The organism is Hymenobacter persicinus (genome assembly GCF_004167665.1).
In the GTDB taxonomy this organism is placed as follows: Bacteria; Bacteroidota; Bacteroidia; order Cytophagales; family Hymenobacteraceae; genus Hymenobacter; species Hymenobacter persicinus.
Window position 1 is genome coordinate 1 of the sequence record NZ_SEWE01000010.1, and the last position, 56,120, is coordinate 56,120.

The 56,120-nt window shown below is 56.8% G+C and carries 52 protein-coding genes and 4 tRNA genes; 29 read left to right on the forward strand and 27 right to left on the reverse strand.

The genetic code is table 11. From position 1 onward, the window contains the following. Positions 1-338 precede the first annotated feature (338 nt). The 4 genes from EWM57_RS06470 to EWM57_RS06485 form a co-directional block, all read right to left on the reverse strand. Positions 339-410, reverse strand: a tRNA-Glu gene (locus tag EWM57_RS06470). A gap of 330 nt (positions 411-740) precedes the next feature. Next, a tRNA-Glu gene (locus tag EWM57_RS06475) sits at positions 741-812 on the reverse strand. A gap of 330 nt (positions 813-1,142) precedes the next feature. Then, positions 1,143-1,214, reverse strand: a tRNA-Glu gene (locus EWM57_RS06480). Positions 1,215-1,544: 330 nt separating this feature from the next. Then, positions 1,545-1,616: transfer RNA gene (locus EWM57_RS06485), tRNA-Glu, on the reverse strand. A 329-nt stretch (positions 1,617-1,945) separates the two neighbouring features. Here EWM57_RS06485 and gap point away from each other — a divergent pair. From gap to EWM57_RS06500, 3 genes are all read left to right on the forward strand, one after another. Then, complete coding sequence (gene gap / locus EWM57_RS06490) at positions 1,946-2,953, forward strand: type I glyceraldehyde-3-phosphate dehydrogenase (protein ID WP_129920325.1); 1,008 nt, start codon at positions 1,946-1,948, stop codon at positions 2,951-2,953. Between the two features lie 109 nt (positions 2,954-3,062). Further along, positions 3,063-3,941 (forward strand): diacylglycerol/lipid kinase family protein, encoded by an 879-nt coding sequence (locus EWM57_RS06495; protein ID WP_129920326.1) that lies wholly within the window; start codon positions 3,063-3,065, stop codon positions 3,939-3,941. Between the two features lie 122 nt (positions 3,942-4,063). Beyond that, a complete protein-coding gene (locus tag EWM57_RS06500) occupies positions 4,064-4,405 on the forward strand; it encodes a translation initiation factor (RefSeq protein WP_129920327.1) in 342 nt (113 codons plus the stop codon). Positions 4,406-4,408: 3 nt separating this feature from the next. On the opposite strand, the gene kdsB is transcribed toward EWM57_RS06500, so the two are convergent. Continuing rightward, positions 4,409-5,161 (reverse strand): 3-deoxy-manno-octulosonate cytidylyltransferase, encoded by a 753-nt coding sequence (gene kdsB, locus EWM57_RS06505; protein ID WP_129920328.1) that lies wholly within the window; start codon positions 5,159-5,161, stop codon positions 4,409-4,411. 265 nt (positions 5,162-5,426) lie between these two features. Between kdsB and EWM57_RS06510 the strand changes: the two genes are divergently transcribed. The 5 genes from EWM57_RS06510 (at position 5,427) to EWM57_RS06530 (ending at position 10,838) form a co-directional block, all read left to right on the forward strand. Beyond that, positions 5,427-6,371 carry a LysM peptidoglycan-binding domain-containing protein gene (locus tag EWM57_RS06510; RefSeq protein ID WP_129920329.1) on the forward strand — a complete coding sequence of 315 codons (945 nt, stop codon included), beginning with the start codon at positions 5,427-5,429 and terminating at the stop codon, positions 6,369-6,371. A 15-nt stretch (positions 6,372-6,386) separates the two neighbouring features. Then, a complete protein-coding gene (locus EWM57_RS06515) occupies positions 6,387-7,145 on the forward strand; it encodes a TIGR02757 family protein (RefSeq protein WP_129920330.1) in 759 nt (252 codons plus the stop codon). A 21-nt stretch (positions 7,146-7,166) separates the two neighbouring features. Continuing rightward, positions 7,167-7,832: a hypothetical protein gene (locus EWM57_RS06520; protein WP_129920331.1), complete on the forward strand. Its 666-nt coding sequence runs from the start codon at positions 7,167-7,169 to the stop codon at positions 7,830-7,832. Between the two features lie 104 nt (positions 7,833-7,936). Continuing rightward, positions 7,937-10,354, forward strand: a complete 2,418-nt coding sequence (locus EWM57_RS06525) for an endonuclease MutS2 (protein WP_129920332.1) — start codon at positions 7,937-7,939, stop codon at positions 10,352-10,354. A gap of 7 nt (positions 10,355-10,361) precedes the next feature. Beyond that, on the forward strand, positions 10,362-10,838 hold the full coding sequence (locus EWM57_RS06530; RefSeq protein ID WP_129920333.1) for a hypothetical protein: 477 nt from the start codon (positions 10,362-10,364) through the stop codon (positions 10,836-10,838). A gap of 74 nt (positions 10,839-10,912) precedes the next feature. On the opposite strand, the gene EWM57_RS06535 is transcribed toward EWM57_RS06530, so the two are convergent. From EWM57_RS06535 to EWM57_RS06550, 4 genes are all read right to left on the reverse strand, one after another. Beyond that, on the reverse strand, positions 10,913-13,237 hold the full coding sequence (locus EWM57_RS06535; RefSeq protein WP_129920334.1) for a phospholipase D-like domain-containing protein: 2,325 nt from the start codon (positions 13,235-13,237) through the stop codon (positions 10,913-10,915). A 147-nt stretch (positions 13,238-13,384) separates the two neighbouring features. Continuing rightward, complete coding sequence (locus EWM57_RS06540; protein ID WP_129920335.1) at positions 13,385-14,380, reverse strand: hypothetical protein; 996 nt, start codon at positions 14,378-14,380, stop codon at positions 13,385-13,387. Positions 14,381-14,535: 155 nt separating this feature from the next. After that, positions 14,536-15,567 (reverse strand): UDP-N-acetylmuramate dehydrogenase, encoded by a 1,032-nt coding sequence (gene murB / locus EWM57_RS06545; protein ID WP_129920336.1) that lies wholly within the window; start codon positions 15,565-15,567, stop codon positions 14,536-14,538. A gap of 130 nt (positions 15,568-15,697) precedes the next feature. Further along, positions 15,698-17,101, reverse strand: coding sequence for a sugar MFS transporter (locus EWM57_RS06550; RefSeq protein ID WP_165370437.1), 1,404 nt, complete (start codon positions 17,099-17,101; stop codon positions 15,698-15,700). A gap of 145 nt (positions 17,102-17,246) precedes the next feature. On the opposite strand from EWM57_RS06550, the gene EWM57_RS06555 reads away from it, so the two are divergent. After that, positions 17,247-18,440: a THUMP domain-containing class I SAM-dependent RNA methyltransferase gene (locus tag EWM57_RS06555; protein ID WP_129920338.1), complete on the forward strand. Its 1,194-nt coding sequence runs from the start codon at positions 17,247-17,249 to the stop codon at positions 18,438-18,440. A gap of 159 nt (positions 18,441-18,599) precedes the next feature. Next, complete coding sequence (locus tag EWM57_RS06560; RefSeq protein WP_129920339.1) at positions 18,600-20,489, forward strand: glycoside hydrolase family 13 protein; 1,890 nt, start codon at positions 18,600-18,602, stop codon at positions 20,487-20,489. Between the two features lie 85 nt (positions 20,490-20,574). Here the strand turns inward: EWM57_RS06560 and EWM57_RS06565 are convergent, their stop codons facing one another. Beyond that, on the reverse strand, positions 20,575-20,943 hold the full coding sequence (locus EWM57_RS06565; RefSeq protein WP_129920340.1) for a four-helix bundle copper-binding protein: 369 nt from the start codon (positions 20,941-20,943) through the stop codon (positions 20,575-20,577). A 167-nt stretch (positions 20,944-21,110) separates the two neighbouring features. Here EWM57_RS06565 and recQ point away from each other — a divergent pair, with 167 nt between their 5' ends. The 7 genes from recQ to EWM57_RS06600 all read left to right on the forward strand — a co-directional run bounded on the left by recQ (position 21,111) and on the right by EWM57_RS06600 (position 28,651). Then, positions 21,111-23,339, forward strand: coding sequence for a DNA helicase RecQ (recQ, locus tag EWM57_RS06570; RefSeq protein ID WP_129920341.1), 2,229 nt, complete (start codon positions 21,111-21,113; stop codon positions 23,337-23,339). A 281-nt stretch (positions 23,340-23,620) separates the two neighbouring features. Further along, entirely contained in the window at positions 23,621-24,298 is a 678-nt protein-coding gene (locus EWM57_RS06575; RefSeq protein ID WP_242510000.1) for a DUF2306 domain-containing protein, read from the forward strand. 114 nt (positions 24,299-24,412) lie between these two features. Next, positions 24,413-25,174 (forward strand): hypothetical protein, encoded by a 762-nt coding sequence (locus EWM57_RS06580; protein WP_129920343.1) that lies wholly within the window; start codon positions 24,413-24,415, stop codon positions 25,172-25,174. A gap of 76 nt (positions 25,175-25,250) precedes the next feature. Then, entirely contained in the window at positions 25,251-26,096 is an 846-nt protein-coding gene (locus EWM57_RS06585) for a hypothetical protein (protein ID WP_129920344.1), read from the forward strand. A gap of 144 nt (positions 26,097-26,240) precedes the next feature. Next, a complete protein-coding gene (locus tag EWM57_RS06590) occupies positions 26,241-27,047 on the forward strand; it encodes a LexA family transcriptional regulator (RefSeq protein ID WP_129920345.1) in 807 nt (268 codons plus the stop codon). A gap of 146 nt (positions 27,048-27,193) precedes the next feature. Continuing rightward, the gene (locus EWM57_RS06595; RefSeq protein ID WP_129920346.1) at positions 27,194-27,913 is read left to right on the forward strand and encodes a pirin family protein; all 720 of its coding nucleotides are present in this window, start codon (positions 27,194-27,196) and stop codon (positions 27,911-27,913) included. A gap of 24 nt (positions 27,914-27,937) precedes the next feature. Beyond that, complete coding sequence (locus EWM57_RS06600) at positions 27,938-28,651, forward strand: GAF domain-containing protein (protein ID WP_129920347.1); 714 nt, start codon at positions 27,938-27,940, stop codon at positions 28,649-28,651. Between the two features lie 343 nt (positions 28,652-28,994). Here the strand turns inward: EWM57_RS06600 and EWM57_RS06605 are convergent, their stop codons facing one another. Further along, on the reverse strand, positions 28,995-30,854 hold the full coding sequence (locus EWM57_RS06605) for a M2 family metallopeptidase (protein ID WP_129920348.1): 1,860 nt from the start codon (positions 30,852-30,854) through the stop codon (positions 28,995-28,997). Positions 30,855-30,937: 83 nt separating this feature from the next. Between EWM57_RS06605 and EWM57_RS06610 the strand changes: the two genes are divergently transcribed. After that, positions 30,938-31,435, forward strand: coding sequence for a hypothetical protein (locus EWM57_RS06610; protein WP_129920349.1), 498 nt, complete (start codon positions 30,938-30,940; stop codon positions 31,433-31,435). A 10-nt stretch (positions 31,436-31,445) separates the two neighbouring features. Here EWM57_RS06610 and EWM57_RS06615 read toward each other — a convergent pair whose 3' ends face one another. The 4 genes from EWM57_RS06615 to EWM57_RS06630 all read right to left on the reverse strand — a co-directional run bounded on the left by EWM57_RS06615 (position 31,446) and on the right by EWM57_RS06630 (position 35,536). Further along, positions 31,446-32,384 (reverse strand): M90 family metallopeptidase, encoded by a 939-nt coding sequence (locus EWM57_RS06615; RefSeq protein ID WP_129920350.1) that lies wholly within the window; start codon positions 32,382-32,384, stop codon positions 31,446-31,448. Between the two features lie 65 nt (positions 32,385-32,449). After that, a complete protein-coding gene (locus tag EWM57_RS06620; RefSeq protein ID WP_129920351.1) occupies positions 32,450-32,794 on the reverse strand; it encodes a low molecular weight protein tyrosine phosphatase family protein in 345 nt (114 codons plus the stop codon). Positions 32,795-32,967: 173 nt separating this feature from the next. Beyond that, positions 32,968-34,350, reverse strand: a complete 1,383-nt coding sequence (locus EWM57_RS06625; RefSeq protein WP_129920352.1) for a DEAD/DEAH box helicase — start codon at positions 34,348-34,350, stop codon at positions 32,968-32,970. 241 nt (positions 34,351-34,591) lie between these two features. Then, on the reverse strand, positions 34,592-35,536 hold the full coding sequence (locus EWM57_RS06630; RefSeq protein WP_129920353.1) for a YihY/virulence factor BrkB family protein: 945 nt from the start codon (positions 35,534-35,536) through the stop codon (positions 34,592-34,594). A 98-nt stretch (positions 35,537-35,634) separates the two neighbouring features. Between EWM57_RS06630 and EWM57_RS06635 the strand changes: the two genes are divergently transcribed. Continuing rightward, positions 35,635-36,159: a DUF2062 domain-containing protein gene (locus tag EWM57_RS06635; protein WP_165370438.1), complete on the forward strand. Its 525-nt coding sequence runs from the start codon at positions 35,635-35,637 to the stop codon at positions 36,157-36,159. Positions 36,160-36,238: 79 nt separating this feature from the next. Here EWM57_RS06635 and EWM57_RS06640 read toward each other — a convergent pair whose 3' ends face one another. From EWM57_RS06640 to EWM57_RS06680, 9 genes are all read right to left on the reverse strand, one after another. Then, positions 36,239-37,192: an enhanced serine sensitivity protein SseB C-terminal domain-containing protein gene (locus tag EWM57_RS06640; RefSeq protein ID WP_129920355.1), complete on the reverse strand. Its 954-nt coding sequence runs from the start codon at positions 37,190-37,192 to the stop codon at positions 36,239-36,241. A gap of 143 nt (positions 37,193-37,335) precedes the next feature. Continuing rightward, entirely contained in the window at positions 37,336-37,764 is a 429-nt protein-coding gene (locus EWM57_RS06645) for a c-type cytochrome (RefSeq protein ID WP_129920356.1), read from the reverse strand. Continuing rightward, on the reverse strand, positions 37,761-38,453 hold the full coding sequence (locus EWM57_RS06650; protein WP_242510001.1) for an SCO family protein: 693 nt from the start codon (positions 38,451-38,453) through the stop codon (positions 37,761-37,763). Before EWM57_RS06650 ends, EWM57_RS06645 begins: the two co-directional genes overlap by 4 nt. Next, the gene (locus EWM57_RS06655) at positions 38,450-38,887 is read right to left on the reverse strand and encodes a hypothetical protein (RefSeq protein ID WP_129920357.1); all 438 of its coding nucleotides are present in this window, start codon (positions 38,885-38,887) and stop codon (positions 38,450-38,452) included. The genes EWM57_RS06650 and EWM57_RS06655 overlap by 4 nt, the downstream gene beginning before the upstream one ends. A gap of 116 nt (positions 38,888-39,003) precedes the next feature. Next, on the reverse strand, positions 39,004-40,290 hold the full coding sequence (locus tag EWM57_RS06660; protein WP_129920358.1) for a DUF3570 domain-containing protein: 1,287 nt from the start codon (positions 40,288-40,290) through the stop codon (positions 39,004-39,006). Between the two features lie 28 nt (positions 40,291-40,318). Continuing rightward, the gene (locus EWM57_RS06665; RefSeq protein WP_129920359.1) at positions 40,319-40,555 is read right to left on the reverse strand and encodes a DUF4266 domain-containing protein; all 237 of its coding nucleotides are present in this window, start codon (positions 40,553-40,555) and stop codon (positions 40,319-40,321) included. Continuing rightward, entirely contained in the window at positions 40,552-41,634 is a 1,083-nt protein-coding gene (locus EWM57_RS06670; protein WP_129920360.1) for an FAD:protein FMN transferase, read from the reverse strand. The genes EWM57_RS06665 and EWM57_RS06670 overlap by 4 nt, the downstream gene beginning before the upstream one ends. A 3-nt stretch (positions 41,635-41,637) precedes the next feature. Beyond that, complete coding sequence (locus tag EWM57_RS06675) at positions 41,638-42,093, reverse strand: thioredoxin family protein (protein WP_129920361.1); 456 nt, start codon at positions 42,091-42,093, stop codon at positions 41,638-41,640. A gap of 144 nt (positions 42,094-42,237) precedes the next feature. After that, a complete protein-coding gene (locus EWM57_RS06680; protein ID WP_129920362.1) occupies positions 42,238-42,426 on the reverse strand; it encodes a hypothetical protein in 189 nt (62 codons plus the stop codon). 590 nt (positions 42,427-43,016) lie between these two features. Between EWM57_RS06680 and EWM57_RS06685 the strand changes: the two genes are divergently transcribed. Genes EWM57_RS06685 through EWM57_RS06695 form a run of 3 tightly spaced genes read left to right on the forward strand, consistent with a single transcriptional unit; the run spans position 43,017 to position 44,973 of the window. After that, the gene (locus tag EWM57_RS06685) at positions 43,017-43,727 is read left to right on the forward strand and encodes a hypothetical protein (protein WP_129920363.1); all 711 of its coding nucleotides are present in this window, start codon (positions 43,017-43,019) and stop codon (positions 43,725-43,727) included. 54 nt (positions 43,728-43,781) lie between these two features. Then, a complete protein-coding gene (locus tag EWM57_RS06690; RefSeq protein WP_129920364.1) occupies positions 43,782-44,117 on the forward strand; it encodes a hypothetical protein in 336 nt (111 codons plus the stop codon). Beyond that, complete coding sequence (locus EWM57_RS06695) at positions 44,077-44,973, forward strand: hypothetical protein (RefSeq protein ID WP_129920365.1); 897 nt, start codon at positions 44,077-44,079, stop codon at positions 44,971-44,973. Before EWM57_RS06690 ends, EWM57_RS06695 begins: the two co-directional genes overlap by 41 nt. Before the next feature lie 76 nt (positions 44,974-45,049). Here EWM57_RS06695 and EWM57_RS06700 read toward each other — a convergent pair whose 3' ends face one another. Together EWM57_RS06700 and EWM57_RS06705 are read right to left on the reverse strand one after the other, a co-directional pair. Next, the gene (locus EWM57_RS06700; RefSeq protein WP_129920366.1) at positions 45,050-45,304 is read right to left on the reverse strand and encodes a hypothetical protein; all 255 of its coding nucleotides are present in this window, start codon (positions 45,302-45,304) and stop codon (positions 45,050-45,052) included. A gap of 90 nt (positions 45,305-45,394) precedes the next feature. After that, on the reverse strand, positions 45,395-46,861 hold the full coding sequence (locus EWM57_RS06705; RefSeq protein WP_129920367.1) for a hypothetical protein: 1,467 nt from the start codon (positions 46,859-46,861) through the stop codon (positions 45,395-45,397). Positions 46,862-47,452: 591 nt separating this feature from the next. Here EWM57_RS06705 and EWM57_RS21915 point away from each other — a divergent pair. The 4 genes from EWM57_RS21915 to EWM57_RS06725 all read left to right on the forward strand — a co-directional run bounded on the left by EWM57_RS21915 (position 47,453) and on the right by EWM57_RS06725 (position 53,304). Next, positions 47,453-48,037, forward strand: a complete 585-nt coding sequence (locus EWM57_RS21915; protein WP_394345401.1) for a murein L,D-transpeptidase catalytic domain-containing protein — start codon at positions 47,453-47,455, stop codon at positions 48,035-48,037. A 173-nt stretch (positions 48,038-48,210) separates the two neighbouring features. Beyond that, positions 48,211-49,854 (forward strand): 5'-methylthioadenosine/S-adenosylhomocysteine nucleosidase family protein, encoded by a 1,644-nt coding sequence (locus EWM57_RS06715; RefSeq protein WP_129920369.1) that lies wholly within the window; start codon positions 48,211-48,213, stop codon positions 49,852-49,854. Next, entirely contained in the window at positions 49,844-52,477 is a 2,634-nt protein-coding gene (locus EWM57_RS06720; RefSeq protein ID WP_129920370.1) for an AAA-like domain-containing protein, read from the forward strand. Before EWM57_RS06715 ends, EWM57_RS06720 begins: the two co-directional genes overlap by 11 nt. Positions 52,478-52,614: 137 nt before the next feature. Continuing rightward, positions 52,615-53,304, forward strand: a complete 690-nt coding sequence (locus EWM57_RS06725; protein WP_129920371.1) for a recombinase family protein — start codon at positions 52,615-52,617, stop codon at positions 53,302-53,304. A 68-nt stretch (positions 53,305-53,372) separates the two neighbouring features. Here the strand turns inward: EWM57_RS06725 and EWM57_RS06730 are convergent, their stop codons facing one another. Then, a complete protein-coding gene (locus tag EWM57_RS06730; protein WP_129920372.1) occupies positions 53,373-53,801 on the reverse strand; it encodes a hypothetical protein in 429 nt (142 codons plus the stop codon). A gap of 36 nt (positions 53,802-53,837) precedes the next feature. Here EWM57_RS06730 and EWM57_RS06735 point away from each other — a divergent pair, with 36 nt between their 5' ends. The 3 genes from EWM57_RS06735 (at position 53,838) to EWM57_RS06745 (ending at position 56,038) form a co-directional block, all read left to right on the forward strand. Next, the gene (locus EWM57_RS06735) at positions 53,838-54,794 is read left to right on the forward strand and encodes an ADP-ribosylglycohydrolase family protein (protein WP_207218275.1); all 957 of its coding nucleotides are present in this window, start codon (positions 53,838-53,840) and stop codon (positions 54,792-54,794) included. A 175-nt stretch (positions 54,795-54,969) separates the two neighbouring features. Further along, positions 54,970-55,476 carry a hypothetical protein gene (locus tag EWM57_RS06740; RefSeq protein ID WP_129920373.1) on the forward strand — a complete coding sequence of 169 codons (507 nt, stop codon included), beginning with the start codon at positions 54,970-54,972 and terminating at the stop codon, positions 55,474-55,476. Continuing rightward, positions 55,415-56,038 carry an LIM domain-containing protein gene (locus tag EWM57_RS06745; protein WP_129920374.1) on the forward strand — a complete coding sequence of 208 codons (624 nt, stop codon included), beginning with the start codon at positions 55,415-55,417 and terminating at the stop codon, positions 56,036-56,038. Before EWM57_RS06740 ends, EWM57_RS06745 begins: the two co-directional genes overlap by 62 nt. The last annotated feature ends 82 nt before the right edge of the window (positions 56,039-56,120 follow it).

Sequence of the window (56,120 nt, forward strand, 5' to 3'; positions counted from 1 at the left end):
AACGGACCAGATAATAAACCGGTGGCGTTTTGGTGCTGCAAAGGTAATAACGTTGCGGTGCAACGCAATACCTGCGGCAAACTTCTGCGTAAATTTTTGTGAAGCTGCTCTAAGACTTCCGTGAAGCAAGCTCGGCTCACGCAGCTATTGCCAAAAAATTAGCCTAGAAGGCAAAGGAGTTTTATGGCTGTCCTAACAAATGCTATTCAGAAAACGCGTACTGCGTGAGTTTTATGAACTCATTCGTCATCGGCAAAAGGGACGCTAATAAAATACAAACAAAAAGCCCGCTTCCGGGGAGGAAGCGGGCTTTGTTGAGTCGCAAAACGCGGGGGTAGTAGTCCGTAGGGGAATCGAACCCCTGTTGGTAGAATGAAAATCTACTGTCCTAACCCCTAGACGAACGGACCAGATAATAAACCGGTGGCGTTTTGGTGCTGCAAAGGTAATAACGTTGCGGTGCAACGCAATACCTGCGGCAAACTTCTGCGTAAATTTTTGTGAAGCTGCTCTAAGACTTCCGTGAAGCAAGCTCGGCTCACGCAGCTATTGCCAAAAAATTAGCCTAGAAGGCAAAGGAGTTTTATGGCTGTCCTAACAAATGCTATTCAGAAAACGCGTACTGCGTGAGTTTTATGAACTCATTCGTCATCGGCAAAAGGGACGCTAATAAAATACAAACAAAAAGCCCGCTTCCGGGGAGGAAGCGGGCTTTGTTGAGTCGCAAAACGCGGGGGTAGTAGTCCGTAGGGGAATCGAACCCCTGTTGGTAGAATGAAAATCTACTGTCCTAACCCCTAGACGAACGGACCAGATAATAAACCGGTGGCGTTTTGGTGCTGCAAAGGTAATAACGTTGCGGTGCAACGCAATACCTGCGGCAAACTTCTGCGTAAATTTTTGTGAAGCTGCTCTAAGACTTCCGTGAAGCAAGCTCGGCTCACGCAGCTATTGCCAAAAAATTAGCCTAGAAGGCAAAGGAGTTTTATGGCTGTCCTAACAAATGCTATTCAGAAAACGCGTACTGCGTGAGTTTTATGAACTCATTCGTCATCGGCAAAAGGGACGCTAATAAAATACAAACAAAAAGCCCGCTTCCGGGGAGGAAGCGGGCTTTGTTGAGTCGCAAAACGCGGGGGTAGTAGTCCGTAGGGGAATCGAACCCCTGTTGGTAGAATGAAAATCTACTGTCCTAACCCCTAGACGAACGGACCAGATAATAAACCGGTGGCGTTTTGGTGCTGCAAAGGTAATAACGTTGCGGTGCAACGCAATACCTGCGGCAAACTTCTGCGTAAATTTTTGTGAAGCTGCTCTAAGACTTCCGTGAAGCAAGCTCGGCTCACGCAGCTATTGCCAAAAAATTAGCCTAGAAGGCAAAGGAGTTTTATGGCTGTCCTAACAAATGCTATTCAGAAAACGCGTACTGCGTGAGTTTTATGAACTCATTCGTCATCGGCAAAAGGGACGCTAATAAAATACAAACAAAAAGCCCGCTTCCGGGGAGGAAGCGGGCTTTGTTGAGTCGCAAAACGCGGGGGTAGTAGTCCGTAGGGGAATCGAACCCCTGTTGGTAGAATGAAAATCTACTGTCCTAACCCCTAGACGAACGGACCAGATAATAAACCGGTGGCGTTTTGATGATGCAAAGGTAGCAAGCCGACGTCTCGGCGCAATACCTGGCCCGGAAAAAAAGTGCCGCCGAAAGCAAATGGGCTGACTTTCAGGAATAAATTTTTACGCTTCGGCCCCAGTTTTCTACAGCGGCCGCGACGGGTGCCCTAAACCCGGACTGCCAGCTGCAGCCGGGAGGGGCCGCTGCCCTTGCAAGCAATGGTTATTTGGTAAGATTAGGATCGATTTGGCGAAGTTAACCGGACCCGGTACCTTCGCTCCGCGTTTCCACCCGGTACATTCGTGCACCGCTAACCCCCATTTTCCCATTATGGCTAAAATAAAAGTCGCCATCAACGGCTTCGGCCGCATTGGCCGTCTGACGTTCAAGTCACTGCTCGGCCGCGACAACGTGGAAGTAGTTGCTATCAATGACCTCACGGACAACAAGACGCTGGCTCACCTGCTCAAGTATGACTCCGTGCACGGCCGCTTCGACGGCACGGTTTCCTACGACGAGGAAAGCCTGACGGTAAACGGCGTGCGTATTGCCGCTCTGGCTGAGCGCGACCCCAAGCTGCTGCCCTGGGGCAAAATGGGCGTTGACGTCGTGCTCGAGTCGACGGGCCGCTTCGTGGACGAGGCCGGCGCTGGCCAGCACATCACCGCTGGAGCCAAGAAAGTGGTTATTTCGGCTCCCGCCACCGGCAACATTCCAACCGTGGTACTGGGCGTCAACGAGGACATCCTGACCGGCGACGAGACCATTATCTCCAACGCTAGCTGCACCACCAACTGCTTGGCCCCGATGGCCAAGGTGCTCGACGAGGTGTTCGGTATCGAGAAGGGCTACATCACCACGGTGCACGCCTACACTTCGGACCAGAACCTGCAGGATGCCCCGCACAAAGACCTGCGCCGCGCCCGCGCCGCCGCCTACAGCATCATCCCGACCAGCACCGGTGCCGCCAAGGCCGTTGGTCTGGTACTGCCCACGCTGAAGGGTAAACTCGATGGTTTGGCCATGCGCGTGCCCGTGCCGGATGGCTCGATGACTGACCTGACCGTGGTGCTGAAAAAGGAAGCTACTAAGGAGCAGATCAACGAGGCCCTGAAATCGGCTTCGGAAGGCGCCATGAAAGGCATCATCGAGTACACCACCGACCCGATTGTGAGCATCGACATCGTGGGTAACAAGCACAGCTGCATCTTCGACTCGGAGCTGACGGCCGCCAGCGGTACGCTCGCCAAAGTCATTGGCTGGTACGACAACGAAACCGGCTACAGCACCCGCACCGCTGACCTGATCCAGAAGCTGGGTGAGGCCATGAGCAAGTAAGCTTTGCCGTACGTGAATACATGAGAAGCCTGCCCGGTTCGGGTGGGCTTCTCTGTTTTTCAGCTCCCCAAGTTCCAACCTTTCCGCTACTGCCGCGTTGTTGCCGACTATGCCCGCCAAGCCCCGCATCTGTTTTCTGATCAACCCCATGTCGGGCACCAACCGCCGGCAGGACGTGCCCGCCCTCATCACCCGGCACGTCGACACGGCGGCCGTGGACCACGAAATCCGGCTGACCCAGTACGCCGGCCACGCCGAGGAACTGGCCCGGCAGGCGGCGGCCGAAGGGTTTCGGACCGTAGTGGCCGTGGGCGGCGATGGCACCGTGAATGAGGTAGGGCGGGGACTGTTGGGTACGGCTACGGCCCTGGGCGTGGTGCCGCGGGGCTCCGGCAACGGCTTGGCCCGCCACCTGCGGATTCCGCTCACGCTGCCCGCCGCCGTGCAGCGCGTGTGCGCCCCAGACTTTCAGCGTATCGACGTGGGCCATATCAACGGGCGCGCTTTCTTTTGCACCGCCGGGCTGGGCTTCGATGCTCACGTGAGCAAGTGTTTTGCCCAGGCCGGCACCCGGGGGCTGAGCACCTACGTGAAAGTGGCATTGCGCGAGTACCGCCACTACCGCCCCACGCCCATCACGGTGGCGTTGAATGGGCAGACCCTGCAGACGGATTGCTACGTGCTGGCCTTCGCCAACGCGGCCCAGTACGGCAACAACGCCTACATTGCCCCCCTGGCCGATATCCGGGACGGTCTGCTGGATCTGTGCCTGATTGACTCACTGCCCGTGGTGCGGGCCGTGCGGGTGGGGCTGGGGCTGGCGCTGGGCAACCTGCCCACGTCGGGGGCCGCCGTGTTTCATACTAGTTCCCATATCCGGGTGCGGGCCGCTACCCCGCTGGGCTTTCACATCGACGGCGACTACGGGGGCGAGGCCCGGGAATTTGAGGTGGCCCTGACGCCGCTGGCCCTGGAAGTAGCGGTGTGATGGTGAACTTGTGAGATGGTGAAGTTCTGAAATAGTGAGTTTGATGTTGGATTGGCGCAACTTGCGCCGGCCGCGCCGCCAGCACGTAAACTCACCATCTCACAAGTTCACCATTTCACCCCATGAACAACCGCCGCAGCCGCGAAGGCATTGTGTATTCGACCAGCTCCGACTTCGAGTACCAGCATGCCAATGAAGAGGAAGCCACCACGCTGCCGCCCCAGCAGCAGAACCTGCGGGTGCAGCTCGATAAAAAGTCGCGCGGGGGCAAGCAGGTCACGCTTATCACCGGCTTCGTGGGCCAGGATGCTGACCTGCAGGCCCTGGGCAAGCTGCTCAAAACCAAGTGCGGCGTGGGCGGCAACGCCAAGGACGGCGAAATCCTGATTCAGGGTGACTTCCGCGACAAAGTCCTGGCCGTGCTGCTCGAGCAGAAGTACAAAGCCAAAAAAGCCGGCGGATAAGGGTTAGGTAGTAGCCTTTAGATGCTGCAACGCCCGCTCCACGTCCTCCGGCGTATCGATGCCGATGGTTTCGAGCGTGGTTTCGGCCGTCAGGATGCGGTAGCCGTTTTCCAGCCAGCGCAGCTGCTCCAGGCTTTCGGCCTGCTCCAGCGCGGAGGGCGGCAGCAGGGTAATTTCGGCCAGCACGTCGGGGCGGTAAGCGTAGAGGCCGATGTGGCGCAGGTAGCGGTGGTGGCTTAGCCACTCGGCCGGCTCGCGCTGACGCTGGAAGGGCAGGGGGTGGCGGCTGAAGTACAGCGCGTGGCCCTGGGCGTCGAGCACTACTTTGGGCAGATGGGGGCTGAAGAGTTCCTCGGCACTAACTACGGGCTTGACCAGCGTGGCCAGCTGGGGCCGGGGTTCAGCCTCGAACAAGTCCACCAGCGCATTGATCTGGGCCGGGTGAATGAAGGGCTCGTCGCCCTGAATGTTGATAATGCAGTCGGCCACGACGCCGAGCTGCCGGTAGGCATCGAACACCCGGTCGGTGCCGCTGGGATGGTCGGGGTGGGTGAGCAGCACCTCGCCGCCGAAGCGTTCCACGTGCTCCCGGATCCGCTCGTCGTCGGTGGCCACCACCACCCGGCTCAGCTTGGCTTGTCGGGCTTGCTCCACCACGCGCTGAATCATGGACTTGCCACCCAGATCTACCAAAGGCTTGCCGGGCAGGCGGGTGGAAGCGTAGCGGGCCGGAATGATGCCGATGGCGTGGAGCATGGAAGCGGGCGAAAAGGTGGAACAAACGGTACGAGGCCGAAAGTAGGAGGATTTCGGCTGCCCCGCGCAAAGTGGCGCCAAATTGGCTAGGCGAGCTTGGCCCGGCCTGAGCCGCCCGATTGTCGGGCAGCAATTGTGGCAAAATGGCCCCCGTGGCCCCGTAGCCAAGGATTATTTAATTATCTTTCGGCAGCATATCGTCTGCCGGCCGCGGCTGTTGCCTGCATTGGGCAAGCCGCTGCTTTTTCTCTTGCAAACCGTCCGTATGACCCGTTTTTCGTTGCTGTTTGCCGCTTTTGCCCTCTCTGGTTTTGCCGCTTCCGCCACCCCGCGGCCCATTGCCCTGCCCGATTCCATCGGCGTGGAATACCGCAACAATAAAGTCCTGATCAAGCACCGCGTCGCGCCCGGCGAGACGCTCTACGGCATTGCCCGCCGCTACAAGGTGCCCGTCGACCAGATTGTGGAAGCCAACCCCAAGCTGGAAGGTGCCCTGGGCGCGGGCCAGATTGTGCTCGTGCCCCGCACCCGCGTTGTGCTCTCGAACCCGGCCGCTAAGTCCGCCACGGCTGCCGTGCCGAATGCCGCCGCCAAAGGCCTGAGCACCGACGCCCGGGGCAACAAAGTATATAAGGTGGCCAAGGGGGAAACGCTGTTTGCCGTGGCCCGCCGCTTCGATATGACGCCCGCCGACATTGCCCGGCAGAACAATATGGCCGCCAACGCCGGCGTCCGCATCGGGCAGACCCTGATTATCGTGCCCGCCGGTGGTTCCGCGGACGCTGCTGTAGCCGCTGCGCCCAAGCCCGCCGCCGTACCGGCCCCCAACAACCGCCCCGAGCGCACCGACGATTCGGACAAGGAGAAAGAGTCCGCTACGGCCCCAGCCGCCCCGGTGACGCCCGCCAAGGAGGATGCCCCCGAGCGCGCCAGTGAGATTGTGCGCAAAGTCACCGAAAGCGGCCTGGCCGCCGTGATTGAGGGCGGGGGCACCGACAAGTACCTGGCCCTGCACAAGACGGCTCCCGTGGGCACCATCATGCAGGTGCGCAACATCATGAACGGGCAGTCGGTGTACGTGCGCGTGATTGGGCAGCTGCCCGACACCGGCGAAAACAGCAACGTGCTTGTGCGCATCTCGCGCCGGGCCGTACAGAAGCTGGCTACCCCGGACTCCCGCTTCCGCGTCGAAACTTCGTACGTGCCGTAGCGGTTGGTGCTGGCAGTGAATCACGCCCAGACCCGGCGCCTGCTCGAAGAGCGCTACGCCCACTACAACCGGCCCGCCTTTATTGCCGACGACCCCATCCAGAGTCCCCACCGCTTTTCTCAGCGGGCGGACGTTGAAATCAGCGCCCTGTTTGCGGCCCTGCTGGCCTGGGGGCGCCGCCCGACCATCATCAGCAAGGTCACGGAGCTGCTGCGCCGCATGGACGACGCGCCCCACCAGTTCGTGACCCAGCACCAGGACGAGGACCTGAAAAAGCTGCTCGGCTTCTGCCACCGCACCTTCTGCGACACCGACCTGCTCTACTTCGTGCACTGGCTGCGCGACTACTACACCGGGCACGAGACGCTGGAAGACGCCTTTCTGCACGGCGCTACCCAGCGGGAGCGGCTGGAAAACTTCCACACGCTGTTCTTCAGCCTGCCCGACGCGCCCCAGCGCACCCGTAAGCACGTGGCCACGCCCGCCCGGGGCTCGGCCTGCAAGCGCGTAAACATGTACCTGCGCTGGCTGGTCCGCCACGACGACCGGGGCGTGGACTTCGGCCTCTGGCGCCGCCTGCCCATGGCCGAGCTGATCTGCCCCATCGACGTGCACGTGGAGCGCCAGGCCCGGCAGCTGGGCCTGCTCACCCGCCCCGTCGTGGACTGGCGCGCCGCCGAGGAGCTCACCGAGAACCTGCGGCGGTTTGACCCCGCAGACCCGGTGAAGTATGACTTCGCGCTGGTTGGGCTGGGGGTGGAGGAGAAGCGGTAGCGTTGTTTAACATACGAGCCTATGCAAACCTATACTGTCCGGTCGCTGCGTTTGGATGTTGCGCTACTTATTGTGGTTGTGTGGGTTACTCTATTCGTTGCTTTCGTTCAGCTGCGGCAGCACTTTCTTAATGAAACGGGATTCCTGATTTTCTTCTGCGGCTGGCTGGTATCGGGCTACCTGGCTGTTAGAAAGTTTGCTGTGCGCGAGTTGGCCGTAGAGCTGACCCCCGGTTGGCTGACGATTAGGTCGGAAGGCACCGCAACGGAGCAGCAGATTCCGCTGGACCAGATTGCCTCGTATTTCTATAAGTATGATGGCAGAATAAAGCTGTTTCGCTTGCAGCTGCACTCCGGCCAGAAAGTGGTGATGCGTAACAACAGCCGCTTTTGCCCCGCGGATGATCTGGCCGCGCTGGGCCGGGATTTTGAGGCGCAGCTTGCGCAGGGGGCCGCCGCCGTCCTGAATGGAAGTGGACGTGCTGTTCGGCGGGAGAAAACGTTTTTTGAAGAGCCGGTTTCGACGGCCGGACTGGTAATTCTGCCCGCGGCCATGGTTCTGCTCTGGCTGGCCGGTGACGGTGCGCTCTTCACGCTGCGCACCATCGGGTGTGCCGCCTTTGGCTATGTCGTTTATTGGGTGGCGTGGCTGAACGGAGCTGAAGCGCGCAACCAGAAGCCTGGGTAGACGAATATCTTACCCAATTAGTAACCCCGGCGAATCTTTCGCCCCGCCGCGAATGTTTACTTTTACCGTCCTTTGCGATTACAACCCACTACCCAGTTCCTGATTTGATTCTTCCTCAGAATTTCGAGCAAAAGATTGGCTTCGCGCAGTTGCGCGAGATGCTGGAAGGCCTGTGTCTGAGTGCCCTGGGCCGCCAGTTTGTGGCCAAGATGACCTTCCAGACCAAGCACGACCAGCTGCTGAAGCTGCTGCTGCAAACCGACGAATTCCGCCTGCTGCTCAACAGCGGCGCCGACTTCCCCAGCCAGCATTACCACGACGTGCACCCCCACCTGGTGCGCGCCGCCTTGCCCGGCGCCTACCTCGACGTGCCCGCGTTTTTTGCCGTCAAGATGAGCCTGCGCACCATCCGCCAGGCCCTGACTTTCTTCACCCAGGCCGAGGAAAGCCTGTATCCGACCCTGCGCCTGCTGGGCATCGGCGTACAGGTTGACCGCAACCTGCTGGCGAACCTGGACAAGGTGGTCGACGACGAGGGGCAGGTGCGCGACAACGCGTCCCCGCTCTTGTCCCAGCTCAAGCAGGAGCTCATCGGCCGCCAGGGCATGCTGCGCAAGCAGATTGCCGGCATCCTGCGCCACGCCAAGTCGGAGGGCTGGATTCCCGGTGATGCCGAGCCCACCATCCGCGGCGGCCGCCTGGTGCTGCCCGTCATTGCCGAGCACAAGCGCCGGGTGAAGGGCCTGATCCACGACGAGTCGGCCTCGGGGCAGACGGTGTTTATCGAGCCGGAGGCCGTATTCGAGCTCAACAACGACATCAAGGACCTGGAGAATGCCTACCAGCGCGAGCTGATCCGCATCCTGACGGCCCTTACCGACCAGCTGCGCCCCCACATTCCGGACCTGCGCAAGGCCTACCAGTACCTGGGCCTGCTCGACTTCGTGCGCGCCAAGGCCTTGCTGGCCCACCGCCTCGAAGCGACCCTGCCCACGCTGGATGCCAAGCCGCTGATTCGGTGGAAAACCGTGCGCCACCCGCTGCTCTACCTGACTTTCAAGGAGCATAAGGAAAACCCGCGCGAAGTCGTGCCCCTGGACATTGAGCTCAACCCCGACCAGCGCATTCTGCTGATTTCGGGGCCAAATGCCGGCGGTAAGTCGGTGAGCATGAAGACCGTGGGGCTGGTGCAGTACATGCTCCAGTGCGGCCTGTTGATTCCGGCTGCCGACGGCTCCGAGGCCGGCATGTTCGACGACATTTTCCTCGACATCGGCGACGAACAGAGCCTGGAAAACGACCTGAGCACCTATTCGTCCCACCTGCTGAGCATGAAGCAGTTCGTGACCCTGGCCGGCAAGCGCAGCCTGGTGCTCATCGACGAATTCGGCACCGGCACCGAGCCCGCCCTGGGCGGGGCCATTGCCGAGGCCGTGCTCGACCAGCTCAACCGGGCCCGCTCCTTCGGCGTCATCACCACCCACTACACCAACCTGAAGAACTTTGCCGAGCGCAATGCGGGCATCGTCAACGGGGCCATGCGCTACGACCCGGAGCGCCTGCAGCCGCTCTACCGGCTGGAAATCGGCAAGCCGGGCTCGTCGTTTGCCATCGAAATTGCCCGCAAAATCGGTCTGCCCAAGCAGATTGTGGAGCGGGCTACCCAACTCGTGGGCAAGGACAAAATCCGTTACGACCGGTTGCTGGAAGGGCTGGAAAAGGAAAAGGCTGACCTCGAGTTGCGCACCGCCGAAGCCGCCAAGGCCGAGCGACGCATGAAAAAAGCCGCCCAGGAGTACCAGGACCTGAAAAAGCACCTCGACGAAACCACCCTCGACGTGCTCCGCGACGCCAAGGCCAAGGCCAAGCTCCTGCTCAAGGACACCAACCAGCAGATTGAGGCCACCATCCAGGAAATCCGCGTCGGCCAGGCCGATAAGGAGAAAACCAAGGACGCCCGCCAGAAGCTCGACACGTTCGTGCGCGAAAAGCTCCAGCTTGAGCCGCCCAAGCCCAAGGCCACGCGCGAGCTGGCCGAGCCCGGCACGCTCAAGGCCGGCGACAAAGTGGCCCTCATCGGCCAGGACGGGCACGGCGAAATTATGAGCGTGAAGGGCAAGACGGCGGAGGTCAGCTTCGGCGGTATGAAGACCATCGTCAAGGTGTCGCAGCTCGAAAAATTGGGCCGGGCCGAAATCCGGGAGCGGGAGAAGAAGTCGGAGCGCCTGAGCTACGCCGTATCGGGCGCCGGCATCGACATGACCGGCCGGATGAGCAACTTCAGCCCCAACCTCGATTTGCGCGGGGAGCGGGCCGAAGATGCCCTGCACAAAATCATGGCCTTCGTCGATGACGCCGTGATGTTCGGGGTGCCCGAGCTGCGCGTGCTCCACGGCCGCGGCAACGGCGTGCTCCGCCAAGTCGTGCGCGACTACCTGCGCTCCGTGCGTGCCATTGCCAGCGTGGCCGACGAGCACGCCGACCGGGGTGGCGACGGGGTCACCATTGCCGTGCTGAAGTAAGCCGCCCATGTTCGTCAGCCAGCCCCAGCGCTTTACGTACCGCAGCCGTTTGTCGGTCCCGGCGCTGCGGGCGGTGGCCGACGAGTTCGTGGCCCGGCAGGGTGGCCCCCAGCAGCCGGGCGCTTACGTGGCCAGCTGGCTTTCGGCGACGGTATTGGAGGCCACGCCACGGGAAGTGCCGCGGGCCCTGCGCTACGCCGGCAAGCAGCGGGCCACGCTCGAGCTGCCGCTCGCCGCCGGGGACGCGCGGGTCAACCTCACTATTTACCCGGCGTCCCTGCTCTCCACGCTGTTCTACGGAATCCTGGTCGGGGGCGCGTACGCCGGCTTTTCCTGCCTGCAGGAAGGCCACTGGCTGCACGTCGGGCTGAGCGTGAGTTTCGTGGCCCTCGCCACCGGCTCGTTGCGGATAATCCAGCAGGCCTCAACCAAGCTGCTGCGGCAGGATCTGGAGCAGCACTTTCAGCTGAACGCGCTGGGTTAAACGCGAATAGCCTGCATAAAAAAAGGCGGCTCCCAATTCGGGAGCCGCCTTTTTTAGGTTCAATAAGCAAAGAGCTACTCGACTACTACGCGGCTAACCTGGGTGGTTTCGGGCGTTACAATCTGCACCAGGTACAGGCCGGCGCGCAGTTGCGAGGCATCCACGGTTACGTCCTGGCCGTTCAGAGGCTGGGTCTGGGTCAGCACCACCCGACCGGTGGCATCACGCAGGGTGATGGTAGCCGTACGGGCCTTGTTCGACTCCAGGCGCAGCTGGAACTTGCCGGCCGTGGGGTTCGGGTACACCTGGATGCTGCTCTGCTGCACGGTGGCTTTCTTGTTGCTCAGCACCAAGTTACACACCGTCACGGTGCTGCCGAAAGCCTGCTCGTCCTGAATCCGCTTGGCAAACTCCTGGTAATAGGTGTTTACAATTTTGGCGTCGTGGACAATCAGGGTGTTTTCGTCGTTTTCGGTGTTAGCCGAGAGGCTCCAGTTGTGCGAACCCACGAACACCTGCGGATCGGAAGCCGAAGCGCCGGCGTCGATGATGGCGTACTTGTGGTGCATAATGCCCATGCCCTTGAACTTGATGATGCGGTTGCCCAGGGCCGTTTTGATGGTCCGGAAAATCGGGCCTTCCGCCGCGCTGGAGGTGTCGTTGACCAATACTTCCGAGCAGTTGGCAATACCCTTGGCATTCACTTGGTCGCGGATGGCGCGGCCAATGTCGCTCTGGGTGATGAGCATGGTGGCAATGTGCAGGTCGTTGTCGGCCGTCTGGATGGCTTCGATCAGGCGCCCGTTCACGTTGTCGGTGGGCGAGAACCACGACTCCACGGTTTTGCCACCGATGTTGAGGTAGTGCGGGGTGTTGTCGGTTTTCAGCGAACCGAACACGGCCGTGGCCGTGGTGCCGCCGCCCCACATTTCGTTCATCTCGATGGTGTAGACCCGGGCCAGCGACTGGTCCTGCACGGCAATGGCGTTGTTGCGGTCGGTGCTGAGCTGGGCCGCAGTCCAGTTCGTGGAGCCGGTCCACACCCAGGGCACGTTCGGGTTGGTGCTGTTGGCATCAATAATCACAAACTTGTTGTGCATGATGTTCTGGGTCGTGTTGCGCCCGATGCGCGGAATGGCCGAGTTCAGGTTCTGGATGCTGGCGTTGGCGTTGTCATTCTCGAAAATCACGCGCACCTGCACGCCGCGGGCGTAGGCAGCATTCACGGCGGCCAAAATCACGGGGCTGTTCCAGTTGTAGATGGCAATGTCTAGGGTCTGGGCGGCCTTGTTGATGTAGCGGGCCACGGTGTCGGCAATGGCGCCATTAGCCAAGTAGGTGGCGTTGTTGCCGGGCAGGGCCAGGGCCGTATTCACCGGGTTGTTGAAGTAGGAGCGCATCTTGCCCGTGGAGAGCGAGCCAGTGACCATCGGAATCACGCGCGACTCCGACAACCCTACCGAGTTGGTGGAGCTGGCCTTGATGTAGTAAACCGTGGCGGGCTGCAGGCCGGTGATGGCCAGGCTGTGGTTGGTGACGCTGGTGGCGTTGGTGACGGCCGTAAACGTGCCGTTCGGCGTGGTCGAGTACTCCACCTTCGTGTCGCCGGCGTTCTGGGTGAGGAAGTTCACCGTGAAGCCGCTCGAGTTGATGTTGATGGGACGGGGCGTAGTCAGCAGGTTGGGCGTGTTGCCCTGCAAAAAGTCGGCGTAGACGCGGGGCAGAAACTGGTAGCCGGTGGTGCCGGGCGCCACGTTAGTAAACTGGCTCATGATGCCGACGGCGTCGTAGAGGCCGGTCGGGGCGGGTTTGCCCACCAGGCCACCGGGGCCGGTGCTGGCCGCATTCACGTACAGGGGCGTGGCGGCGTTGTTGTTGATGCGGTAACCGGCCGAAACCGACTGGAACGCCGTAACGGGCGCGCCGGTGGAGGTGTTAATCGAGGTCAGTCCGTTCAGGCGCACCAGGCGGCCTTCGTACTGCTCGGCGAAGGCGGGGGTGAGGTTGCCGGCGGCAAACACAATGGGCTGCACGGGCCGGTTGCCGGCCACAATCTGCAGGTTGGTAATGGGGTTGATTTCCAGCAGGCCGCGGAAGTCCACAATCTGGCCCGTTACCAGAATGGAGTCGCCGGGCACGATGGAGTTGAGCAGGGGCAAAAAGGCGTTGCCGGCCGCGCCGTACACGCCCACGCCGCCGGTGGCGTCCTGAATGTAGCGAATGGCGCCCAACTCGGCGCCGTTGGTGGCCACCCCACGGATGGTGACCGTAGGGCCGGTGGTCGAGTTAAAGGCCGGGGCCTGGGCCCGGGCCGCCCCAATCGAGATGGACGTCTGGGCCAGAGAGGCCGGCAGACTCACGCCCAGGGAGAGCAGGGTTAAGAGAGTAAATTTTTTCATGAAAGCCGTAAAAAGGTCAATACAGGAAGGTGGTGGGAATTAAGGGTGCAAATATGCTGATTTTCAGGCGAAAAACCGGCTCGAATCCGCGGTGGGAATAGCGTAAAATTCCGGGGCATACGTGAACGGCGGGTGAAGCCCGCGGGCCTAGTCGTCGCCGTCCGAATCGGTAGAGCGGGTGGCGCGGCTGGTGCTGCGCTTTTTGGTGTCCGTAATCATGGGCACGGGCGCCGCGGTGGAAGTGCCCACGGCATTCGTGGACGAGACCTTCACGTAGTACACCGTGCCGGGCTGCAAATCCTTCAGCGCAATGCTGTGGCGGGTGGTGGGCGTGGCGTTCATCACCACCGTGCCCAGCTCGGCGCTCCGGCCGTACTCCACCTTGGTGTCGCCGGCATTCTGGGTGCTAAAGTTCACGGTGAAGCCGTTGCGGCTCATTTCGGTCGGGATGGGCTCGCCCAGCATGTTGGGCAGGCCGCCGCCGAGCATGATGTCGTTGTAGAGGCGGGGCAGAAGCTGGTAGCCGCCGGTGCCGGAGGGCGCAAACTGGCCGATGATGCCGGTCAGGTCAAACTCGCTGTTGGGCGCGGGCTTGCCCACGATGCCGGTTTCGCCGGCCGAGGCGTTGTTGGTGCGCAGCGTGGCGCCCTTCTGCCCGTTGAGCAGGTAGTTGCTGTTGCCGTTGAAGGTCATGATGCCCACGCCGCTGGGGGTAGTCACGCCGGTATTAGACTTGATTTTCACCAACCGGCCCTCGTAGGCCTCGGCGTACACCTTGGTCAGCTCGGAAGCCATAACTTCCACCGGCACCAGGCGGCGACCCGAGGCCAGCTTGCGCACCGACGTGACGGGGTCCATTTCCAGCAGGCCATTATAGTTTTTGAGCGTGCCGCGCAGCTCCACACTGTCGCCGGGGGCCAGGGCCGCGAAGCCCACGGCCGAGTTGGAAAAGGCCGCCAAGCCGGCCTCCCGATCCTGAATGTAGCGGATGGCCCCCAGCTCGGGGCCGTTGCTGACCGTGCCGCGCACCGTGACGGTGGTGCCGGGGCCGGCGGCGCGGGCGGCCGAAAGCGTGATGACGGACTGGGCGTGCACTCCCGTTGCGGCGCCGAGCAGCGCCGCGCAAAGTGTAACGTTCTTCATGCAGTAGAAACAGGCAGGGGGGAAAGGAAAGGGGAAAGGTCAGTTTGTACAAATATGCCTATTCCCAGCCTATTTGCACAAAGCCGCGGCATTTAATATAGCGTTGAGCTTGTTTTTGGGGCTTGGCTGATCCTCAGCGGACTCCGGGCGCGCCGCTAGAGGATGTTGACCTCCGGATGCAGCTCCACGCCAAACTTCTCGCGCACGGAGGCAATAATGTCCTGGGCCAGGTCCCGGATGTCGGCGCCCTGGGCCCCGCCGTGGTTGACGAGCACCAGCGCCTGCTGGTCGTGCACGCCGTGGGCCCCGAAGCGGCGCCCCTTCCAGCCGCACTGCTCAATCAGCCAGGCGGCGGGCACCTTCACGCCCCCGGGCACGGGGTAGCCGGGCAGGGCGGGGTACTGGGCCTTGAGGGCGTCGTACTTGGCCTGGCTGAGCTCCGGGTTTTTGAAAAAGCTGCCCGCGTTGCCAACCTGAGCCGGGTCGGGGAGCTTGCTGCGGCGGATGCGGATGACGGCCTCACTCACGTCCTGGGGCGTGGGCGAAGTTTCGATGCCCATATCGGCCAGGGTGGTACTGATGGCCCCGTAGCTGGTGTTGAGCTCGTGGCGGCGCCGCAGCCGCAGCACCACGCCCGTAACAATAAACTGGTTGCGCAGCGGGCCCTTGAACACGCTTTCCCGGTAGCCGAAGCCGCACTGCTCGTGGGTGAAGGTGCGCAGCTGCCCGGAGCTGATTTCCACGGCTTCCAAGTGGTCGAAGGTGTCTTTGAGCTCGGCGCCGTAGGCCCCGATGTTTTGCAGGGGCGCCGCGCCCACCGTGCCCGGAATCAACGACAGGTTTTCGATACCACTCAGGCCCTGGCTCAGCGTGTACTGCACCAATCCGTGCCAGGATTCGCCGGCCCCGGCCCGCACCAGGGCCGTGTCGGTGGCTTCATCCTGGGCCGTGATGTCGAGGCCGGTGATTTCATTTTTAAGCACGATGCCGTCGAAGTCCCGGGTGAACAGCAGATTGGAGCCCCCGCCGAGCACCAGCTTTTCGGCCTGCTGCACCTCGGGCAACGCCAGCAGGGCGCGCAGCTCGTCGACGCTGCGGAAGCGGGCAAACAGGCGGGCCTTGGCTTCGAGGCCGAAGGTGTTGTAGGGGCGCAGGGAAACGTGGTGTTCGAGCTGGGGAGCAGGCATGGGAAAGCGGCTGGATTTGCGACAAAGGTAAATGTTCGGGCGGGCTGCGCCGACACGCGGCAGCTTATTCGGGCGGCAATAAAAAAAGCCCGCGGGTTGCGGGCTTTTTACGAAGGGCAAACGGCGGCGCTTACCGCACCCGGTAGCCGCTCACGGCGTAGTAGAGCAGGTAGGCGTAGCAGAGCGCGGGCAGAATGAAAGCCACGCGCAGGCCCCCGCCGTGGGTGGCCACAAAGCCCATCAGCGGCGGAATGATGGCGCCGCCCACGATGGCCATAATCAGGTAGGAGGAGCCCTGCTTGGTGAAGCGGCCCAGGCCGGTGATGGCCAAGGGAAAAATGACGGGCCACATAATGGAGTTACACACCCCGCAGAGCACCACCAGCCACAGCGCCGTTTCGCCGTGGTTGAAGATGGAGGCCAGCACGAACAAGGTGCCGGCCGCGCACACGCCCACCAGCAGCTTGCGGGCGTTGAAGCGGCTGAGCAGCGGAATGCCGATAATGCGGCCCACCATCAGCCCAAACCAGTACGAGGACACCAGCACCGCCCCCACGGCCTTGGTGAAGCCGGAGTTCGTATCGATGGGCTCGGGGGCGTGGCCAAACAGGGCGCCGGCCCAGCCCGTGGCCAGGCTCAGGCTGCGCACCAGCTGCTGGGTGAAGCCGCTGAGCTCTTTGATGCCTTGGCTTTCGCCGTAGCGGATCAGAAACGAGCCCAGCCCGACTTCCACGCCCACGTAGGCGAAAATGGCTGCCACGCCCAGGGCCAAGTGGCGGAAGTCGAGGGCGGAGCGGCGGCCGGCAAAGCCCGAGGCCTCGGCCGTGGCCGCTTCTTCCTCGGCCGGGATGCTTTCAATTTCGGGCAGGCGCACCAGGAAAAACAGGGCCGACAGCACCGCCAGAAACAAGGCCAGCCCCAGGTAGAGGGGCTTGACCAGCGTGGCTTCCTGAGTCAGGCGCTGCTCCAGGGGCAGGGCCGCCAGCTGGGCCTTGAGCACCGTGGAGCCGCCAAACAAGATCAGGCCGCCAATGAGCGGGGAAATAGTGCCGCCCAGCCCGTTGGCCACGCCCACGATGCTGACCCGGCTGGCCGCCGTGCGGGCCGGTCCGAGCACCGACACGTAGGGGTTGGCCGCCACCTGCAGCAACGTGATGCCGGCGCCCAGCAAGCTCAGCGCCAGCAAAAACAGGGCGAAGGTGCGGGAGTTAGCGGCCGGCACAAACAGCAGCGCGCCCAGGGCCATAACCAGCAGCCCCAGCACGATGCCGCGCTTGAACCCGAGCTTTTCCAGCACCCGGCCCGCGGGCAACGACATCAGAAAGTAGGCCCCGAAAAAGGCTGATTGCACCAGTGAGGACTGCAGATCCGTGAGCTGGCAGACGTCCTTGAGGTAGGGCATCAGCACGTCGTTGAAGTTGGTGACGGCCCCGAACAGGAAAAACAGGGTTGTCATCAGCACCATGGGCCCGGCGTAGGAGCGGGTCGGGGCGGCGGTGGTGGCAGGAGAGGAAGTAGAAACGGGAACGGCCATGCAGGCGGGAGGGAAGAATGGGTGAAGCCTTAAAGATAGGAATGTCGCGCAAAGCTTTCCGCCTGCTTCAGCCGCCGGGCTTGGTGGTCCACCCGCGCCTTTTGCCGACCTTTGCCGCTTCCCTTCGCACCTAACGACCCGCTTCATGTCCGAAAACCGCCGCGACTCCGCTTTTTTTATGACGGCCACCACCCAGTTTGGGCTGGAGGAAGTGCTGGCCCAGGAGTTGCGCGACCTGGGCGCAAAGATTGAGAAGATCGGGCAGCGGGCCGTGGAGTTTACCGGTACCAAGCAGCTGCTGTACGAGGCCAACCTGTGGTGCCGCACCGCCGTGCGCATCCTGAAGCCCTTCGCCCACTTCCTGGCTCCCGACGAAAAAGCCCTGTACCGCGAGGTAAGCCGCCTCGACTGGAGCGAGTACCTCAGCCCCGACCAGACCTTCGCCATCACGGCCGTCGTCAACAAGTCCACGTTCGAGCACTCCCTGTATGTGGCCCAGCTGACCAAGGATGCCATTGTAGACCAGTTTCGGAACCGCACCGGCGTGCGGCCCAGCGTCGACGTGAAAACCCCCGACATCCGGCTCCACCTGCACATGATTGAAAACGAGGTGGTGCTCAGCCTCGATGCTTCCGGCGACTCCCTGCACCGCCGCGGCTACCGCCAGCAAACCAACGCCGCGCCCCTCAACGAGGCCCTGGCCGCGGGTCTGCTGCTGCTGGCGGGCTGGGATGGCAAAAAAACGCTCATCGACCCCATGTGCGGCTCGGGCACCCTGCTCACGGAGGCCGCCCTGATTGCCCAGCGCATTGCCCCGGGCCTGTATCACCAGGGCAAGTTTGCCTTCGAAAACTGGCCCGACTTCGACCGCGCCCTCTGGGAGTCGGTGAAAATGGATGCCCGCAGTGCCCGTCTCGAGGAGCCGCAGGCGTATTTGGCCGGCTCCGACTTGTTGCCGGAGTTCATTGAGCTGGCCCGGCAAAACGTGGAAGCCGCCGACCTGGAGGACTATATCCGCCTCTCGGTGCGCGACGTGAAGGACGCCAAGGCCCCGGCCAAGGAGGCGCCCGGCCTGGTGGTGATGAATCCGCCCTACGGGGAGCGAATCGGGGACGAAACCGAAATGGAGGGCCTCTACAAAACCATCGGCGACACGCTCAAAACGAGCTTTCAGGGCTACGACGCCTACATCTTCACCGGCAACCTGCAGGCTGCCAAGCGCGTGGGGCTGAAAGCCTCGCGCCGGATTCCGCTCTTCAACGGGCCCATAGACTGCCGCCTGCTCAAGTATGAGCTCTACCAGGGCACGCGCAAAGCCGCCCGGCCGGAGCAGGAGTAGGGAAAGGCTTCCGCACGATGTGAAGACGCGAAGCCACGCCCCGGCAGCTGGCCCGGCCAAAGCAGCCGGTTTAGTTGCGTCATTAATTACTAGTATTGCGGCTGGTTTGCCCCGGCTGGCCTGGTCTTCTGCCCTTTCCAAAAAATTCCCGCTTCCCGTATGAAACTACGCTGTTCTGGCCTGCTGCTGGCCCTGCTGCTGCCCGTGCTGTCCCCGGCTCAGTCGGGCCCCGCCATTACCCGCGTCAACCCGACCAACTGGTGGGTGGGCATGAAAAACCCGAACGTGCAGCTGCTCGTCTACGGCCCCCAGGCCGGTACGCTCACCTACACCATCACGTACCCGGGCGTGAAGCTGGTCAAGACCAACTCGGTCGACAACCCGAACTACGCCTTCCTCGACCTTGGCATTGCCGCCACCGCCAAGCCCGGCAAGGTGCAGATTGTCGGGAAAAAGGGTGGGCTGACCATCACCCGGACCTGGGAGTTGCGGGCCCGCACGGCCTCACCCAAGGGGCAGGGCGTCACGGATGCCGACTTCATCTACCTGGCCATGCCCGACCGGTTTGCCAACGGCGACCCGTCGAACGATAAGTTTGCCGACATGGCCGACCCGAACATGGACCGCGCCAACCCCTTCTTCCGCCACGGCGGGGACTTGCAGGGCGCCGCCCAGCACATTGGCTACCTTAAAGACCTGGGCGTGACGGCCGTCTGGTTTACGCCCGTGCTCGAAAACAACCAGCCCCTGACCAATGAGGGCGGCACGATGCGCGCGGCCTACCACGGCTACGGTTTCACCGACCAGTACAACGTGGACCAGCGCCTGGGCGGCAATGCGGCCTACAAAAGCTTTGTCGACCAAGCCCACGCCGCCGGCCTGAAGGTGGTGCAGGACGCCGTGTATAACCACGTGGGGCAGAATCACTGGATTTTGCAGGACCTGCCCATGAAAAGCTGGCTGCACCAGTGGCCCACCTACACCAACACGAGCTACAAGCAGCAGCCCATTACCGACCCCTACGCGGCCCAGCTCGACAAGAAGGTGATGCTCGACGGTTGGTTTGTGCCCTTCCTGCCCGACCTCAACCAGCAGAATCCGTACGTGGCCAACTACCTGATTGAAAACGCCATCTGGAGCGTGGAGAATTTCGGGGTGGATGCCTGGCGCATCGACACCTACATGTACAACGACCAGCCGTTTATGAACCGCTGCAACGCGGCCCTGCTGGCCGAGTACCCGCGCATCCACATCTTCGGCGAGTCGGCGGTGAGCAACGTGGTGGACCAGGCCTACTACGTGCGCAACAAGGTGGCTTTCCCCTTTAAGTCCAACCAGCCCGGCGGCCTCGACTTCGTGCTCGAGGGCGGCCTGCTGGGCGCGCTCAAGGACGTGGGTAAGCCCGAAGCCACCAGCTGGGACGGCGGCCCCCAGCGCGTGTACCAGGCCCTGGCCCAGGACGCGCTGTACCAAGACCCGACCAAGCTCGTCACCTTCCTCGACAACCACGACCACAACCGCTACCTCTCGGAAGTGGGCGAGGACTTCGACAAGTACAAAATAGGCCTGACCTGGCTGCTGACTACCCGCGGCATTCCGAGCATGTACTACGGCACGGAAATCCTGATGAAGAACTTCAAGGACCCCACCGACGCCGAGGTGCGCCGGGATTTTCCCGGCGGCTGGCCCGCCGACAAGGAAAATAAGTTTACTGCCGCCGGCCGCTCCGCCAAGGAAAACGAGGCCTTCGACTTTGTGAAAAAGCTGGCCACCTACCGCCGCGACCATCAGGTGCTGCACTCGGGCAAGCTGATGCAGTACCTGCCCGAAAACGGCCTCTACGCCTACTTCCGCTATGATGCCACTGGCACCGTCCTAGTCGCCACCAACGCCACCGATAAAGCCGCCTCGCTGCCCACGGCCCGTTTCGCGGAACGCATGGCCGGCTTCACCAAGGCCCGCAACGTGCTGACCGGCGAAACCATCGGCAGCCTCACCACGCTCCAACTGCCGGCCAAAACGGCCCTCGTGCTGGAGCTGCTGAAATAGGAGCGGGTCTGGTTTTCCGCCCACGCAAAAGCGGCTGCCTCAATCAGGGCAGCCGCATTTGCAGTAGGGATAAACAAGCCAGGCTCTAGAATTTCTCGCAGGCGGCCATGCAGGCCCGGCAGGCTTCGGCGCACTGCTGGCAGTGGTCCATGGGGTGCTTGCCGCACTCTTCGGCGCACTTACGGCAGATTTCGATGCACTCCTTGAGCACGTGGCGGGCGTGGTCGGAGCCGCGGGCAATGAAGGCGGCGGTGAGGCGGCAGATGTCGGCGCAGTCCCGGTCGAGGCGGATGCAGGGCACCATCATCTTGACGTCGGCTTCCTGCAGGCAGGCCGTGGCGCACATTTCGCAGGCGGCAATGCAGCGGCTCAGCGCGTCGAGCACGGCTTGGTTGGCCTGGGAGGTGGAGGAAGAGGCGGACGAAGCAGGGGCGGAGTGAGCGGAATGGTCCATAGGGCAGAGGGCTTGAGGAGGGAAAAAGTGTAGGTGGGTGTACGGGCAGCCCGGCGCAATGGTGGTACATAATTCACCGTCGGCCGTGCACGATTTCCGCCCGCCCGCAGTTGATATACCTTGCGCGCCGCGCCCCAACTCCCGTTTTACCGTCGTATTTTTACCGAATGTTATTTGCCCCCGAAGCCCTCACGCCCACGATTGAATCCGCCCGGCGCGTCCTGAAACAGTATTACGGCTATGATTCCTTCCGCCCCATGCAGGAGGATATCATCCGCAACATCATGGGCGGCCACGACACGGTGGTGCTCATGCCCACCGGCGGGGGCAAGTCGGTGTGCTTCCAGGTGCCGGCCGTGGTGCTCGAGGGGGTCTGCGTGGTCGTGTCGCCGCTGATTGCCCTGATGAAGGACCAGGTGGAGGCGCTCAAGGCCAACGGTATTTCGGCCGAGTACATCAACAGCAGCGTGGGCCAGGCCGAGCAGAACTCCATTGCCGGCGACTGCCTCAACGGCCACCTCAAGCTGCTCTACGTGAGCCCCGAAAAGCTAGTTTCCCCGGGTTTTACGCAGTTTTTGAAGCGCCTGCGCATCAGCATGTTTGCCATCGACGAGGCCCACTGCATCAGCTCCTGGGGCCACGATTTTCGGCCCGAGTACACCCAGCTGCGCCTGCTGCGGGAGCAGTTTCCCCAGGTGCCCATCATTGCCCTCACCGCCACCGCCGACCGCCTCACCCAGCGCGACATCCAGCAGCAGCTCAAGCTCCACGAGCCCCGGGTATTCCTCTCCAGCTTCGATAGGCCCAACCTGAACCTGATTGTGCGCCCGGGGCAGGACCGCGTGGCGGGTATTTTGGAGTTTATTGAGCGTCATCCTAACGAGTCGGGCATTATCTACTGCCTCTCGCGCAAGCAGTGCGAGACGCTCACGGCCAAGATCCAGCAGAAGGGCGTCAAGGCCGGCTTCTACCACGCCGGCATGACGCCCAACCAGCGCGCGGCCGTGCAGGAAGGCTTTCTGAAGGACGATTTGCAGGTTATTGTCGCCACCATTGCCTTCGGCATGGGCATCGACAAGAGCAACGTGCGCTGGGTGATGCACTACAACCTGCCCAAGAACATCGAGGGCTACTACCAGGAAATCGGGCGGGCCGGCCGCGACGGGGCCCCGGCCACGGCGGTGCTGTTCTACAGCTTCGCCGACGTGATGAGTTTGCGCGACATGCTCACCAAAGACAACCCCAGCCTCACCCAGCTCAACCTGACCAAGCTGGAGCGCATGCAGCAGTTTGCCGAGGCCGCCAGCTGCCGCCGCAAGATCCTGCTCAACTACTTCGGCGAAACCCTGCCCCACGACTGCGGCAACTGCGACATCTGCCGCAACCCACCCACGACCTTCGACGGGACGCTCATTGCCCAAAAGGCGCTGTCGGCGGTGGTGCGCATGCGGGAGCGGGGCTCCATCGGCCTGCTCATCGACGTGCTGCGCGGCATGCGCAACCAGGCCGTGCTCAGCGGGGGTTACGACCAGATTAAAACCTACGGCGCCGGCGCCGATTTGCCCTATCTGGATTGGTACAGCTACATCCACCAGATGCTCAACGACGGCCTGCTCTACATTGCCTACGAGGAGGGCTACGCGCTGAAAATCACCGAGCTGGGCAAGCTCGTGCTCCAGGGCCAGCGCCAGCTGCCGATGAAGAAATTTCAGCCCGCCGAGAAAGCCGAAAAGCTGCCTAAGGGCAAAAAAGCGCCCCGCGGCACGGGCAAGGCCGTCGATGCCGGCACCCAGCTGTTTGAGAAGCTCCGTAGCCTGCGCAAGCGCATTGCCGACGAGCAGAACGTGCCGCCCTACGTGGTATTCTCGGATGCCACGCTCCAGGAAATGGCCGTCGAGCGGCCGACTTCCCGGGTGGCCATGCTGGCCATTTCGGGCGTGGGCATGAAGAAGTTCGAAAACTACGGGGAGCAGTTCATTCGCGAAATTATGGCCCAGGGCGGCGCACCTTCCCCCGACGATGCCGCCGAAGCCGACCAGGCCGCCCTCGACCTGGAAGTGGCCCCGCCCGCCCGCAAACCCCGCGAGGCCGGCGACACCCACGACAATACCTTCCAGCTCCACCGCCAGGGCCTGAGCATCGACGAAATTGCCGAGCGCCGCAACCTAAGCCCGGGGACTATTCGCTCCCACATCGAGACGCTCTACGCCAAGGGCAGTCCGATTCGGCTCGAGGAGTTTCTGAGCCAGGGCGAGTACGCCGAAATCATGACGGCCCGGGCCCAGCTCGGCGGGGAGCCCCAGCTGCGCGACCTGTTCGACCACCTGCGTGAGAAGTACGACTACTTCAAGCTTCGCCTGGCCAGCCTCTACCAAAAGCGCCTCAGCGGGAAGTAGCAGCACTATCATTGCGAGGACGGAGCACGAAGCAATCCGTGCTCTGAAATGAGTACAACCCCTTCTCAGCAGAAAGCCCCGGCGTTAGCGCAACGCCGGGGCTTTTTTGGGGTCGCGCCCCATACCACGGCCCAGCTCGTAGAATGGGAGCTGGGCTAAAGGCTATGCTTCGCGGCACCTGCTAAAAAAAATATTCGCTTTATTCAATCATAAGAATATACCAGCCGCGTTATACTGCCCGAGCCCCGCGCCGACTGCCCCTTATGCCCGCCCCACTGACCTTGCCCCGTCTTTTTCAATTCCTGGCCGGCGCCGTGGTGGCCGCCTTTGCTGGGCTGATGGCTACCAAGGTCTGGCCCTATCTGAGCTTCGAGCCGGGCATTCATTTCCTGACCACCAAGTCGGAGGCGACTAATGCGAATGGTCTGTTTCGGCTGGGTTTCTACGTGCACATCACCAGCAGCCTGTGGGTACTGGGGGCGGGACTGGGGCAGTTTTTTCCGCGCTGGTTTCGGGGCCGCGCCCGGCTGCACCGCAACCTGGGCAAGCTCTATGTGGGCTCCATTCTGGCCCTGGCCGCACCCTCGGGGCTGATTCTGGCCGCCTACGCCAACGGGGGGCTGGTAGCCAAAGTAGGCTTTGCTCTGCAATGCGTGGTGTGGTGGCTTAGCACCTGGCAGGCCTACCGGCTGGCCCGGCAGCGCCGTTGGGAAGAGCACACCGCCTGGATGCTACGCAGCTTCGCCGTGACCCTGGCTGCCCTGAGTCTGCGCTCGGAAAGCTACCTGCTCTACTACGTCTTCGGCACCAAGCCCATTGAAACCTACCTGACCGTTACCTGGCTCTCGTGGACGGGCAACCTGGTGCTGGCCGAGGTGCTGGTGCAGGCCGGGGCCGCCCGCCGGCTGCTGCGCGGGGCCCGGTTTGCCGCTCCCCAGCCCGCCCTGGCCGACGCCTAGCGGCCGGTTCCGCTCCTCCTGATTTTCTGGCTGTACCCTTCGCCCTTGCGGGCGGACAGGCCCGCCTATGCGCTGCTCCGACCATCCTGATTCGTTCACTCTCCCTTCCTGCTCATGAAACTGCTTCTGCTGCTTGTCGCGCTGGGGGCCACTGCGCCGGCCCCGTCCGCCCCCAAAGCCCGTCCCGCGAATCGTCATGCCCCGGCCTTGTCGGCGGCCACCTTCTTTCGGGAGCACAACTTGGCTTCGCTCTGGCGGCTGAATGCCGAATCGGGGCAGCCGCTGGTGCTGCTCGGCTGCATGGGCACCCAGTACCGCCGCCTGGAACTGGTCTACGAATCCGTGCGCCGCGACGCCCACAACCCCCAGCTGTACCACGTGCGGGGCAAAAGCCGGGAACGGGACCGAATTATGCCCTTCGCCGGCACGATTGTGCTGACCACGGTGAAAAAAGTGCGCGTAACCGCCCCGCCATCCGGGTTCCGGGCCCTGGCTCACTACCAGGCCACCGGCCGCTTCCGCCTGCGCGAAGCCCCGGCCGAAGAGGGCAGCGGCACCCTGACCGGCACGCTTGCCATGACGTTTTCCCGTACCGCGGCCGGCCTAGTCTACATGCCCGGACAGAGCACGGAGTGGGATTATCCGGTGCCCGGCGAAGGCACCAAGTTCACTTGCACCTGGACCAGCGCGGCCCACCCCGAGCCGATACAGCTGGTCTGGGCCACCAACTTCATGGACATTGCCGACTCCGTCATCGAGCGGTTCCGCATCGGCGACCGGGGCGTGCACATCAACCCCAAATACGCCCGCATGGGCTGGAGCCGCTACTGGGAAAACGACGAATGGTGGGCCGAGGCCGAGGAGCCCCTGCTGTAAGGTAAAACGCGTAGCTTAGCTGGCGCTTTTTACGCGCAGAACCTCGTTACTGTCTCTATATTTCTATTCCTGACTTATGACACAAGCCCGTTATTTTCTTGGGTTGCTGGCCCTGCTCAGTCTGAATGCCTGCCAGCAGCCCGCGGCGAAAGAAGCCAGCGCTGCCGCGGCCGTGAGTGCCGCGCCCGTGCCCGCCCAGGTTGAAGCCGCGGTAGCGGCGCCAGTGCCGCCGGCTCCCGAAATGCAGGAATTTTTAAAGAATTATGCCGTGGGAAAGCTCCTGCTGCGCGACGATGGTCCGCTCAACGGCTTTATGGGCGCCGACCACTACCGGGTGGAGCTGTTTTTCAGCGAAGTGTCCCGGGATACCAGTACCACCAACCGGTACTGGGTGCGGGGTATGAGCCGCTACAAGAAAACGGTCACGCCCCTTACGGGCTATATAACCCTGGACCAGGTGCAAGACCAGCCCTCGCCACCGCAAAGCAAGGCAAGTCGCTCGGCAGCCCGGGAGCAGAACCCGAGTGCTTACTCCGCGCTGGGTGAATTTCAGCTCCGGGAAGACTCTGTGCACCGGGGCGCCGGGCTGTTTGCGGGCCAGGTGGTAGTTGATTTCGTCGTGGCCGGAAACGGGGAACTCAGAATTGAGTCATTGACTCCGCAGACCCCTTCCAGGAATGCGGGCATCAAGCTGGAGGGCACCTGGACCAGCTACGCACCCGCGCGGAAGAAGCCTGTGGTACTGGCCTACTACCTCTGGAATTACGGGGACTCAGTGCTCAAAAACTTCAACGTGGGGGAGAGGGGGCCCGAAGTCAACCCCAAGTACGTGCACCTGGGCTGGGACGACTACTGGGAAAACAACGAGTGGTGGGTCGAGCCAGGGGTAATTACGGCCCGGGCCGCTACTGATAGTCTGTAGGAGAGCCACGGGGTGCTGGGATGTGGGGATAACTTTTTCAGAAAAAAATAAAACTAATTGAATTAGTAAAGCTGCGGCTTTGTTGCTAATTTCACGAGCCGGTAACCCTTTGATGTCGAAGCATTTCCCGGCCCTCCCGAAGCGATGATCAATACCAACCTGAAATTCTGGCGGCGCGAACTGAGCCTGACGCAGGCGCAAATGGCCGAAAAGCTAAATATAAAACGTTCACTGGTAGGGGCTTATGAGGAAGGGCGCGCTGAGCCCAAGCTCACCACCCTCGTCAACATGGCCCGCCTGTTCGGCATCTCCCTCGACCAGCTGGTGACCAATGATTTCACCAAAAAGAGCGTGCAGAAGGCCGCCCTGCGCCAGGTGACGCCCATCGTGTCGGATGATCCAAACCCGACGCGCCCGGCCGGCAACCTGCGCATCTTGGCCCTTACCGTCGACAAAGACCAGAACGAAAACATCGAGCTGGTGCCCCTGAAGGCGGCCGCCGGCTACCTCAATGGCTACGCCGACCCGGAGTTTATCGAGGAGCTGCCCAAGTTCCGCCTGCCCATGCTCGGCAGCGGCGGCACCTACCGCGCCTTCGAAATTGCCGGCGACTCCATGCTGCCCATCGCCTCGGGCACCGTTATCGTGGGCCGCTACGTCGACGACTGGCTCACGCTCAAGGACGGCACGCCGTGCATCGTGGTGAGCAGCAAGGAAGGCATCGTGTTTAAGCGCGTCTTCAACAAGCTCAAGGACGGCGCCACGTTGTCCTTGCACTCCGACAACCCGGTGTATTCGCCCTACGAAATCGGGGTGGAAGACGTGGTGGAAATCTGGGAGGCCAAGTCCTATATCAGCAGCACCTTCCCCATTGCCGACCTTTCGCTCACGCGCCTGGCTAGCATCGTGCTTGATTTGCAGCAGCAGGTCAGCACCATGAAAAAGGTATAGTCTGCACGGCTAAGCCTGCAGGCTCATGCTGCCGCAAAGCCAGTCCCGTCCGGGGCTGGCATTGCCGGTTTGGGGGCGTTGCTAACTTCCCCGGCCTTGGCGCGTATGTGGTAGGCAATCCGCCACCTTTCCAACTCCACGCCCTCATGCTGAAGTACATTCCCGCTACCGACCGTCACCACGCCGCGCCCGTGAGCTGGCTGAGCAGCTACTTCCTGTTTTCCTTCGCCGACTACTACGACCCAAAAAACATCCATTTCGGCCCCCTGCGCGTGTTCAACGACGACAGCATTGCGCCCAACTCCGGCTTTCCCCAGCACCCGCATTCCGAGATGGAAATCGTGACCCTTGTGCTCGACGGCGAGGTAACTCACGAGGACACGATGGGCAACCAGACGACCATCCCGAAGGGCGAAGTGCAGCGCATGACGGCCGGCACCGGCCTAGCCCACGGCGAAATGAACCGTACCGACAAGCCCCTGCACATTTACCAGCTGTGGTTTTTGCCCAATCAGAAGGGCCTCGCCCCCAGCTACGAGCAGAAAGACCTGGATTTCCTCGATTCCAAAAATGAGCTGGTGCCGCTGGTATCGGGCCAGAAGGTGCTCGAGGACGTGGTGTACATGAACTCCAACTCCACTATTTACTGGGCCAACCTGCGCGAGGACAAGGAAATCGAGTTCAAGACTTTCCCCATTCGCAACACCTTTATCTACGTCAAGGAGGGCTCCATCTACGTCAATGGCACCGAGTTGGGGCCTAACGACCAGGCGCGCATGACCGATGAGCACGTGGTGCAGATTCGGGCCCGCAAAGACGCTCAGTTTATTTTGATTGACCTGCCGTCGAGTGAAGCCAACTATTAGGAAGCTGAACCGTTAGCTTTTTACATGACGACAACTTTCCCGGAGTCCCTGGTGCCCGCCAACGACGCGGCCCGGTTGCGCACGCTCCATCAGTACGACATCGTTAATACCACGCCCGAGCCGATTTTCGATGACTATACGGCCTGGGCGGCCCAGCTCTTCAACTGCCCGATTTCCCTGATTTCCCTCGTCGACGACGAATATGTGTGGTTTAAGTCGGTGACCGGGGCGGAAGGAATTCCCGGGCTGCCGCGGGTGGAAAGCATGTGCTCGGCAGCCATTTTGCAGGATGAGCCCGTGGTCCAATCGGACTACAAGCCCGAAAGCTGCACGCTCATCAAGCCCGACGTGGCCCAGGCCATCGGCCTGAAATTCTACGCCGGCTCGGCGCTGCAGATGCCCGACGGGGCCCGGGTGGGCATGCTGGCCGTCATTGGCCGGGAGTTTCGCACGCTTTCGGAGAAAGAAACGGCCGTGCTAGCCCGGCTGGCTAAGCTGGTCAGTCAGACCATCGAGCTGCGGGTGAAGTACTTGCGCGCCGGGCAGCAGGAAGAATGGGAAGCTGCCCAAGCCGAGCTGGCCGACAACCTCGACGAAAATGCCGCCCTGGCCCGCTACCTCACCTCCCGCAACGGCCGCATCGACTTCGACGACGATGACGTAGCCCAAATCATTGAGCGCCGCCTGGATAGCGTGGCCAAAGTGCTCAAACGCCGGATGGGGCAGGTGGCGGGGTAAGATTCGACCACATGATGTAAAAAAAAGCCCAGCGTATCTGCTGGGCTTTTTTTTGTCCACTATAACCTGTTAAAAATAAAAAAAACGAGTGCAAGCAAGACAACTACGGCAGGAAAAAAACGAGCTACCCTTTGCAGGTAATAAGTGCCCTTGAAGGGGAAAACGCTTACTAGAGCTGTGACTATGCCGGCAAGGAAGATTTCTATGCATACGCCAGAAATAAGGTCGAGCCAAAATAAGGCTGGATCTTGTGCTCCTTTATCATGACTGGTCAAAAGTAAATCAACCGCGTAAACCGCTAGAGCAAGGGCCCAAAGTGCAAGCGGCTTCCTAGGTACGTTCATTACATCGTGTACTTCCGCCCCTTGTTCTGGGCTTTTAGGTACACCATCAGGGGCTGGAAGTACTCGACCATGGCGCGGGCGGAAAGGTCCTCGCCGGTTTTTTCCTTGAGCACGGCGCGCCAGTCTTTGCTGGCGCCGGGGCGCATGATGTCGGCCAGGAAGGTGCCGACTTCCTTGCTGCCGTAGTAGTTGGTGGCGTGCGGGTCCTGCTTCAGGATTTTCTTGGCAATGTGGTCGTGGAGCTGGAACAGGATGACGTAGGACAAGGCGTAGTCGTAGTACTGGGCCGGGTCGTCGTTGATGTGGGTTTTGGTGGCCGGGTCGAGGTACTGCTCCCCGCGGGCGGTAGGCGGCACGATGCCCTGGTACTTTTTCACCAGCTCCCACCACTTGGCGTTGAGCTGGTCGGCGGGCAGCTTGTCGGCGTAGAAGGAGTTTTCCCACTCGCTCATCACGCCCGAGGAGAACGGGATGAACGTCACGTAGTTCAGGGCCTCTTTCAGCAACGTCTGGGTCTGGTCCGTCTTGGCTTTCGGGTCCTGGAGGCCCAGGCCCACCAGGAACGGCTTCTGGGTGGCGGCCAGGCCCATCAGGCTGCCCATGGCCTCGTGGTAGGCGCGGTTGGCTCCCTGGCGCAGCAGCACGGGCACCTCGGGGTTGGAGTAGGTGAGGTAGTAGTAGATGTGACCCAGCTCGTGGTGGGTGGTTTCGTACCACTCGGTGTTGGGCTCCACGCTCATCAGACTGCGCACGTCCTGGTTGAGGTCCATGTGCCAAGCCGAGGCGTGGTTGTTCTTCTTGTAGGTAGCGCCTTTGGGCAGCGGATACAGGCTGCTTTTCTCCCAGAACACCGGGGGCAGGGCCTGAAAGCCCAGGCTCTGGTAAAACCGCTCGGCCTGCTTGACCTGCCACTCGGCGCCCTTCTTAGCCAGCGTCGCGTCCAGGTTTACACCTTTCACGTCGACCATGGCGCTCCAGTCCTGGCCCCAGCGGTTGGGCAGCCAGGAGGCGGGCAGGTAGTCGGGCACCTGCTTAACGCCGTACTTCTTGGCCAGCTCGTAGCGGGCGTAGGTGTGCAATTCCCGGTAGAGGGGGCGCAGCTCGTCGTTGAGCTGGCGCACGAGCGTCATCATTTCCTCCCGGCTCATGCCGTAGTCGGAGGCCTGGTAGGTGAAGTAGTCGGGGTAGCCCAGGGCCTGCACGGTCTGGTTGCGCAGCCCGCGCAGGTTCAGCAGACCGTCCTTGAGCGTGGGGCCGATGGCCTTGCTGGCTTCCCAGATGGCCTGGCGCTTCTGCGGGTTGTTTTCCTTGCGCAGCAGCTCGTCCAGGTCGTTGGTCGTCACCGATTTGCCCGCGTATTTGTAGTCGAAGCCGTAGAGCTTCTCGGTCTGCTGGGTTTCGGCCTTGATGCGGCGCTTGACCACGTCCGCAATAGTCTGGGGCGAGTTGGCGGCGTTGTAGAGGGCCGTCTGGAGCTGCTTGATCTGGAAAGGCTGGAGCTGGTCTTTGTGCTCGAGCAGCTGGCGCAGGTTGTTGATGTTGTCGGCGCTGCCGGTGAAGGCAGCCATGGCCTCGTTGGCCCGGGCCGTGGCCACGGCGTTGGTCGAGTCGCCGGCCACAATGTGGGTGTTGGAGCGCCACTCGGCTTCGCTCGACTGGGTGTAAAGCCGCTGGTACTCGGTGGAGTAGCCGGTCAGAAATTCATCGGCCTGCCGGCTCCAGTCGACGGGCGCCGGCGGGGCCGCGGGCGGCGTTTCGACGGTGGCGGCCGTATCAGGCGTCGTGGTGGGCACCTTGGCGGTGGGCGCGCAGGCCGAAAGCAGCGCTACGGCTAGGATGGGAAGATGATTTTTGCTCATATAGAGCAAAGCTAAAAAAAGCGCCGACTCGGACCGGCGCAAGCTGTATTTTTGGCTGGATTCAGCTTCGTAGATGCTATTCGATGATTAAACCAATTGTTCAGGGCGTTATCACCACTTTTTCTGTAGCTGCCAAGGCTGGGCTGGCAATTCTTTTGACCCTATTGATTTGGACTGGAACCGTAGTCGCCTGGGATGAGCTGAAATTCATCATCTTTTCCTACCGCAATTTGCAAGGAACGTGGTTAGCTAGGGACAGGGACGAAAAGGAATATGGCAGAATGGAATTACTCATTACCCAAGACTCAGCTTTCTATGGGGACCGGGTCTTTGGTGATGGAAATACGCAGCCCTTCCATAGAGCAGAGACAAGACATGGCGGTCTAGACAACTACTACCTACGAGGGGCCATAATTCATCTGACAGCGGATAGCCTCATACTTATGTATCCCAACGGAAGGTCACAAGGTTGGGGAGTGGACCTAGACCTCAACGGTAAAACGATAAATCTAATCGGAGACTCCTATTCCACATTGCGCTTTGTGAAGGTTGCGGATGGCAGAATAGCCGGTCACCGGTAGGAAAGTTGCTCTACGCTGCCTGCGTCAGCAAGTGGCAGTCCTTGTACTTCTTGCCGCTGCCGCAGGGGCACGGGTCGTTGCGGCCGAACTTACGGCGGGAGCGCAGGGTCTTGAGCCACTGGCGCGGGTCGGTGGCCCACTGCAGGAAGCGGCTGCGCGGGTTCTGGCGGAAGGCCAGCAGCAGCAGGCCGTAGAGCTCCGGATGCTCGGCCTGGAGCTTCTCGGGCTTCTCGAAGAAATACTCCGTGACCACGGCAAAGAACTCGGCCTCGTTGGTGCCGCCGTAGTCGTTGATTTCGGAGCGCCCGGCCCGGATGGCGGCAATTTCGCGCGCCATTACGGCTTCCCACTCGGGGCGCAGGGCGGCCGGAAACGCCAGGGCCGGCACCCCGTCAATGACGCCGTCGGCCTCGTCGAGCAGGTGGGCAAACTCGTGGATGCCCACGTTCTGCCGGTCCATGCCGTCGCGGAAGCCCTGCTCCAGGGAGGCCTTGGAAAGGTGCATATAGTGGGACGTCTGGAAGTTGCGCACCGAGCCCAGCAGGGTGCCGGCCAGCGGGGCGTGCTCCTGCCCCGCGTCCTGCCGCTCCTTCCAGGCGTCGGGCACCACGAGCACCTCGCTCAGGTTGCCGTACTCCCAATCGGGAAAGCCGAACACGGGAATAATGGCCGAAGCCGCCACCAGCACCCGCGTTACGTCGTCGATGTCGGTTTGAATGCCCGTAATGCGCGTCTGGGCCAGAAACACCTGCACGCGCTTCTCAAACCTGGGCTTCTCCACTTCGGACAGCGACAGGTAAAAGGCCACCCGGGTGCTGAGTATTTCGCGCCAGGCGGCGGGAAATTCGGCGGCCAGCGCGGCGGCCTTCACCCGGGCGTCGCGGGTGACGTAGCGGTAAAACAGAAACAGAATAACGGCCAGCACGGCCAGCCAGACGAGGTATTGCATGGCCGGGTAAACGGCCCGAGCCGGTTTAGGTTGTAGGGCCCGCCGTGGAAAGCGCGCCCCCGCCGTTAGAGCCGGGGCAGCAGCTCCCGCAGTCGGTTGAGCAGCAGTTGCTGGAGAGCAGGGTCCATAAACTGGTACTGGTCGGGAATGCGCAGCACCACGACGGGCTTGCCGGCCAGCGCTGCGCCGAACTTCTGCCGCAGCCGGTCGGCGTGGCGGCGCTCCATTACGAAAATGGCCTCGGCCCAGCCCAGGTGTCCGGCCGTGACCCGCACCCGGGCGCCGGGCTCCGTTCCGGCCGAGCGGGCCTCGTAGTGCGGGTGCGCGTCGAAAAGCCGCTCGGCGGTGAGGCTGCGCCAGCGGTTCTGGCTGCAGATGAACAGAAGCTGGCGGGGCTCGGAGGTAGGCAAGGGTATATGGGTTGCGTTTCGGATAGGATATAAGCAGAACGTCATGCAGAGCGTCAGCGAAGCATCTCGCGGGGCGCCGTTAGATTACTAATCCAACGACACCCCGCGAGATGCTTCGCTGACGCTCTGCATGACGGTCCTTTTGGGCCTTTGCTTAACCGTAAGCTGCCGCTCTACTCCACCAACGACACGCGCACCTTGCGGCCTTTGATTTTGGCGCCCGTCACGCGCTGGGCCACTTCTTGGGCCTGCAGGCGCGGCACGGCCACGTAGCTGTAGTGGTCAAACACCTCGATGTGGCCAACGTCGGTGCGCTCCAGCCCGCCCTGGGCCACGAAGGCCCCGACCAGGTCGTGGGCGCTGACCTTGTCCTTGCGGCCGGCCGATACGTGCAGGGTGATGCTGGCGGGCTTGGGGGCCTTGGGTGCAGCCGGCGGCAGGGCCGGGGCGTGCAGGGGCTTCCACTGGATGCTCTCGGCAATGGGCCACTTCTGCACGTGGGTCTGCTCGTGGGGCGTGGCCAGGATGTGGGCCGTGCCCACGGCGCCGGCGCGGGCCGTGCGGCCGGCCCGGTGCTGGAAGGCATCGGCTTTGTCGGGGGCGTCGTACTGAATGACGGTGTCGAGGGCCGTCACGTCGAGGCCGCGGGCAGCCACGTCAGTAGCTACTAACACTTGGCTGGAGCCGTTGCGCAGCTTCATCAGGGCTTTGTCGCGCTCGGGCTGGGGCATCTTGCCGTGGAGCACTTCGGCCGCCACGCCCCGGCCCTGCAGGAAGCGGGTCAGCTCCACACATCGTTCCCGGGTGTTGCAGAATACCAGCGCCCGGCCGGTTTCGGGCAGGTTCAGCAGGTGGAGCAGGGCGGCGGGCTTTTTCTCGATGGGGCCCACCTGACCCAGCAGCGTCAGGTTTTCGGGCAGCTTGCCTTCTTCCTCCGCCGACTGCACCACCCGGGGGCGGGTCAGGTTGTTGCGAATCAGCAGCAGCACCTTATCCGACATCGTGGCCGAGAACAGCAGGGTCTGGCGGCGGCGCGGCAGGCGTTTTACAATTTCGACCAGCTCGTCCTGGAAGCCCAGCTCGAGCAGCTTGTCGGCCTCGTCGAGGATGAGCACCTTGAGCTGGTTAGGCACGATGGAGCGGCGCTCGAAGTGGTCGAGCAGGCGGCCGGGGGTGGCCACCACAATGTGGGGGGGCTGGGTGAGGGAGGCCGTTTCCTCGCGGAAGGCATGACCCCCGTAGAAAGCCGCCACGCGCAGATTGGGCAGGTATTTACCCAGCTTTTTGAGGGCATCGCGCACCTGCAGGGCCAGTTCCCGGGCCGGTACGAGCACAATCACCTGCACCGCGTCGAGCTTCAAATCCAGATTTTGCAGAATCGACAGGCCGTAGGCGGCCGTCTTGCCCGAGCCGGTGGGCGCCTGCCCGGCCACGTCCTGGCCGGCGAGGGCCATGGGAATAACTTGCTCCTGAACGGGGGTGGGCGTGGTGAAAGTCAGCTCTTCCAGTGCTTGGAGCAGGGAAGGGGCAAGGCCAAGGTCGGCGAAAGAGGGCATGCGAAACGAAAATGTGGGCTGCAAAGGTACGCCGGATTTCGGCGGCAGCCAGCACGCGCCAGCCTGGGCCCGTATTCCTTTTGTCCAATCGGGTGCTGGGCCGGGTTATCCAGCGCCGATACTTCTGGAGCAGCAAAGGAGCCAACGAAGCCTCAGGGCCAAACGGAGCCTCCGCAAAGGCCCGCTGGAGGCAGAGCAGCGTGGTTAAACCGAAAAGTGTAGTCGGAGGAGTCGGGGGTGGTTACTTTTTGTCTTCCACGATGTCGACGAGACGGTAGCGCACGGCGTGCTTTTTGGGGCGGATGTCGATGCCCGCGTAGTGAGCGTAGACCTTCGTGAAACAGGCGCCGAAGTAGTAAATCATGGCGGAGTAAAACACGAACAGCAGCACCAGCACGATGCTGGAGGCCGCCCCGTAGATGGGACCCAGGTTGCGGGGCACCAGCAAGTGACCCAGCACAAACTCCCCCAGGTCAATGAGCAGGGCCGTGACAATGGCCCCGCGCCAGACGGCCTTCCAGGGCACGTGGGCGCTGCTCAGGTTGCGAAACGTGACGCTGAACCAGGCCGCCAGAATCAGCAGGGACGTAATCTGGTTCAGCACCTGAATCAGGAAGTAGGCGAAGTTGGGGTCGAAGTCGTGGATGTAGTCGGCAAACAGGGCCAGGGCCGCGTCGGTCAGAAAGGCCAGCATCGACAGCAAGGCCGTGGCCAGCAGCAGCCCCAGGGAGCGGGCCCGCTCCTTGAGAATCTTGTCGAAGCGCCCCGCCTTGCGCCCCGGCCGCACCTGCCAGAGCTGGTTGAGCGAGTTTTGAATGACCACGAACAGGGTGGTAGACACGAACAGCAGAAAGCCGAAACCCAGCCAGGTCACGAGGCGGCTGCGCTCCACGTTGGTCACGTTGAGCAGAATCTGCTCGACGAGCTCCGCGGCCGAGGTGCCCAGCAGGGCCGAAAGCTTGCCCAGCAGCAGCACCCGCACTCCGGAGGCCGTGTAGAGCTTGCCCAGCAGCTGAATCAGGATAATCAGGATGGGGGGCAGGGCAAATGTGGTGAAAAAGGCGGTGGCCGCCCCCAGCCGGAGCGGGTCGTGGCTGCCCAGCTCAAGTCCCGCCCGGCGCAGCAGAAAAAAGAAATCAGTCCAGACTTTGGGCCGGGGCTGACCCGACTCGCGTACTTTTGTCATGGTAAGGGCATACTACCCGCGGCGCGGTGCCGGCGGCGGCAGGCTACGAAGGTAGCGCACGAGTGCCGAAAGCCCCGCCTTCCTTAACCCCGATTTTCGTGTCCGCTGCTTCACCTGCTCCGCCAGTTCCACCCCCCACGCCACCCCGGTCCGCCAACTGGCTGCGCCGCTACCTGCTCGACCCGGTCCGCAACCTGCTGCGCCAGGGCCTGACGCCCCCGCAGCTGGCCCTGACGGTGGCCTGGGGCGTGGCCTTGGGCCTGGTGCCGGTGCTGGGTATCACTACGTTGCTTATCACCTTCGTGGCCGTGCGCCTGCGCCTGAACGTGGCCGCCATGCTGCTCGTGGGGCATCTGATGAGCCCCCTGCAGCTGCTGCTACTCATTCCGCTGCTGCGGCTGGGGGCTCTGCTCTGGCACAACGGGCAGACGCCCGACCTGACCCTGGAGCGCCTCAAGTATCTGTTTGCCCACGACTGGAGCCGCGCTCTGCAGCTGCTCTGGCACGCCGGCCTGGGGGCTTTGCTGCTCTGGGCCCTGGCCATGGTGCCGCTGGGGCTGGCCCTGAACTTCGGCCTGCGCCCCCTGTTTCGCCGCCTGCTGGCCCGGCAGAACGCGGCCTAGCTTTCCTCGTCCTGCCGGAAACGCCAACGCGGGCTCCCGAACCGAATCGGGAGCCCGCGTTGGCGTTGAAAAGTAGCGGTTACGCGCGCTTGTAGACCGGCTCCACGGTGGTGAAGTACTGGTTGAGCGGCTCCTGAGAGTTGGGGTCAAGCACGAGTACGTCGACCAGCTCATGGTCACTGATGTTGCCCTGCACCACGGGGCCGAGCTCCTGCAGGAACGCCGCGTCGTTGTCGTCGGTGTGGAAGGCCAGCAGCAGACGGGGCGGGCCCGAGTTGTCTTGGAGCTGCACCTGGGCAATGTAAACGGCCTGGATGGAGGACTTTTCGACGCTGAACGCGCGCAGGGCCTCGATCAGCTGGGTGGGGTAGTCGGCGGGCTGGCCGAGCAGCACGGGCACCTGTTGGGCCATGGCTTCCTCGCCGCCGGGAAACAGGCGGCCAGCCAGCAAGTCGGCCAGCTCGTCGGCGGGCAGCAGCTTGCCCACGGGCGAGAAGGGGTTCAGGGCGCACTCGGCTCCCTGAATCATCTGGAAGAACTCGATGCCGCGCACGCGCAGGTAAGGCACGGAGTCGACTTCCATGCCGCCTTCGTAGAGGCGCTCCAGGGACGAGAAAACCGGAATTTTACCGTCGTTGAGCACCTGGAGCTGGATTTCCATGCCCTCGGTGGGCTGCACCTCCCCGCCGGTGGTGTCGCCTTCCTTGGGCAGCATCACCACGATGAGCTGTTCGCCGAGCAGGGCCCGGTAGAAATCGGGGCGAAACTCGGGCTGGGAGGCGGCGTTGAAGAGCAGCTCCTCCAGGATGTTGACCGGCTGGAAGGGTGGCAGTTCGGGCATGGCCGGCAGTGGGGGCAGCGTCGGTGCCGGCACGGGCTCGGGAGCGGGAGACGTATAGCTGGCGCCTTTGTAGCGCGGACCGGCCGGGGCCGGGGAGTCGGCGGCGGAGGCTGCCGGAGCCGGGGTGGAAGGGCTGGGCGCAGCGGGTGCGGCAGAATCTTTTTTGGATTTCAGAAAGTCGAACAGACCCATGACAAAGGAGTGGATTAGATACGCAAGCTAACCAGGTTTGCCGAAGAATGCAGCCTCTCCGGCCCGCAGAAATGACTTTGTTCGTAGCCGTTTGGTTCCCAAAGTATTGCCGGGCCCGTAGGCGGGCCCGCCCGAATCAGCGCCTATTCCCCGTCGCTGGCCCCGCAGCCCTGGAGCTGCTCCGACACTTCCCGGATGGTGAACACCTCGCCCTGGTTGCCCCAGGAGGTCTGGATGAAGTTGAGCAGGTTGGTAATCTGGGAGTCGGTCAGGTGGGAGTCGGCCGGGGGCATCACCTGGTTGAATTCCACGCCGTTGACCGTCAGCGGCCCCTGCACGCCCTTGCGGATCAGGCAGGCCAGGGCCAAGCGGTTCTTGACCAGGTAGTCGGAGCCGGCCAGGGGCGGAATCAGGCGTTGCAGGCCCTCGCCCTGCGTGCCGTGGCAGTTGGCGCAGTGGGTGGCGTAGATTTTGGCACTCTCGTTTTGCCGCTCCGTAAAGCAGCCCGAGGCGCCCAGCCCCACTGCCAGCCCAGCTCCGGCCAGAACACCTAACCGCCGCCCCCAACTCATTTGGCCGCCTTTTGGTCGGCCTCCACTTCCTTCAGCAGCACGGGCAGGTCGTCGAGCAGGCGCTGCACTTCCAGCGGGTTCATGCCGTCATACACGCCCCGGATGCGGCGCTGCGGGTCAATCAGGGCAAAGGCCCCGCTGTGGGCAAAGCCGCCGGGCACGCCCTTATCCACTTGGGCGGCCGTCATATACGCCCGGGCCAGGGAAAAAATCGAGTCGTGGGAGGCCGTGGCGAAGTGCCAGCGCGAGGCATCCTGAATCCCCAGCCGCTGGGCGTAGTCGCGCAGCACCGGGATGGAGTCGTGGGCCGGGTCGATGGTGTGGGAGAGGAACAGCACCCGCGGGTCGTCTTTGAACTTGGTGTACACGCGCAGCAGCTCGCTTTGCATCTTGGGGCAGATGCTGGGGCAAGTGGCGAAGAAGAAGTCCGTGACGTAGACCTTGCCGGCAAAGGTCTGGTTGGTAATCACCTGCCGGTCCTGGTCGGTAAGACGGAAGTCGGGAATCGTGGCGTACACCGTGTCGGCTGGGCTGCCGTCGGCGTGGGGCTTCACTTCCCGCTCCCCGAGAAAGGGTAGCCGCTCGGTGTCGGCGGGTTTGGAATCAAGCGAGCAGGCGGGCAGCAGCAGAGTCGTGCTCAGGGCAAACAAACCCAGGCGCAGGGCGCGGGGCAGAAACGTACTCATCATTGGGCAGAGGGTTGGGGCGAAGCGGCGGCCGACGGCACCAGCTGCCGGGCCGAGTCCAGGCTCAGGGTCATTAGCTGAGCCACGGAGTCGATTTTGCGCTGCTGGGCGGCGAAGTAAGCCAGCTTGCGCGGCACCACGACGCTGTCGGCGGGGCGGTGGTACTGATGCATCCAGTCCATCATGGCCGCGTCGGCGGCCAGCAGGGCCCGGCCGCGCCGCGCCGTCAGGGCCGTGTCGGGCAGGTTGACTTTCTGCAACTGCTGGCGCAGGTCGTAGAGCTCATCCATGCGGGCCATGAGCGTGTCGTGGCTGGCCAGCACGGCTTTTTCGGCCAGCTCCGCCTGGTGCTCGGGCGTGGGGCCTGAGTGGCAGGCGGCCAGCGCCGTCAGGAAGAGCCCGGCTAGTGCGGCGGAAAGGAAACGGGGATTTTTCACGCCGCAAAGCTACGACGCAACCACCGCAGATGCACGCGCGGGGCCGGAAAACCGCGGGTGGTTCCGGTGCGCGTTGTGCAGTGCCAACCGGAAGCTCAGGCCCGAGTGACAGCCGGTTAAGGCATTGTAAACGACAGGTCGGCGCTGATCAGGCTGGCGGTGAGGCCCACGCTCTGCCGGTAGTAGGCGTAGCGCAGGTCCAGCGCCTTGAACTTGGCCACGCGCCCGCCAAACGGGGTTTTAAACCGGCCAATGCCGTAGACCGGGGAGTAGCGCAGGCCCAGGCCGAGCTTGTGGGCGGAAAAATCGGCCAGGTCGTAGTCGGAGGTGTAGTACTGGTCGGTGAGGGAGTGCGCCAGATAAGGCGCAAAGTACTTGGCCGCGGTCTGGGTGTGGTAGCGGTAGAAGGGGTAAAGCACGAAAAACGGCGTCACCTTCACCGGCGTTTCCAGTTCGAAAGTGTGGGCCGTAATGCCGAAGTTGTCGTTGTAGAAGCGGTAGAACCCGCGCACCTGCACCAGGTCGGCAGCGTAGTAGGTCAGGCGCAGCCCCACGGGGTACTTGTAGCGCTGCCGGGGCAGCAGCTCCCGTTTGGCCGTGCCCAGGGCGCCGCCGGTTTCGCGGAAGTACACCCGGTGGAAGGGCGTGCTTAGCAGCCCGTTCTGGGCCACCAGCTCGGTGCTAACGGCCGCCTGCAGCCGCTGGGTGAGCACCTGCGAGTACACGATGTTGAGGTTGTAGCTCTGCCGGGTGTCGAAGCCCGAGCCATGGTCGCCGCCCCGGCCCTGGCGCAGCTCGGCGGGCAGGATGAGCGTGGCCCGGTCAAAAAACGCCTGGGCAGCCACGCTCAGCTCCCGGTTGCCATCCTGGGAGGCGTGGGCCCAGGACGCCGTCACGTTGCCCGAGAGGTAGTCGTATTCCTTGGAAAAGCCCCCGCCGAAACCCACGATGGTGCGCTTGTCGGCCAGCTGCCGGGAGTAGCCCAGGTCGAGGTGGTAGCGCGTGTCGTGGGCGGAAGGCGAAGACAGTACCTGGTCAATCCGGTCGGTGGAGGCCGAGGCGTAGTAGTCCATGCCCAGGTTGGCGGAGATGCGCGTGGCCGAGTCCAGGGGCACGTTCAGGATAATGGTCGGCGTCAGGTCAGTCAGGTGCTGGGTGCCGATACCGCCCTCCACGGCTCCGTGGCTGCCGTCCTGGGAATAGTAGCTGGAGAGAATATTGACCTCCGTTTCGCCGTGGTTGCTGGGGTCGGGCGGGGTGGGAGCGGTGGTGCTGGGCGCCCCGTAGCCGTCGACGCGGTTGGGCGTGGGCGTGGCCTGGGCCCAGGCCAGGGCGGGCAGCAGGGCCAGCAGCAGCGCAGCCGGGGCGCGGAAGCCAAGCAGGGAGGAGAAAGGTCGGGACATAACTGGCAAACTCAGTAGCGCGAAAAGATTAGTTGCAGCCGCAGCCGCCCCCGACTTTACCGCCGTTGGCGCCGCCGGCTCCTTCGCGGTAGCTTTCGAAGTTGGTTTCGTACACCTCAATGCGCTTGTTGGCCAGCTTCATATCCTCGTCGTTGAGGTACACTTTCTGGTAGGCCGCCACGGATACGCAGCTGCTCAGGCCGCTGCCGCCCAGCAGCAGCAGTAGGCCGCCCAGGGCCAGGCGGGGCAGGAAAGAACAAGTCATGGTGTGGTCGGAGTTTGGGAGGCTGGAGCGCCCATGCTGTGGTAATAGTTGAGCTGCATTCCCTTGGAAGCCAGCGTGCGGCCGTCGTTGGTGATGAGCGTGCAGTCGACGCCCTTGAGCCCGTTGATAAAGGCCAGGCCCTGCTCCGGGCCCTTCACAAACACCACCTCGTCGAGGCCGTCGGCCAATTCCACGTCGGGGCAGATGATGGTCACGGAGCGCAGGCCGGTGGCAGGGTAGCCGGTATGCGGGTCAATGATGTGGCCATAGTACTGCCCCTTGACGGTGAAGTACTGCTCGTAATTGCCGGCCGTCACCACGGCCACATCGGTCACCGTCAGCCACGACGACACTGACTGCGGAAACGCCGGGTCGCCGATGGCAATGCGCCAGAGCGAGCCGTCGGCCTGCTTCCCCCAGCACGACACGTCGCCGGAGCCGTTGATCAGGCCGCCCTGAATGCCCATCTGCTTCATTAGGGCCTGGGCACGCCGCACCCCGTAGCCCTGCAGGATGCCGGCCAAGTTGATGCGCATGCCCTTGTCCTGGAGCATTACCGAGTGCGTGGCCGGGTCGAGCAGCACTTTCTGGTAGTTGATGCGGGCCACCGAGGCCTTCACGACTTCGGGAGCCGGCAGGGCCGCGTGTTCCTGCCGGTCGAACGTATAGATCTTCTCGCCCCCGGCAAAGGTGATGTCGAATGCCCCGCCGCTGAGCTCGGAAAGCTTGAGCGTGCGCCGGATCAGGTCAAACACCTCTTGGTCGACCACCACGGGACGGATGCCAGCGGCGCGGTTCACCTGCGTTATCTGGGAAGTCGAGTCCCAGTAGGAGCAGAGCCGGTCGATGCGCTGGGCCTCCCTGATGCCGGCCCGAATGGCCCGCCACGCCAGCGAATCGTCGGCCGAAACGGCCGTGAACGTGAAGTGGGACCCCATCAGGTGGGCCGAGCGGGTGAAGTTGCGGGGCTGGGGAAGCCGTGGCGCCGCCCGCAGACCACCCGGGAATAGACCGCACCAAGCCAGCCCCGCCGTAAGGCAGGCCAGCAACAGCACACGGGAGGCGGGGACAGGGCGCACGGGTTATTTTTTGGCCAGCAGCTGAGTCAGGTAGGCATCGTAGGCGGTGGGGCCACCGGGGCGGTAGCCGGTTTTGGCCAGCACCTTGCCTTCGGGCGAAAGCAGCACCACCAGCGGGAAGGAGCCCTCCTTGTTGAGCTGGGCCGCGGCCTGCTCGTTTACCTTCAGCTGGGCCGCGGGGAGCTTGTTTTTCTTGCCCCGCGGGAAGTCGAACCGGGCCAGCACAAACCGGTCTTTGGCAAACTGCGCAAACTCGGGCTGGTCGAACACTTCCTGCTTGAGCATGATGCAGGGCTTGCACCAATCGGAACCCGAGAAAACGGCCAGCACGGGCTTATTGACCGTTTTGGCCTGCTGCAGGGCCGCCGTCAGGTCGGAGTTCCAGGCAAGGGGGGCCGTCTGGGCCTGGGCCCCGACTACCGAAACGAGGGCAACAACGCCCGGGAAGAGAAAACGCATGGCTGACAGCTAGATTAAAACCGAATTAAAGCCCGTAACGGTGAAGGAACGGTGACGGTTCAGCTGAAATGCCCCAACGGGCGCTTTTTTTACGCCGGCCGCCCCGGCGCTTCCCGTTGCACCATTGTGGCGGCTTGGGTCGGCCTACTGAAAGTAGTGCCAAAGCCAGCGTACCAGCTCGTAGCCGGCCCAGCCCGTAAGCACAAATACGGCCACCAGCCCGACGAGAACGGCTACCAGCAGCCCCCGGCCGCTGCCGGCGTGCTTACCCTCGGCGTAGTGGCGGCGCAGCAAAGCCACGTTCCGCTCGTTGCTCTTGTAGGCGAAATACATTAACGAACTATAAAACACTGTTTAAACGCTGATAAGCCACTTTATACCACTGATAAGCAGCCTATGTATCAATAACAGCCCTGAAACTTTATACAAGCGGGCTTATACTGTATACAGTCACGGTCTAAGTTGATACAACATCAAATATCATCTTTATTGTACTTTATCTGGTTGAAAATTGCACCACCAGAAACATAGCTTCATTCAACGTTCTTAGTGCTGATAGGGTAGATTGTGCCATGATAGGTCACGTTCGCTGGTGAGCCTGTATGAAGCGAATTGAACCAGCATAGGAGGCTAGGATAGGCTCGTGAATGTACGAGTACGCTCCACTATCTTGTTCTCATGGTTGTCATAGTAGAGCTCCACAAAGAAGCCACATAGCATGTGTTAGAGTCCAACGGTGTCCTCTTCCTCGTAGCGAGTGGCAAGGAATCGTCCCTCTTCCCACACGAGCACTACTTGCTGCTCAAAGTGCAGGAGACAGAAGGCATAATGTCCTGTTGGCATAGCTACGCTAGATTTAGAATCTGTTGATGGTTTTTGTACATTGCCTACAATGTAAGTAACGAATTCAGCATACACATACAATGAAGAAGAAAATTCCCCTAGCAATACACAAAGCAATTGAACCGTTATTGCCCATCATTAACAAAGAGATAGTTGCTATGGATATGAGTGCAAACTCTTTGTTTAGAATGATTGATGTAGACCCCGAATCTGGTTTCTTTTTTGAGATTACGGCTATCGAGAAAAGTGATGGGAAAACTATAATTCGCTATGAGAGCAAACCGGCAAGTGCTAATAATAACATTGCCATTAGGGCTGCAACAACTTACGAAGGATTTGCCAATATCTTCAAGCAATGGATTAATATTTTAAATGACTATAATCAAATTCCAACTATTTTTGATGACCCTATATTGAAGCAGTATGAAGATGATTTTCAAGAAAAATTTGAAAGTGCAGATGAAAATGCAAGTAGAGCTAGTTTTACGCTTGAACAACAGTTTCTTCTTGATGATGCTTTTACAAAGATTATATTTTTGCTAGAGCATAATAAAGATAAAGAAAATATTGAGGAAATTGATAGCCTAATCGTTGAAGCCAAGTCAATACAGGATACGATTACAACATCAACAAAAGACGAAATTTTTGGCAAAATGTCTTCGCTGTTTTCTAAAATACAAAAGGGTGGATTGAAATGGATAAAAGAAATATACCCTATTATACAAAAGGAGATTATTTCGCAAATTGTTAAGGGCGCTTTGAATCTTCCGTCAGTTATTGATATAACATAATTGTATTGGCGGCAATTGATTTTAATAAAATTTAACTCATTAACAAACACAGAAATGAATGATTGCAAACTAGAAGGATTCGGTAAAACCCCAAACGAGTATATAGTTCCCAGTCATGCTGGACTTGCATGCAAGGTAAAGGTAATCAATGAATTTTTTGAAAAATATGCTTACTGTAATTTCCTGAGTGAAGGTGCGGGTAATGTTCAGAGTGTTTTGCATATAACGGCAACGCATAAGCAGCAGGGTGAAAAAGTAGAAGGTATGGATAGCATTGTTCTTTGGATAATGCCTGACCCGACTAAGAAGGAAATTGCAAAATTGTTTAGCGTAGTAACTAAAAACTTTAATGATATCCAAGATGCAGAGCGAAAATCAAACCAAGGGTAGTTTTATATTCAATAAGATTTGGATTATTGAATCGTTAGGAGTAGTGGATAAGCCAACTGGGACAATACTTTACAATGACCTTATAAAGAACAAGAGCAGCCAATTACAGACTTTAGATTCCGAATTGGCTATTGTAAAAGACTATGACGAATTGGTTAGTGTTTTAGATAGGATAAAGTCCGATGTACAAGACAAGCACCATTTCCCATTTATTCATTTTGAAATACATGGTAGTAATGATAAAATGGGATTGGTTCTAGCTTCAAGTCAATTTGTATCATGGACTGAGTTTGCTAGCCTACTGCGCGAAATCAATATTGAAACTAGGAATAACACGATGGTTACTACTGCTGTCTGTTTCGGTGGTAGAGCTTTCATAGAAATTGACCCTGTATTGCCAGCACCCTTTGCAGGGATAGTGGGTCCTTACGAAGCTGTATATGTTAATGATATTGAGGAAGGGTATAATGCATTTTTTGATTTGCTACTAAATGGCAATGGCTTCGATAAAGCTCTGACTGCACTTAACGGGTATGGTGAATCTGAATCAAAATTCGAGTTTATTCCAGCAATCGGATTATTCAATATTCTTTGGAGTGACCTACTTACCATGTATAAAGATCCTTTATTCATGGAAAACAAGATATTTGCTCTGACCTATAGAAGCTTTGCAAGTTGGAATGCTAGGGGAGAGGAAATCACTATGACCATTGAGCAGGTTAAGGCATACTACCGGAACTTGTATACAAATGACAATGAGCTAGATGAAATGAAATCTGCCATGATGAAGACCTTCATCATGGCAGATTTAGACCCCTTGCCCTTCGTGAACTTGGATAGACCCGATGATTGGTAGCCAGTCTAAAAGAGAAGCCCCGATACCTGTCAGATATCGGGACTTCTCTTTTGACCTATCAGAAAAGGATGCTCAGCTAGTCCAGTTCAGATAACCATTGTTCAGCATCCTTGCTCCACTGGTGGTCGGCAGCCTCGTTGGCATCAATGCCTGACTGAATGTAATAGCTTACTTGAATCAGGTGTAAGAAGTACTGTTCCTTCTTAGCCTGTTCAAGCCGCTCTTCTACTTCCTCTTTCGTAGCGACACGAGTACCGTAGGGTCGCTGAATTTTGTTGCTATCAGGTATAGTAATTGTGTAATATTTAGTGCCTTTAGTTCGAGCTAGCATAACAACGGGGTTTAGGTGAACGGTATACTACGCAAACTTTAAAATATAGTTAAGAAAGTGCTAGGGTGTAGGTGATGCAACATGATGAGTCTACTTCAATTCCTCTGGATTCACAGTAGGAGCAATACCAACTGATCCCTTGAAGCTAGCTAGTATTAGCTCTCTCACTTGCTCAGCGTGTGCTTTGAGCACAACTATACTATCATGGATAGTTGCGCACCATACACCCTCGTTTGTGAGTCTTTTAGCTATAGTATTGAGAATGATACCAGCTTCCCGACGCTGCATCTCAATTGCTAGTTTCTCATAACCGGCTTCTTTCTTCTCGTTGATCAACTGATACACGTTCGGGAATTCGGTTTGGAATACCTTGCCCTCTTTCGTGCGCTTGCTATAGCTGGTTTTGCAGAAGAATATCTTAGCGAAGAACTCTACTTTGAATGCTTTCCGGTTATCTTCTGGTACGTTCATCAACTTCATTACGTGTTCATAAAACTCACCAGATGCTGTAAGCTGCATGTACTTGGTTACGTCTGCTGGTATAGCCTGACCTCTGTACTTATCTGCTAGTAAGTAGTTAAATAAGAATGGTTGACTATTGCGTATGTCTTGGTTTACAAGACTATCAGCAGACTCTTTATGATATAGGAACTGACGTAAATCAGAGGATAGGTTACTGATGTTAGTGTATATTCTGCTGGTTATATCTGGTTGCTCTACAAACCATTTCTCATTTTTGATATTGTATACTGACATCAGATCAGCGCTATAAGCATTGTGTATGTGATTTACTAACACTTCATATGCATTGCTCTTTTCTTTTGTTAATGCTTTCTCTAAGTCTTTTGAATCTAGAATGTATTGCTGTATACTGCCGAAATTAAGTGTAGGGTTCATAAGAGAAGAGGTAGAGGGTAGGGGAGTGGAAGAACCAGATAAAGAAGAGATAAAAGAATGAAAATCAAGCTTCAACAAGGTTAATGCAATATTGATTTCAATATTACCAGCTTTAACAATAGAAGACAATCTAGCTTTATGAGACTCAACAATAGACAAGCTAGAAGAATGTTTTAATTCAAGATATTCAGATACTTTATCATTGATACCGAACTTGGAGAGATTAGACCATTCAATCGTTGCGGTTGTTTTCTCTTTATATGCTGCATGTTGTTTAGCTAGTTTCTTAGTCCAAACCTCAGCTTTGAATATATTACGTAAGATAGCCTTACTGACATAAGCCGGTGCAATACGATAACCTTTGCTTTTCTCTCCTTTGATATAATGATTGTCGCACTGGATAATACCCCACTGCTTTAGGTTGTCTAGCAACTGACCTGCATAGCGCTTGCCTAAGAACTTTTCAAGTGTACTAAAGTGTAGGTTTGTGTAACCAAACGAGTAAATTTGACGGTTAAATACACGTCCTTCACAAATCTTGTGTATGATGTAGTTGTACTTATCAATATGATCAAACTTGTAGCGGTCTGAGATACCAATAGAATCAAAGAGGATATTGAAATCAATCTTGCTTGGTACGATAAATTGTGATTGTGTCATAGTTACTTATTGTTTTTAGTTAAAACTGGCTTCCTAACCAGTGTCACATTAATTGTTTTTATATATCATCCTAAACGGTAGGAAAGCAAGGGAGGCAAAACAATTAATATGACACGTTAAAATACCTCCCTTGCACCGTCATAGATTACGTCTGTGAGTCGTTATGATGTATATAGTAACTTGGGTAGGCGTAGTTTGAAGTTTCAAGTAGCTTTACTGAAATTCTTTTTAAGAAATATATTCAGACATTTTAGGCATAGAAAAAGGCTCAGTGTAATTGCTGAGCCTTTTTGTTGAATGTTAATTTGATTCTGTAATTGGTGTAGCTGTGTGGTGCTGGTTTTCATGACCGGGTGCCTATTGGTTTTTGCTTAATACTGCAAATTTATACTGGTGGTTTTTATTAATCAAAAATAATTTTGTTTAGAAAATATATTCAGACAGTTATATTGGTTTGGAGTATGATATAAGTGTTTTTTAGCCTAAAAGATATTCACACACTTTAATAATTTTATGTTAGCTGCACATAACTTAGGCAGATTTGGTTATAGCATAATGTGTGTTTTCTGCGTTTAAGATTTTATGAAACGAATGTTTGTGTATATTTTAGCCTTACTATTTGCTTTCTGTTGCTGGTGCTTGATATTTCATGCCTCTGTATGGTCAGTTTACTACCGCCTGAAATACTTTACCTATGATGTAGTCCAGCGTCCACATCTAAAGGACGTGACTCGCATAGTAGGTCATAATCCGTTCTATGATCAGCGCCATGCTTTGGTGATAGATATGGCTTTGCCATCGTCAGCGCCAAGGCTACGGGTATATGATCTGCTAAGGCAAAAGCTTGTATACCAAACCCGCGTAATGCATGGCAAGGGTAGTGGGCAGATTAAAGCAACACGATTCTCCAACCGAATATCTAGCCAAAAAACGGCGCTAGGTCGCTATGTGATTGTTGAGCGATACCTAGGTAAATTCGGACAAGCATACCGGTTGGCAGGGATAGATGCTAGTAACTCAAATGCTTTGACACGAGGGATTGTCCTGCACTCATCTCGGTTCTTTAGCCGGACCCATATAGGGCGCAGTGAAGGTTGTCCCACGGTATCATTGAAAGCGATCCAAGCTATGGGCAAGTACTTGCGAGAAGGGACTGTGATATGGATCCACATATAGGACACCATTGTGACCTCTATTACTGGCTCTTTTTTCATGCACCTACTAGGGGCAGTGAAATTCATTAAGAATTGTTTGTTACTTTCAGTGCTAAAAGTTCTGGCTTCTTAAAAAAGTTAAAGAATTTCTTTGCAATATTAAACTTTTGGTTTCAAGCTTTGATCACTGTTTAAATGGATTACAGAAGTATTAGTGAAGATGATTTTTCAAAATATATTGATTTGATGTCAATAGTTTTGGTTACGGTCACCGAAATAGAGAAAGAATGCCTGCATGAAAGAATTTCTCCCTTGCCAGAGCTGACGCATATATTGGTGGTCCAAAAACAATTCTACACCTATTATCTTGGAATGCTAGGTAAGTATGCGGTATGCCATGTTGAATCAAGAATGGGTACTAGTGGAGCTGGAGCATCAATAATGACAGTTCAACAAGCTATTGAGTTTGTAAAACCAGTTATTATAATAATGGTTGGAATCGCATTTGGAGGTGATGAAACTAAACAAAGAATTGGGGATGTATTAGTGTCCGAATTGGTTGTGCAGTATGAAAATATTAAAATAAAGCGTAATAAAATTGAGTGCCGAGGGTTCAGGCAAATGTCTAGTGTCCTGTTATTCAACAGATTTACCAAACCAATAGGCTGGAGCTTTTCTTTGACAAAAACAAGAAAGTCAAAGATCATTTATGGGCACCTACTTTCGGGTGAAAAATTAGTTGATGATAAAAAGTATAGAGATCAATTGTTGAAAATATTTGAACCAGCCATTGGTGGAGAGATGGAAGGCGCTGGTTTGGTGTCGGTTGCACATGCTTATAATAAAAATTGGCTTGTTGTAAAAGGCATTTGTGATTTTGCTGATGGTAATAAGGCGGTAAATAAAATAAAGAAACAGTATTTGGCTGCTAGGGCAGCAGTTGATCTGTGTGCTTGTGTATTTACGGATATGCACACTTTTCAGGATTTAGGCGTTATTCCGCTTAAAGAAGAAGCAAAAGAATTAAGCGCCTTATTAAAGCTTGATCAGGTTTTGTTTGCCGATTCTACCTTTAACTCATATTCAGCATCAAAAGAACAGTATTACTTAATTAGGGAGATTGATAAAAAATACAATAATATTCTAGATTCAAAATCAAATATATGGTCGTATGGGGATAGCGGGCTTGGGAAAACTTGCATGACCTTTCGCAATCTTATACATGCTAATAAAAAAGTATTCGTAATTGATTTTTCAAGTGTTGATACCGAAGATATGTTGTCTGTATTTGATTACATGCATGGTAGGCTTCTTGATGCTGCTAATTGCGAAGTCCAGAACAAGCCTAACACCTTGATGAAGGTAATGGATATGATTTGCGAAACCTTGAATAGGTTTTATAGCAATACGTATTTGGTAATGGAGGAAATGCCTATTGGAACTGGCAAAGAAAATATCTTTAAACATGTATTTTCTATGATCCTTAAAAATTCAATGCAATATCCTGATTCAACAGTAAATTTTTGTTTTACATCAATTGGTGATCCAAAAGAATCAGTTTTGTCAATTGCAGAGAAGATAGGGGAGAAGATACATTTTATGGAGGTAAGCGAGTGGGAAGAGTCTGACATGAAATTGTTATTAAATATAATGCTTGACGCCATCAAGTGTAAACTCAGTCAAGAATATTTTGATGCTTTGATTAAGTTCTCTGCAAGAAATCCAAGGAAGTTGAAGACCGGTCTCCGCGACTTGGTTTTGTTTGCGCAATTTAAGGATCAGTCTTTTGAAGCGTCAATGCACCAATACTTTGAAAACAAATTTGGACATGTTAAATAAAATTCTCAGGTCGTATACAATAATTCCCGAGCACCTTTACGTACGTAGAGAGGCAGATAGGTTAATGGAGTTTATAATAAATGATACAGGTAGACCGGGCTACGTTTTAGTTGCAAGACAAATGGGTAAAACCAATTTGCTTCTAAATGCAAAGGAGCAATTAATTGGTCCTGATGATGCATGCGTATACGCGGATTTTTCCAATTCATTTAGAACTGCAAGAGAGTGTTTTCGTTATATTATTGACCTTGCTATTGAAACCAACCCTGAAAAACTTCACTTTCTAACTGATAGTATTAAAAAATCCCGTGATGAAAGGGATGAGGTAGATCATGTTGAGCACTTGCAAGAGCTAAGAGCGATTCTGAGGGTGATTAAGGGTAAATTAATTATCTTGATTGACGAAGTAGACGCAATGACTACAGTTTCATTTTCAGATATTATTTTTAAACAAATAAGAAGTGTATACTTCTCTAGAACAAATTACCCAGTTTTACATAAGCTGAATTATATTCTCTCTGGTGTAGGGGAGCCAGCTAAACTTATTAAAGATCCTAAAATATCGCCTTTTAATATCGGTCAGGAAATATTTTTAGGCGACTTTAGTTATTTAGAATACCAAGAGTTTCTAAAAAAAGCTAAGTTGAATTTAAGCAATGAAGTTGTTGAAAGGGTATATTATTGGACTAATGGAAACCCAAGAATGACCTATGAGGTGTGTTCAGCAGTAGAAGATGTATTGCAAATTGATTCTGCAATTGATGCCGAAGTAGTGGATAAGATTGTCAATATGATGTATTTGACAACATATGACAGAGTTCCACTAGACAATATCCGCAGTATGGTGCAGTCAGATCAAGAAATGGCAAGTGCGGTAAAAAGCTTAAAGAACAGGGAACTGGCTTCAATTACAATGACGCAACGGCGCCAACTGTATCTAGCAGGGATAGTAGGTGCAAATTTTGAGAATGATAAAATTAATATAAAGAATAGAATTATTGACCATGCTCTTTCGAATGAATGGCTATCAGAAATTGTTGAGGAAGATAGCAGCTTAGTAGAACTAGCGTCTATTGCCTTCGCTAACAAGGATTATGATGGTGTAATTTTGCTGTTAGAAGAAAATATTGATAAGTATACTGGGTTTGACTTTGTCATTCTACAACAAACAATAATCAGTGCATATTTCAATAAGCAAAAATTTGACAGCATTGTTGAGCACTTTGACAAGCGTGGAGCTGAAGTGAGCAGTGCACTGCCAAAAGGGGCACTTAGGTTGAAGCTTGAATCATTATTTCTATATGCTTCTTCTCTTATTGAGCATGCAGAGTATAATAAATCATTTTCTATATTAACTGTAATTGTTGGTTTTAAGTTGTATAATATTCATTATTTCAATTCTTTGTTAGGTATAGCTAACTTAGTAAGTTCTATTGATTTATTGGACGAAAAAAATCAATCTTCTATTGAAGAAAACGATTTTAATCAAATTTCAATTTATTCAAGAATAGTACATGAAATAGGCAGCGTTAAATATATTTTGTCAAAAGATGAATACGATTTGGTTACATTCGCTGTGTACTGTAATATGGGTTTATATTATCAAAGTATAAACGAAACTCAGTTGGCATTTTCGAATTTCAATGAGGCATTTAGTCGTGCAGGTAATGCGTTGCAGCCTTTTGTGTTGTACCATATGGCTACAACTTCTCAGAATCCAAATGAATCTAATTCTCTGTACTTAGATACTATTAATGCAATTGTGAATAATAAGTTAAACCTTAGGGATTACTTTGGTAACACTGCTATTTATTTTGGTTATGTTAATGCATTTGATCTGATTAAACGTTGTTTAGAATTTAGCCGTGAATATGCATTTGTTTTGATTAAATATATTTATGATGAAGAGATGAAGATGCCTAAATTAGTTGGCGCGAATTATGGTAACCAAAAAGCTACGGAAGAGATAGTTGCCAGAGATGAAATATTTATAACTTCTTTTGATGAATTCTCTTCATCACTTTCAAAGGAGCAAATGAAATTTGGTTATTACATTTTCAAAGAGTCAAGCGTGACTTCGGTAAACCGAGGTAAGCCATTCGTAGATGCAATGCTGAAATATGATTATTTAAACGAGCTGGATTCAATAGATTTATCTCATATTTCAGTTGTCGTACATAATGCTATACAGAATGATGAGGTCGATTTTTCGCAAGATGTAGTTAAATACATGCGAGATCACTATTTTAATAAAAAGGGTAGGTCAATATCTGAGATAACTCTTATGGATTATTATGAGATGGAGATAATGAAGAAGAGGTCAAAATCATTTGAAGTTTTTGATAAAGCCAAATCCATTCTTACTGCACTTAAGGGTTTTGATTTTGATAGTAATGAATCAATATTTGTTGATAAGAAGAATGTTGATAATATTCGTAACGTTGCGTTTAAGACATATACAGAGTTGATGCCTAGATTTTCCACAGATATTGATAGTAAGTTAGGTGAACGAAATAGGCGGGTTACTGTGCTGTACAAGAATGGCTTAAAGCTTACAGATAAATTCAAGCGTTTTGAAAAGGATTTAATAAAAGGCAAGTGTAAGGTTATTGGAAATGATTAGCGTAGTTTTTCTAAAATATGATTTGTGGGCAAGCTGACACTAAGTAGTGTTTTGTGTAGTGTTTTGTATGCGCATTACATCAACGAGCGTTTACATAATGCGCGGTTTCGTATCTTGTGGATACTTTCCCATAGATTATGCTTGATCACCGTAACCAGTTCATTACTTACTATCGCGTTTCAACCCAGAAGCAGGGCACTTCAGGATTGGGGTTAGAAGCGCAGAAAGCAGCAGTCAACTCTTTTGTGAAGGATTCTGCACATATACTCGGTGAGTTTGTTGAGATAGAAAGTGGAAAGAAAGATCATCGTCCACAGCTACATGCTGCCATTGCAGCAGCGCAGAGTCAGAATGCGACCCTGCTCATCGCCAAGTTAGACCGACTCTCTCGTAACGCTGGGTTCATCTTTGCCTTGCGCGATGCTGGTGTTACTTTCCTGTGTTGCGACATGCCTGATGCCAATTCGCTGACCGTAGGGCTGTTCGCCGTCATAGCGCAGCACGAGCGCGAAACCATCAGCAAGAGGACAAAGGATGCACTTGCGGCGAAGAAAGCCAGAGGTTGTACGCTAGGTTCACCTCAAAACCTAACCGCTGCTGCACGAACCAAAGGTGAAGCAACAAGGAGGAGGAATGCTCAAGAGAACACACAGAATAAGCAAGCCAGCAAGCTCTCGGTCTTATTACATGCGCAGGGGCATTCACTACAACAGATAGTTGTTGAGCTAAACGATGCCGGTTTCAAAACCCGCCGGGGTAAACTCTTTTATCATTCGGCAGTACAGAGGTTGCTCAGAAGAGGCAAGGTGGAGCCGGCTGTAACCTAACCTGATCTAAGCGAGAACCTGTATATCAATACAATTTACCTTGAAGGCTGGCACAACTATGCGTGTTGTTATTCACACATATGTTGGGTTCGTTCCAAGTAGGTTAAAATATTAGAGTAGGTATTGCCGTTTGGAATATAATAAGGAGATGCACTAGTCATTATTAGTTGATCATCTTTCTGAAAATTAAATACCACATCAAAGCTGCAATCCTTATCCAGTGGCAGGAGGTCGTTTTCCATAATAGAAAGCACGTTCAGAAAGATGGCGATCCGGGGTATGCCTTGAAACCCAACTGTCCATGCACCTCCTTGGTGCTCGATATGGGTGATCTCGCTGGAGCCTCGGGGCAGGCAGCCATATCGTTGAAGGTAGATCGTTGTTAGCGTAGATGCCTCAGTTGGGGTGGTAGATGCGCGACCAATAGGTTCGCCTTTTATTTCTGCCGGCACGAAGTGAGAAAACGAGGTATCAATGTAAATTCCTGAGTAAGCCATGGTTAACATTTATTTTGTTGTAGTATATATTCAACAATGATGGACATACTTTCTGCTTGTCGTAGTATACTTCTTGGACACGCGATTGCGGACTCTATGGGAGTTCCCGTTGAGTTTGAGGACCGTACCGAGCGCCAGCTCGATCCCGTTGTTGGCATCCGTGGCTATGGCACCTTCAACCAGCCTCCCGGCACATTTTCTGATGATTTTTCCCTTACCGCCTGTCTTGCCGAGAGTCTATGCGCTTCGGGATCGCAGCGCGTGGACCTCACTGATTTGGGCAACCGTTTCACCAACTGGCTTCGGTATAATTACTGGGCAGCCGATTCGGTATTTGACATAGGTATCGCAACCAGAGCTGCCATTGAGCGGCTGGAAAGAGGATCTCCTGCGGAAAGAGCAGGTGGGAATGAGGAGTTCGACAACGGGAATGGCTCCATAATGAGAATCCTGCCCTTGCTTATCCATCCCTTGTGGCAAAACGGAAGCCCAGATGAACGGCAAGCATTAACAGAAAGGGTCGCTAGTGTCACGCACCGCCATCCCCGTTCCATCTTCGCGTGTTGCCTTTATCTAGAGATTGCAAACCAGCTACTTCATGGCAGGTCGTGCCAAGACGCATACGCCGAAGTGTGCCGCACATTCATTCCTTCGCTGAGCAAGCGTTTGAAGAAAGAGGAAGTCCACTTCTCTCGCATATTGGATGGAAAATTAGGCGAGCTTCCTGAGGGCGCGATTGAATCGGGCGGTTACATTGTCCACACCCTCGAAGCATCGCTCTGGTGCCTGTTGCGTCAAGAGACGTACGCTGCTACAGTTTTGGCGGCGGTGAATCTGGGGTTTGATACCGATACCACGGCGGCGGTCGCAGGAGGGCTCGCAGCGCTTGCGTACGGTGAACAAGACATTCCAGACAGTTGGTTGGGAATACTGGCTCGTCGTAATGATATTGAAGATCTGGCAGAGCGGTTGGCAACGCGAATATGCTCCTGATGTGCGTTGTTGTGCCATGAATCAAGTAAAATGATCATGTTTTGGCTCATCAGCCTCTTTGCTACAGGGCGTCATCTCAAGGGTAAGGACAGAGCATAACATTCCCGCCGACTTTTGTTCACACCACTATTGCAGTAATGAAATATAATTCAATGACCATATCGGATTCCTACTTATGGTGCTAAAGAATACAAGCGCCGCAATCTGCCTACCAGAAGAATACCACATTGCTCAGAACATAGTGGATGTTTACATAGGTCAGTTAGTAGAAATCTTATTGCTTGATACCTACAAAGGTCTGAATACTACTGGTATTTCACAAGATGTAACTTGGCAAGAGGATAATAAAGATGCCAAGCACATTATAGACTTATTAGCTGATCAAGGTAAATACGATCTGGTGTCAACAATTATTATCAAACACGTATTCATGTCTGTTCTAGGAGATTTCGTTGAGTTCCTGAGTGAATCAGTTAACGCAATCAAGTCTGCTAAATTCGGTGTCGGCTTTGCGCTGCTGCGGAAACCAATTGTTGATGAATTACTAATATTTGAAGAAATATTTCTTGATAAGAATGGCTATTATGACAGGTATTATGCGAAAGGCAATATACGTTCATATGACCCATCTTATAGGGGGGGAGGCTGTATACAAAGCCATCATAGAGAAAGCTGTAGATAAAGCACCGATGAACTTTGTATTTGATGCTACACATTTATATCAGCTACGATATGATAAAGGAACCAAGGATGGTTTAAACTGGATAACGAACCAAGCCCTGCACATTGTTACTACGGACAAGCGTTATACGACTCCTGATCAAGAACTTAACTTTGTGTACTCTACGACTGAGGATTATGAAAAATATTGGAAGTTCTACTATGCTAAACTCCCATACCTATTGTTCTATGCTGTAACCGTTATTGACGAAATCGTATTCGGCTTATTACCCGAACAGATTGATCATAAGCGGGTAAGAGCATACCGCCGAATTATAGTGCATCAAGTATTTCGCGGGGTTTCCGGTTTAGCGGAAAGAGAGGAAAAAAACTCCTTTAACGATCTGTTAGCCGAACTGATACCTGACCTCATTTATACATGTACCAGTTGTCAGGCGCAAATAGAGCCGACCGTAGATGATTTGATATGGTTTGCATTCAATAACGTATTTCTCTGTCCGAACTGTAAACACGACCAGCTTGGGGATCCGACGTTTCGGCTTAAGTTCCATGAGTTAGACTAAGGCAAGTACTTGCTGCAAGACATCTTCGCGCTCACCATTCATGATTCTGTAATCTGCGAAAAGCAAAATATCAATGAAGTGC

Excerpts from the sequence above, each read along its gene's own strand:
- murB (WP_129920336.1), bottom strand. The coding sequence starts at position 15,567 with ATGCCTGCTCCCCAGCTCGAACACCACGTTTCCCTGCGCCCCTACAAC.
- gap (WP_129920325.1), top strand. The coding sequence starts at position 1,946 with ATGGCTAAAATAAAAGTCGCCATCAACGGCTTCGGCCGCATTGGCCGT.
- EWM57_RS06660 (WP_129920358.1), bottom strand. The coding sequence starts at position 40,290 with ATGTCCCGACCTTTCTCCTCCCTGCTTGGCTTCCGCGCCCCGGCTGCG.
- EWM57_RS06665 (WP_129920359.1), bottom strand. The coding sequence starts at position 40,555 with ATGACTTGTTCTTTCCTGCCCCGCCTGGCCCTGGGCGGCCTACTGCTG.
- EWM57_RS06500 (WP_129920327.1), top strand. The coding sequence starts at position 4,064 with ATGAACAACCGCCGCAGCCGCGAAGGCATTGTGTATTCGACCAGCTCC.
- EWM57_RS06520 (WP_129920331.1), top strand. The coding sequence starts at position 7,167 with ATGCAAACCTATACTGTCCGGTCGCTGCGTTTGGATGTTGCGCTACTT.
- EWM57_RS06615 (WP_129920350.1), bottom strand. The coding sequence starts at position 32,384 with ATGCAATACCTCGTCTGGCTGGCCGTGCTGGCCGTTATTCTGTTTCTG.
- EWM57_RS06605 (WP_129920348.1), bottom strand. The coding sequence starts at position 30,854 with ATGAGCAAAAATCATCTTCCCATCCTAGCCGTAGCGCTGCTTTCGGCC.
- EWM57_RS06535 (WP_129920334.1), bottom strand. The coding sequence starts at position 13,237 with ATGAAAAAATTTACTCTCTTAACCCTGCTCTCCCTGGGCGTGAGTCTG.
- kdsB (WP_129920328.1), bottom strand. The coding sequence starts at position 5,161 with ATGCTCCACGCCATCGGCATCATTCCGGCCCGCTACGCTTCCACCCGC.
- EWM57_RS06595 (WP_129920346.1), top strand. The coding sequence starts at position 27,194 with ATGCTGAAGTACATTCCCGCTACCGACCGTCACCACGCCGCGCCCGTG.
- EWM57_RS06640 (WP_129920355.1), bottom strand. The coding sequence starts at position 37,192 with ATGGGTCTGTTCGACTTTCTGAAATCCAAAAAAGATTCTGCCGCACCC.
- EWM57_RS06495 (WP_129920326.1), top strand. The coding sequence starts at position 3,063 with ATGCCCGCCAAGCCCCGCATCTGTTTTCTGATCAACCCCATGTCGGGC.
- EWM57_RS06700 (WP_129920366.1), bottom strand. The coding sequence starts at position 45,304 with ATGCTAGCTCGAACTAAAGGCACTAAATATTACACAATTACTATACCT.
- EWM57_RS06685 (WP_129920363.1), top strand. The coding sequence starts at position 43,017 with ATGAAGAAGAAAATTCCCCTAGCAATACACAAAGCAATTGAACCGTTA.
- EWM57_RS21915 (WP_394345401.1), top strand. The coding sequence starts at position 47,453 with ATGTTTGTGTATATTTTAGCCTTACTATTTGCTTTCTGTTGCTGGTGC.
- EWM57_RS06650 (WP_242510001.1), bottom strand. The coding sequence starts at position 38,453 with ATGATGAGTACGTTTCTGCCCCGCGCCCTGCGCCTGGGTTTGTTTGCC.
- EWM57_RS06510 (WP_129920329.1), top strand. The coding sequence starts at position 5,427 with ATGACCCGTTTTTCGTTGCTGTTTGCCGCTTTTGCCCTCTCTGGTTTT.
- EWM57_RS06590 (WP_129920345.1), top strand. The coding sequence starts at position 26,241 with ATGATCAATACCAACCTGAAATTCTGGCGGCGCGAACTGAGCCTGACG.
- EWM57_RS06715 (WP_129920369.1), top strand. The coding sequence starts at position 48,211 with ATGGATTACAGAAGTATTAGTGAAGATGATTTTTCAAAATATATTGAT.
- EWM57_RS06550 (WP_165370437.1), bottom strand. The coding sequence starts at position 17,101 with ATGGCCGTTCCCGTTTCTACTTCCTCTCCTGCCACCACCGCCGCCCCG.
- EWM57_RS06730 (WP_129920372.1), bottom strand. The coding sequence starts at position 53,801 with ATGGCTTACTCAGGAATTTACATTGATACCTCGTTTTCTCACTTCGTG.
- EWM57_RS06565 (WP_129920340.1), bottom strand. The coding sequence starts at position 20,943 with ATGGACCATTCCGCTCACTCCGCCCCTGCTTCGTCCGCCTCTTCCTCC.
- EWM57_RS06580 (WP_129920343.1), top strand. The coding sequence starts at position 24,413 with ATGAAACTGCTTCTGCTGCTTGTCGCGCTGGGGGCCACTGCGCCGGCC.
- EWM57_RS06745 (WP_129920374.1), top strand. The coding sequence starts at position 55,415 with ATGACCCATCTTATAGGGGGGGAGGCTGTATACAAAGCCATCATAGAG.
- EWM57_RS06600 (WP_129920347.1), top strand. The coding sequence starts at position 27,938 with ATGACGACAACTTTCCCGGAGTCCCTGGTGCCCGCCAACGACGCGGCC.
- EWM57_RS06585 (WP_129920344.1), top strand. The coding sequence starts at position 25,251 with ATGACACAAGCCCGTTATTTTCTTGGGTTGCTGGCCCTGCTCAGTCTG.
- EWM57_RS06690 (WP_129920364.1), top strand. The coding sequence starts at position 43,782 with ATGAATGATTGCAAACTAGAAGGATTCGGTAAAACCCCAAACGAGTAT.
- EWM57_RS06725 (WP_129920371.1), top strand. The coding sequence starts at position 52,615 with ATGCTTGATCACCGTAACCAGTTCATTACTTACTATCGCGTTTCAACC.
- EWM57_RS06680 (WP_129920362.1), bottom strand. The coding sequence starts at position 42,426 with ATGTATTTCGCCTACAAGAGCAACGAGCGGAACGTGGCTTTGCTGCGC.
- EWM57_RS06530 (WP_129920333.1), top strand. The coding sequence starts at position 10,362 with ATGTTCGTCAGCCAGCCCCAGCGCTTTACGTACCGCAGCCGTTTGTCG.
- EWM57_RS06695 (WP_129920365.1), top strand. The coding sequence starts at position 44,077 with ATGATATCCAAGATGCAGAGCGAAAATCAAACCAAGGGTAGTTTTATA.
- EWM57_RS06740 (WP_129920373.1), top strand. The coding sequence starts at position 54,970 with ATGGTGCTAAAGAATACAAGCGCCGCAATCTGCCTACCAGAAGAATAC.
- recQ (WP_129920341.1), top strand. The coding sequence starts at position 21,111 with ATGTTATTTGCCCCCGAAGCCCTCACGCCCACGATTGAATCCGCCCGG.
- EWM57_RS06540 (WP_129920335.1), bottom strand. The coding sequence starts at position 14,380 with ATGAAGAACGTTACACTTTGCGCGGCGCTGCTCGGCGCCGCAACGGGA.
- EWM57_RS06735 (WP_207218275.1), top strand. The coding sequence starts at position 53,838 with ATGATGGACATACTTTCTGCTTGTCGTAGTATACTTCTTGGACACGCG.
- EWM57_RS06610 (WP_129920349.1), top strand. The coding sequence starts at position 30,938 with ATGATTAAACCAATTGTTCAGGGCGTTATCACCACTTTTTCTGTAGCT.
- EWM57_RS06625 (WP_129920352.1), bottom strand. The coding sequence starts at position 34,350 with ATGCCCTCTTTCGCCGACCTTGGCCTTGCCCCTTCCCTGCTCCAAGCA.
- EWM57_RS06630 (WP_129920353.1), bottom strand. The coding sequence starts at position 35,536 with ATGACAAAAGTACGCGAGTCGGGTCAGCCCCGGCCCAAAGTCTGGACT.
- EWM57_RS06560 (WP_129920339.1), top strand. The coding sequence starts at position 18,600 with ATGAAACTACGCTGTTCTGGCCTGCTGCTGGCCCTGCTGCTGCCCGTG.
- EWM57_RS06675 (WP_129920361.1), bottom strand. The coding sequence starts at position 42,093 with ATGCGTTTTCTCTTCCCGGGCGTTGTTGCCCTCGTTTCGGTAGTCGGG.
- EWM57_RS06720 (WP_129920370.1), top strand. The coding sequence starts at position 49,844 with ATGTTAAATAAAATTCTCAGGTCGTATACAATAATTCCCGAGCACCTT.
- EWM57_RS06705 (WP_129920367.1), bottom strand. The coding sequence starts at position 46,861 with ATGACACAATCACAATTTATCGTACCAAGCAAGATTGATTTCAATATC.
- EWM57_RS06555 (WP_129920338.1), top strand. The coding sequence starts at position 17,247 with ATGTCCGAAAACCGCCGCGACTCCGCTTTTTTTATGACGGCCACCACC.
- EWM57_RS06645 (WP_129920356.1), bottom strand. The coding sequence starts at position 37,764 with ATGAGTTGGGGGCGGCGGTTAGGTGTTCTGGCCGGAGCTGGGCTGGCA.